This window comes from Streptomyces sp. NPDC051173 (assembly GCF_040689515.1).
Lineage (GTDB): Bacteria > Actinomycetota > Actinomycetes > Streptomycetales > Streptomycetaceae > Streptomyces.
Genome location: NZ_JBFBBD010000058.1, coordinates 1 through 44,653, shown reverse-complemented (window position 1 = coordinate 44,653; position 44,653 = coordinate 1). Strand labels below are relative to the sequence as shown.

General features: G+C 71.6%; 40 protein-coding genes and 1 pseudogene. 15 read left to right on the top strand and 26 right to left on the bottom strand.

Features of this window, described 5'->3' with window-relative positions:
- Positions 1-103: 103 nt before the first annotated feature.
- Positions 104-1,621, bottom strand: a complete 1,518-nt coding sequence (locus AB0435_RS25505) for a ricin-type beta-trefoil lectin domain protein (protein WP_366004881.1) — start codon at positions 1,619-1,621, stop codon at positions 104-106.
- A 108-nt stretch (positions 1,622-1,729) separates the two neighbouring features.
- Between AB0435_RS25505 and AB0435_RS25500 the strand changes: the two genes are divergently transcribed.
- The 5 genes from AB0435_RS25500 to AB0435_RS25480 all read left to right on the top strand — a co-directional run bounded on the left by AB0435_RS25500 (position 1,730) and on the right by AB0435_RS25480 (position 8,674).
- Entirely contained in the window at positions 1,730-3,124 is a 1,395-nt protein-coding gene (locus AB0435_RS25500; protein ID WP_366428042.1) for a class II fumarate hydratase, read from the top strand.
- An 89-nt stretch (positions 3,125-3,213) separates the two neighbouring features.
- Positions 3,214-3,894: a DUF402 domain-containing protein gene (locus tag AB0435_RS25495; RefSeq protein WP_366004883.1), complete on the top strand. Its 681-nt coding sequence runs from the start codon at positions 3,214-3,216 to the stop codon at positions 3,892-3,894.
- Positions 3,895-3,994: 100 nt separating this feature from the next.
- Entirely contained in the window at positions 3,995-4,705 is a 711-nt protein-coding gene (locus AB0435_RS25490; RefSeq protein WP_366428041.1) for a methyltransferase domain-containing protein, read from the top strand.
- Positions 4,706-4,764: 59 nt separating this feature from the next.
- Positions 4,765-7,026 (top strand): SpoIIE family protein phosphatase, encoded by a 2,262-nt coding sequence (locus AB0435_RS25485; protein WP_366428040.1) that lies wholly within the window; start codon positions 4,765-4,767, stop codon positions 7,024-7,026.
- Positions 7,027-7,210: 184 nt separating this feature from the next.
- Complete coding sequence (locus AB0435_RS25480; protein WP_366428039.1) at positions 7,211-8,674, top strand: catalase; 1,464 nt, start codon at positions 7,211-7,213, stop codon at positions 8,672-8,674.
- A 69-nt stretch (positions 8,675-8,743) separates the two neighbouring features.
- On the opposite strand, the gene AB0435_RS25475 is transcribed toward AB0435_RS25480, so the two are convergent.
- A complete protein-coding gene (locus tag AB0435_RS25475; protein ID WP_366428038.1) occupies positions 8,744-10,996 on the bottom strand; it encodes a transglycosylase domain-containing protein in 2,253 nt (750 codons plus the stop codon).
- Between the two features lie 241 nt (positions 10,997-11,237).
- Here AB0435_RS25475 and AB0435_RS25470 point away from each other — a divergent pair, with 241 nt between their 5' ends.
- The 5 genes from AB0435_RS25470 (at position 11,238) to AB0435_RS25450 (ending at position 16,151) form a co-directional block, all read left to right on the top strand.
- Positions 11,238-12,185: an SPFH domain-containing protein gene (locus AB0435_RS25470; protein ID WP_366004888.1), complete on the top strand. Its 948-nt coding sequence runs from the start codon at positions 11,238-11,240 to the stop codon at positions 12,183-12,185.
- Positions 12,182-12,421: a hypothetical protein gene (locus tag AB0435_RS25465; RefSeq protein WP_366004889.1), complete on the top strand. Its 240-nt coding sequence runs from the start codon at positions 12,182-12,184 to the stop codon at positions 12,419-12,421. Before AB0435_RS25470 ends, AB0435_RS25465 begins: the two co-directional genes overlap by 4 nt.
- A gap of 138 nt (positions 12,422-12,559) precedes the next feature.
- Complete coding sequence (locus AB0435_RS25460) at positions 12,560-13,084, top strand: PadR family transcriptional regulator (RefSeq protein ID WP_366428037.1); 525 nt, start codon at positions 12,560-12,562, stop codon at positions 13,082-13,084.
- Positions 13,081-13,767, top strand: coding sequence for an ABC transporter ATP-binding protein (locus AB0435_RS25455; protein WP_366004891.1), 687 nt, complete (start codon positions 13,081-13,083; stop codon positions 13,765-13,767). The genes AB0435_RS25460 and AB0435_RS25455 overlap by 4 nt, the downstream gene beginning before the upstream one ends.
- The gene (locus tag AB0435_RS25450) at positions 13,764-16,151 is read left to right on the top strand and encodes an FtsX-like permease family protein (protein WP_366004892.1); all 2,388 of its coding nucleotides are present in this window, start codon (positions 13,764-13,766) and stop codon (positions 16,149-16,151) included. Before AB0435_RS25455 ends, AB0435_RS25450 begins: the two co-directional genes overlap by 4 nt.
- A gap of 117 nt (positions 16,152-16,268) precedes the next feature.
- On the opposite strand, the gene AB0435_RS25445 is transcribed toward AB0435_RS25450, so the two are convergent.
- Positions 16,269-17,285, bottom strand: a complete 1,017-nt coding sequence (locus tag AB0435_RS25445) for a LysR substrate-binding domain-containing protein (protein ID WP_366004893.1) — start codon at positions 17,283-17,285, stop codon at positions 16,269-16,271.
- A gap of 132 nt (positions 17,286-17,417) precedes the next feature.
- Between AB0435_RS25445 and AB0435_RS25440 the strand changes: the two genes are divergently transcribed.
- Both AB0435_RS25440 and AB0435_RS25435 read left to right on the top strand, forming a co-directional pair.
- The gene (locus AB0435_RS25440) at positions 17,418-17,972 is read left to right on the top strand and encodes a peroxiredoxin (RefSeq protein ID WP_366004894.1); all 555 of its coding nucleotides are present in this window, start codon (positions 17,418-17,420) and stop codon (positions 17,970-17,972) included.
- A gap of 6 nt (positions 17,973-17,978) precedes the next feature.
- Positions 17,979-18,512 carry an alkyl hydroperoxide reductase gene (locus AB0435_RS25435; RefSeq protein ID WP_366428036.1) on the top strand — a complete coding sequence of 178 codons (534 nt, stop codon included), beginning with the start codon at positions 17,979-17,981 and terminating at the stop codon, positions 18,510-18,512.
- A gap of 73 nt (positions 18,513-18,585) precedes the next feature.
- Here the strand turns inward: AB0435_RS25435 and AB0435_RS25430 are convergent, their stop codons facing one another.
- From AB0435_RS25430 to AB0435_RS25415, 4 genes are all read right to left on the bottom strand, one after another.
- Positions 18,586-20,040 carry an AI-2E family transporter gene (locus AB0435_RS25430; protein WP_366004896.1) on the bottom strand — a complete coding sequence of 485 codons (1,455 nt, stop codon included), beginning with the start codon at positions 20,038-20,040 and terminating at the stop codon, positions 18,586-18,588.
- Positions 20,041-20,208: 168 nt separating this feature from the next.
- Positions 20,209-20,934: a transglycosylase SLT domain-containing protein gene (locus AB0435_RS25425; protein WP_366004897.1), complete on the bottom strand. Its 726-nt coding sequence runs from the start codon at positions 20,932-20,934 to the stop codon at positions 20,209-20,211.
- 430 nt (positions 20,935-21,364) lie between these two features.
- Positions 21,365-22,687 (bottom strand): PhoH family protein, encoded by a 1,323-nt coding sequence (locus AB0435_RS25420; protein WP_366004898.1) that lies wholly within the window; start codon positions 22,685-22,687, stop codon positions 21,365-21,367.
- A gap of 357 nt (positions 22,688-23,044) precedes the next feature.
- The gene (locus AB0435_RS25415; RefSeq protein ID WP_366004919.1) at positions 23,045-23,806 is read right to left on the bottom strand and encodes an isoprenyl transferase; all 762 of its coding nucleotides are present in this window, start codon (positions 23,804-23,806) and stop codon (positions 23,045-23,047) included.
- 111 nt (positions 23,807-23,917) lie between these two features.
- On the opposite strand from AB0435_RS25415, the gene mgrA reads away from it, so the two are divergent.
- Positions 23,918-24,970, top strand: a complete 1,053-nt coding sequence (gene mgrA, locus AB0435_RS25410; RefSeq protein WP_366004899.1) for an L-glyceraldehyde 3-phosphate reductase — start codon at positions 23,918-23,920, stop codon at positions 24,968-24,970.
- A gap of 368 nt (positions 24,971-25,338) precedes the next feature.
- On the opposite strand, the gene AB0435_RS25405 is transcribed toward mgrA, so the two are convergent.
- From AB0435_RS25405 to AB0435_RS25395, 3 genes are all read right to left on the bottom strand, one after another.
- On the bottom strand, positions 25,339-26,568 hold the full coding sequence (locus AB0435_RS25405) for an MFS transporter (protein ID WP_366428035.1): 1,230 nt from the start codon (positions 26,566-26,568) through the stop codon (positions 25,339-25,341).
- A gap of 107 nt (positions 26,569-26,675) precedes the next feature.
- Positions 26,676-27,257, bottom strand: coding sequence for a TetR/AcrR family transcriptional regulator (locus AB0435_RS25400; RefSeq protein WP_366004901.1), 582 nt, complete (start codon positions 27,255-27,257; stop codon positions 26,676-26,678).
- A gap of 78 nt (positions 27,258-27,335) precedes the next feature.
- Positions 27,336-28,061, bottom strand: coding sequence for an A24 family peptidase (locus AB0435_RS25395; protein ID WP_366428034.1), 726 nt, complete (start codon positions 28,059-28,061; stop codon positions 27,336-27,338).
- 101 nt (positions 28,062-28,162) lie between these two features.
- Between AB0435_RS25395 and AB0435_RS25390 the strand changes: the two genes are divergently transcribed.
- Positions 28,163-28,546, top strand: a complete 384-nt coding sequence (locus tag AB0435_RS25390) for a DUF192 domain-containing protein (RefSeq protein ID WP_366004903.1) — start codon at positions 28,163-28,165, stop codon at positions 28,544-28,546.
- A gap of 11 nt (positions 28,547-28,557) precedes the next feature.
- Here the strand turns inward: AB0435_RS25390 and AB0435_RS25385 are convergent, their stop codons facing one another.
- The 14 genes and pseudogenes from AB0435_RS25385 to AB0435_RS25320 form a co-directional block, all read right to left on the bottom strand.
- The gene (locus tag AB0435_RS25385) at positions 28,558-29,811 is read right to left on the bottom strand and encodes a hypothetical protein (protein WP_366428033.1); all 1,254 of its coding nucleotides are present in this window, start codon (positions 29,809-29,811) and stop codon (positions 28,558-28,560) included.
- An 82-nt stretch (positions 29,812-29,893) separates the two neighbouring features.
- Positions 29,894-30,526, bottom strand: a complete 633-nt coding sequence (locus AB0435_RS25380) for an OmpA family protein (RefSeq protein WP_366428032.1) — start codon at positions 30,524-30,526, stop codon at positions 29,894-29,896.
- Between the two features lie 5 nt (positions 30,527-30,531).
- On the bottom strand, positions 30,532-31,110 hold the full coding sequence (locus tag AB0435_RS25375) for a hypothetical protein (protein ID WP_366004906.1): 579 nt from the start codon (positions 31,108-31,110) through the stop codon (positions 30,532-30,534).
- A gap of 57 nt (positions 31,111-31,167) precedes the next feature.
- On the bottom strand, positions 31,168-31,458 hold the full coding sequence (locus tag AB0435_RS25370) for a hypothetical protein (RefSeq protein ID WP_366004922.1): 291 nt from the start codon (positions 31,456-31,458) through the stop codon (positions 31,168-31,170).
- A gap of 159 nt (positions 31,459-31,617) precedes the next feature.
- Positions 31,618-31,785, bottom strand: a pseudogene (locus AB0435_RS25365) (pilus assembly protein TadG-related protein); the annotation flags it as partial.
- Positions 31,782-32,006 (bottom strand): hypothetical protein, encoded by a 225-nt coding sequence (locus AB0435_RS25360; RefSeq protein ID WP_366428043.1) that lies wholly within the window; start codon positions 32,004-32,006, stop codon positions 31,782-31,784. The pseudogene AB0435_RS25365 and the gene AB0435_RS25360, both read right to left, overlap by 4 nt.
- Before the next feature lie 213 nt (positions 32,007-32,219).
- Positions 32,220-33,107, bottom strand: coding sequence for a DUF5936 domain-containing protein (locus AB0435_RS25355; protein ID WP_366004907.1), 888 nt, complete (start codon positions 33,105-33,107; stop codon positions 32,220-32,222).
- A 9-nt stretch (positions 33,108-33,116) separates the two neighbouring features.
- Entirely contained in the window at positions 33,117-34,055 is a 939-nt protein-coding gene (locus AB0435_RS25350; protein WP_366428031.1) for a type II secretion system F family protein, read from the bottom strand.
- A gap of 6 nt (positions 34,056-34,061) precedes the next feature.
- Positions 34,062-35,405, bottom strand: coding sequence for a CpaF family protein (locus AB0435_RS25345; RefSeq protein WP_366004909.1), 1,344 nt, complete (start codon positions 35,403-35,405; stop codon positions 34,062-34,064).
- Positions 35,402-35,740 (bottom strand): TadE/TadG family type IV pilus assembly protein, encoded by a 339-nt coding sequence (locus tag AB0435_RS25340; protein ID WP_366004920.1) that lies wholly within the window; start codon positions 35,738-35,740, stop codon positions 35,402-35,404. The genes AB0435_RS25345 and AB0435_RS25340 overlap by 4 nt, the downstream gene beginning before the upstream one ends.
- A gap of 638 nt (positions 35,741-36,378) precedes the next feature.
- Entirely contained in the window at positions 36,379-36,696 is a 318-nt protein-coding gene (locus AB0435_RS25335; protein WP_366428030.1) for a TadE/TadG family type IV pilus assembly protein, read from the bottom strand.
- Between the two features lie 88 nt (positions 36,697-36,784).
- Positions 36,785-38,068 carry an AAA family ATPase gene (locus AB0435_RS25330; RefSeq protein WP_366428029.1) on the bottom strand — a complete coding sequence of 428 codons (1,284 nt, stop codon included), beginning with the start codon at positions 38,066-38,068 and terminating at the stop codon, positions 36,785-36,787.
- Positions 38,069-38,105: 37 nt separating this feature from the next.
- Positions 38,106-38,828 carry a Flp pilus assembly protein CpaB gene (cpaB, locus tag AB0435_RS25325; RefSeq protein ID WP_366004911.1) on the bottom strand — a complete coding sequence of 241 codons (723 nt, stop codon included), beginning with the start codon at positions 38,826-38,828 and terminating at the stop codon, positions 38,106-38,108.
- Between the two features lie 74 nt (positions 38,829-38,902).
- The gene (locus tag AB0435_RS25320; RefSeq protein ID WP_366004912.1) at positions 38,903-39,787 is read right to left on the bottom strand and encodes a hypothetical protein; all 885 of its coding nucleotides are present in this window, start codon (positions 39,785-39,787) and stop codon (positions 38,903-38,905) included.
- Positions 39,788-40,072: 285 nt separating this feature from the next.
- Here AB0435_RS25320 and AB0435_RS25315 point away from each other — a divergent pair, with 285 nt between their 5' ends.
- On the top strand, positions 40,073-41,773 hold the full coding sequence (locus AB0435_RS25315; protein WP_366004913.1) for a glycoside hydrolase family 18 protein: 1,701 nt from the start codon (positions 40,073-40,075) through the stop codon (positions 41,771-41,773).
- 90 nt (positions 41,774-41,863) lie between these two features.
- Here AB0435_RS25315 and AB0435_RS25310 read toward each other — a convergent pair whose 3' ends face one another.
- Together AB0435_RS25310 and AB0435_RS25305 are read right to left on the bottom strand one after the other, a co-directional pair.
- Complete coding sequence (locus tag AB0435_RS25310; RefSeq protein ID WP_366004921.1) at positions 41,864-42,733, bottom strand: serine protease; 870 nt, start codon at positions 42,731-42,733, stop codon at positions 41,864-41,866.
- Positions 42,734-42,889: 156 nt separating this feature from the next.
- Complete coding sequence (locus AB0435_RS25305; protein WP_366428028.1) at positions 42,890-44,284, bottom strand: gluconate:H+ symporter; 1,395 nt, start codon at positions 44,282-44,284, stop codon at positions 42,890-42,892.
- Positions 44,285-44,653: the final 369 nt, after the last annotated feature.

Sequence of the window (44,653 nt, the reverse complement as noted above, 5' to 3'; positions counted from 1 at the left end):
GCCGCGTCCTCAACCGCCGGACGGGCTGAAATCAGCCCGTCCGGCGTTTGAGGACAACGCGCGAAGCGTGTTGCAGGGGTCTGGGGCGCAGCCCCAGTTTCGGCTACGCGAAGCGCTGGGACGGCGAGCCGTCGCACCCCGCCAACCGCACCGGCTCCTTCGCCGCCGCCAGCGTCAAGCACAGATCAGGCGCGGCCGCAGGCCGATACGTCGAGCCGGTGCGCACGAAGCGCTGATTCGTCCCACCGTGGCAGTCCCACAGCGAGACCGCCGTCCCGGCGGCATACGCACCGGACGGCACGTCCACACACCGGTCCTGCGAGAGCTCCGTGTGCAGGGACTGCCGCTGCGCGTCGTACCACCAGCCCTGGTTGCGGGCGCCGGAGCAGTCCCAGCCGCCGACCTCCGTGCCGTTGCGGCTGCTCGCCCCGTACGCGTCCACGCAGGAGCCCGTCGCCTCGTTCCTCAGCGGCCGGTACGCGTCGTCCCACGCGCCCTTGTACAGCACGGGCGACCCCGTGCTCGCCGGGTCCGCGCAGCCCGCCTCGCGGTAGCCGGAGGCGTAGAGCTGGCCGAGGCAGGACGCGAAGGCGCCGTGGCCGCGGTAGTTGGGGTGGAAGGACTGGCGCACCGAATTGGCGTCCGGCGGGAAGGGGTTGGCCACGTCGATGTAGAGACCGCGCGCCCAGGTGTTGTCCGAGCACACCTCGTGGCCGTGGAAGAGGCGCGAGTTGTCGAGGAAGAGCGCGCCGGTGTCCTGGGCCACCCGCCGCATGCCGCGCTCGAAGGCGGGCACGGCGGTGTCGCGGCCCCACGCCGCGTCGGAGGTGTAACCGACGCAGCCGCCCGGGATCTTGCCGGGGAAGTCCGGGTTGTCCTCGAAGTCGGGGCCGATGGGGCTGGGGTAGCCCATGACGACGAGCTTGTAGTCGCCGGCGGCGTAGCCCGCGCCCGTCATCACGGTGCGCAGGTCCCGTACGGTCTGCTCGACCTTGGGCACGAGGCCGTCGACGCGGGCCTGCCAGCCGGGCGCGTACTTCGGCTCGCAGGTGCCCTGGAGCAGCAGATAGCGCTCGACGCAGTCGGTCATCACGGGGCCGAACTGGAGGTCGTCGTTGGCGCCGGCGCCCAGCAGGATCAGCTTGACGCGGGTGTTGCGCGCCTTGATGGCGAGGGCGTCGCTCTGCACCGGTTCGTCCGCGTACTGCTTGCTGCCGCCGATGCGGATGTTGACGGTGGAGGCGCCGGAGCAGGCGACGTTGTAGGTCACGTCGGCGGGGATCGTGGTGCGGTGGATGGCGGAGTCGGGCGAGCGGTGGCACCAGTTGGCGGGTCCGTCGGTGCCCGGTTCGTAGTTCCCCACGCCCTCGCCGGATATCTCGCTGTCGCCGAGCGAGATCAGCGAGGTCTTGCGGTCGGCGAGCGGGCGCTCGGCGGCGTCGCCGTAGAGCTTCGTCGCCTCGGCGGCGCGGATCTTCTCCAGTTCCGGTGTCAGGGGGGTGGAGGCGGCCGTGCGGGTGGCGGCCTGGGCGCCGGGTCCGGTGGCGGCCATGCCGCCGATCGCCGCGGCGAACGCGGCGACGGCGGCGAGGGCACAGCGCAGGGTGGGTCTGCGGGTCATGGAGCCTCCCCGATTTCAGTTGTTACCCGCGGTATTTACTAGCTGGGAGTGCCTCTTGGGAACAGGTCGGACCGGACAAACGCTGTGCTGTACAGGAGGTAAGTGACGATGACCGACAGTGAGCAGTACCGGACCGAGCACGACTCCATGGGGGAGGTACGGGTCCCGGCCCACGCGAAGTGGCGTGCGCAGACCCAGCGGGCGGTGGAGAACTTCCCCGTCAGCGGGCAGCGCCTGGAGCGGGCGCACATCGAGGCGCTGGGACGGATCAAGGCCGCCGCGGCCAGGGTCAACGCCGAGCTGGGCGTGATCGACAAGGACGTCGCGGAGGCCGTCGCCGAGGCCGCGGAGGAGGTGGCGCGCGGGCGCTGGGACGACCACTTCCCGATCGACGTCTTCCAGACCGGCTCGGGCACGTCGTCCAACATGAACGCCAACGAGGTCATCGCCACCCTGGCCACCGAGCGCCTCGGCCGGGACGTGCACCCCAACGACCACGTGAACGCCTCGCAGAGCTCCAACGACGTCTTCCCGTCGAGCATCCACATCGCGGCCACCGCGGCCGTCACGGGTGACCTGATCCCGGCGCTGGAGCACCTCGCGGCGGCGCTGGAGGACAAGGCCGCCGAGTTCGCGGACGTCGTCAAGTCGGGGCGCACGCACCTGATGGACGCCACACCCGTCACCCTCGGCCAGGAGTTCGGCGGCTACGCGGCGCAGGTGCGCTACGGCGTCGAGCGGCTGCGCGCCTCGCTGCCGCGGCTGGCCGAACTCCCCCTCGGCGGCACGGCCGTGGGCACCGGCATCAACACCCCGGCGGGCTTCTCCGGCGCCGTCATCGCCGAGGTCGCCCGCACGACCGGGCTGCCGCTGACCGAGGCCCGCGACCACTTCGAGGCGCAGGGCGCGCGGGACGGCCTGGTGGAGACCAGCGGCCAGCTGCGCACGATCGCGGTCGGCCTCACCAAGATCTGCAACGACCTGCGCTGGATGGCCTCCGGCCCGCGCACCGGCCTCTCCGAGATCAACGTCCCCGACCTCCAGCCGGGCTCGTCGATCATGCCGGGGAAGGTCAACCCGGTGATCCCCGAGGCGGTCCTGATGGTGGCCGCGCAGGTCACCGGCAACGACGCGACCGTGGCCACGGCGGGCGCGGCCGGGAACTTCGAGCTCAACGTGATGCTCCCGGTCATGGCGAAGAACCTGCTGGAGTCCGTCCGCCTGCTGGCGAACGCGTCCCGGCTGCTGGCGGACCGCACGGTGCGCGGCATCACCGCGAACGCGGAACGGGCCCGGGAGTACGCGGAGTCCTCGCCGTCCGTCGTCACCCCGCTGAACCGCTACATCGGCTACGAGGAGGCGGCGAAGGTCGCGAAGAAGTCCCTCGCCGAACGGAAGACGATCCGGGACGTGGTCCTCGAATCGGGCTATGTCGAGCGGGGGTTGCTGACGCGCGAGCAGCTGGACGAGGCGCTGGACGTCCTCCGCATGACGCGGCCGTAGTTCCGCCCGCGTCAACCCCCGCCCCTGGACCATACCTATTGCGGCGCACATCACGGCGCACCCGCGGCCACCCCGCCTAGGATCTGCGCATGACAGCGGACACCGTGGACACGACAGCAGGCAGCGCCCCCTGGGCGCCGGGGGACCACATCCTCTGGCGCTATCGGGGCAACGGCACCGACCGTGTCCACATCTGCCGTCCCGTCACCGTCGTGCAGGACACCGACGAGCTCCTCGCGGTGTGGATGGCACCCGGCACCGACTGCGTCAAACCGCGGCTCGTGGACGGCACGTCCATCCACGAGGAGCCGCTGGCCACCCGCTACACCAAGCCGCGCACCACCGTCGTGTCCCGCTGGTTCGGCACCGGGGTGCTCAAGCTGGCGCGGCCCGGCGAGCCCTGGTCGGTCTGGCTGTTCTGGGACCGCGACTGGGGCTTCAAGAACTGGTACGTGAACCTCGAGGAGCCGCTCGCGCGCTGGGCGGGCGGCGTCGACTCCGAGGACCATTTCCTGGACATCGCCGTCTACCCGGACCGCAGTTGGGAGTGGAAGGACGAGGACGAGTTCGGCCAGGCGCAGCGCGCGGGCCTGATGTCCGCCGGGCAGGCGGCGCGGGTGCGGGAGGCCGGGCGGTCCGCGGTCGCGCTCATCGAGTCCTGGGGGGCGCCGTTCGCCGGGGGGTGGGAGAACTGGCGGCCCGACCCCGCCTGGACCGTACCGGCGCTGCCCGCCGACTGGGACCACTCCCCGGCCGGGATCCGGGCGTAACCTCGGGAAGCGCTTGGCGGGCCCCCGACGGACAACCGTAGGATCGGCCTCCGCGATACTGCACAGCAGCACGGCACGAACAGAGCACGGCATGTGACGCATGTTCACAACAAGACGGTCACAGGAGGGCGGAGCCGTGAGCGGTGACGAGGGGCGGGACTACGACGGCTACGCCCGCTTAGGGCTGGACCGCAGTGGCCAGGCCGAGGCGTTCGACGCGATAGGCGACCGCTACGACGACGCCTTCCCGCACAAGGAGGGCCAGCTCGCCGCCGGTGCCTGGCTGGCGGAGACGCTGCCGCCCGGCTCCCGGATCCTGGACCTGGGCTGCGGTACGGGCCTGCCGACGGCCCGGCAGCTCACGGAGGCCGGCCACCGGGTGGTGGGCGTCGACCTCTCCCCCGGCATGCTGGACCTGGCCCGCGCCAACGTCCCCGGGGCCGAGTTCCTCCGGGCGGACCTCGCCGGGCTGCGGGACGGGCGGCTGGGGCCGTTCGACGGGGCCGCCGCCTTCTTCTCGTTGCTGATGCTGCCGCGCACGGAGATCCCGCACGCCCTGCGGATGGTGCGCGGACTGCTGAGACCCGGGGGGCTGCTGGCCCTGTCGATGGTCGAGGCCGACGTGGACGACTTCGCGATTCCGTTCCTGGGGAACACGATCCGGGTATCCGGATACCTGCGGGACGAATTGCGCCAGGTCGTGTGCGAGGCGGGCTTCGACGTCGCCGGGGAGAGCACGCTGGCGTACGCCCCGGCGAGTACGGACGTGCCACCCGAGATCCAGCTCTTCTTCAATCTGCGACGCGCCTGACCCACGGTGCGCCCCCTGAACGACCCGGGCGTACGGCCCCGACGGATGGAACCCCACGCGTGACGGAGCATCCCAACTCCCACGGAAGACAGCGGACCGCGCCGACGCGGCAGGCCGCCGTCCAGCAGACCGCCGCCCCCGCGCCGGGCACGGCCGCGCTGGGCCCAGAGACCACCGCGGCCACTGCGGCCGCCGCCCGCCTGCCGCGCCAGCCGGACGGCCGCGAGGGTGGTCCGCGCGGCCTCGGCCGTCCGGAATCCGACGATCCGGCCACCGGCAGGGCCCACGCCTCCGCCGAGGCCGGCGACCCGGGCCACGAGGCCACCGGCCGCGCCGACGAGCACGGCGGCCCCACCGGCCGCGCCGCGGACAGGCCGGGCCGACAGGACCCGGGGTCCGGCGCGGACCCGGCGGCGAGCGGGAGCCCCGACGCGGATTCCCGTACCCACCCGGGGCGGACCCCCGACGGCGGGGACGACGCCGCCGTCGCCCGGACGCGCCCCGAACCGGGCCCGGACGCCCAGGAGACGACCGGGGCGCCCAGCACCGGGCGGCGCGCACCGGAGGTGCCCGGCGGGGCCGGCATGCCCTCCGCCGGGACCACCGGCGGGGAGCGGCTGCGGTTCGTGGGCGCCGCGACGCGGCGGATCGCGCGCGGCATCGACCTGGACGAGATCGTGCTGGGCCTGTGCCGGGCCACCGTGCCGACCTTCGCCGACGCGATCCTCGTCTATCTGCGCGACCCGCTGCCCGTGGGCGACGAGCGGCCCGTGGGCCCCGTCGTCCTGCGGCTGCGCCGCACCGACCAGCTGCCGGAGCACGTACGCGGCCTGGGCGAGGCGGGCGGGGCCGACGCCCCGGTGGACCGCGCCGACCCCGCGACCGATCTCGCGGCGATCGCGGCGGAGCGCTGCGAGGTGCGCATAGGAGGGCCGCTCGCGGAGGTGCTGCGAGGGGTCCGGCCCGTCTACGGCGACTCCTCCGCCGCGCGGGCGGCGCTCCCGGAGCTGCTGGGCGAGGACCGCGCCGTGCCGGACCGGCAGCGCACGATCCTCGCGCCGCTGCGGGGCCGGCGGCGGGTGATCGGCGCGGCGGTGTTCATCCGCCGCGCGGACCGGCCCGCGTTCGAGGGCGACGACCTGCTGGTGGCGGCGCAGCTCGCCACCCACACCGCCCTGGGCGTGGACAAGGCCGTGCTCTACGGCCGCGAGGTGTACATCGCGGACGAGCTCCAGCGCACGATGCTCCCGGACTCGCTGCCGCAGCCGACGGGCGTGCGGCTCGCCAGCCGCTACCTCCCGGCGGCCGAGACGGCCCGGGTGGGCGGTGACTGGTACGACGCGATCCCGCTGCCGGGCAACCGGGTCGCGCTGGTCGTCGGTGACGTCATGGGCCACTCGATGACCTCCGCCGCGATCATGGGCCAGCTGCGGACCACCGCGCAGACCCTGGCGGGCCTGGACCTGCCCCCGGCCGAGGTGCTGCACCATCTGGACGAGCAGGCGCAGCGGCTCGGTTCGGACCGCATGGCGACCTGCCTGTACGCGGTCTACGACCCGGTCGCGCACCGCATCGTCATCGCCAACGCCGGGCACCCGCCGCCGATCATGCTGCACCGCGGCGGGCGCGCTGAGGTGCTGCGGGTGCCGCCGGGCGCGCCGATCGGCGTGGGCGGGGTCGACTTCGAGGCGGTGGAGCTGGACGCGCCGGCCGGGGCGACGCTGCTGCTGTACACCGACGGGCTGGTGGAGTCCCGGATAAGGGACGTGTGGACCGGCATAGAGCAGCTGCGGGAGCGGCTGATCGAGACGGCCCGGCTGACGGGCCCGAACCCGCCCCCGCTGGAGCCCCTGTGCGACGAGGTGCTGGGCATGCTGGGCCCCGGCGACCGGGACGACGACATCGCCCTGCTCGCCGCCCGCTTCGAGGGGATCGCGCCGAGCGACGTGGCGTACTGGTTCCTCGACCCGCGCCCGCAGACGGCCCGCCAGGCCCGCAGGCTGGCCAGGCGCGCGCTGGCCCGGTGGGGCCTGGACGAGCTCAGCGACGCGGTGGAGCTGCTGGTCAGCGAGGTGATCACCAATGCCGTGCGGTACGCCGAACGGCCCATATCGCTGCGGTTGCTCCGGACGGACGTCCTGCGCTGCGAGGTCGGCGACGATGTGCCGCAGCTGCCGCGGCTGCGGCAGGCACGGCCGTCGGACGAGGGCGGCCGGGGTCTGTATCTGGTGAACAGGCTGGCCAGGCGGTGGGGCGCGACCCGGCTCAGTACGGGGAAGGTGGTGTGGTTCGAGATGGCGCTGCCGACGCACACCCGCTGAGGCCGCCGCGTACGCGCCGGGATTCCCGGGCCTCCGTACGGCAGTTTCCTCCACCCGGGCGACGTGAAAATCTGGACAGTGTCCAGGCTCCTGTTGCCGACGCGCTGTCGGCGGAGTTCACTGGCTCGGGTGGAGGGCGGCACGGACGCGCCCTCTCCCAATCCCCGTTCCGGGAGGCGTCCCCATGACCGACTCGGCGCAACAGGTTCCGTACACCACGAACAACGCCGGCATTCCCGTGGAGAGCGACGAGCATTCGCTCACCATCGGCGATACCGGCCCCATCCTGCTCCAGGACCACTATCTGATCGAGAAGATGGCCCAGTTCAACCGGGAGCGGGTCCCGGAGCGGGTGGTGCACGCCAAGGGCAGTGGTGCCTACGGCGTCTTCGAAGTCACCAATGACGTCAGCCAGTTCACCAAGGCCGATCTGTTCCAGCCCGGCAAGCGGTGCGAGATGCTGGCCCGTTTCTCGACCGTCGCGGGCGAGCAGGGCAGCCCGGACACCTGGCGCGACCCGCGCGGTTTCGCCCTGAAGTTCTACACGGAGCACGGCAATTACGACCTGGTCGGCAACAACACCCCGGTGTTCTTCGTGCGCGACCCGCAGAAGTTCCAGGACTTCATCCGCTCGCAGAAGCGCCGCCCCGACAACGGGCTGCGCGACAACGACATGCAGTGGGACTTCTGGACGCTGTCCCCGGAGTCCGCGCACATGGTCACCTGGCTGATGGGCGACCGCGGCATCCCGAAGACCTGGCGCCATATGAACGGCTACAGCTCGCACACCTATATGTGGGTGAACGCGGGCGGCGAGAAGTTCTGGGTGAAGTACCACATCAAGACGGACCAGGGCATCGAGTTCCTCACCCAGGCCGAGGCGGACGGACTCGCGGGCTCCGACGGGGACTTCCACCGCCGGGACCTGTACCAGGCGATCGCCGGCGGCAATGCCCCTTCGTGGACCGTGAACGTCCAGGTGATGCCCTTCGCCGACGCGGCGGACTACCGCTTCAACCCCTTCGACCTCACCAAGGTGTGGCCGCACGGCGATTACCCGCTGATCGAGGTCGGCCGGATGACGCTCGACAGGAATCCGGAAGACTTCTTCGTCCACATCGAGCAGGCGGCGTTCGAGCCGTCCAACCTGGTGCCGGGCATCGGCCCGTCGCCGGACAAGATGCTGCTGGGCCGGCTGTTCTCCTACCCGGACACCCACCGCTACCGGATCGGCCCGAACTACCTGCAACTGCCGCCCAACCGCCCGCACTCGGCCGTGAACTCCTACGCGAAGGACGGGCCGATGCGTTACGAGCCGGCGAACGTGGCCCGGCCGTACGCGCCGAACTCCTACGGCGGCCCGGCCGCCGACACCGGCCGCTTCGGTGAGATCGCCGGCTGGTCCGCGGCGGGCGAGATGGTGCGCGAGGCGTACAAGCCGCACCGTGAGGACGACGACTGGGGCCAGCCGGGGACGATGGTCCGCCAGGTCCTCGACGACGCCGCACGCGACCGGCTGGTCTCCAACGTCTCCGGTCACCTCAAGCAGGGCGTGAGCAGGCCCGTGCTGGACCGCGCCTTCCAGTACTGGCGCAACATCGACAAGAAGATCGGCGACCGGATCGCCACGGCGGTCAACGGCGGCTGACGCGCCCCGTACGACGACGCCGGCCGCCGTCCCGCGGAAGCGGGGCGGCGGCCGGCGGGCGTCACCGGGTCAGTTGTTGAGCGGCGGTTCGCCGCCGTCACCGCCCGTGGGCGGCGTCGGGGGCGTGGGCGGTGTCGGCTTGGTCGTCGGCGGCGTGGGCGGCGTCGGCTTGGTCGTCGGCGGCGTCGGGTCGTGCGACGGCACGTTCCTGGAGTTGCTCGGCGACGGCGGCGTCGACGGGCCGGTGGACGGCGTCGAGGACGGCTTGCCGGACGGTGCCGTGGAGGGCCTGGTGGAGGCCGTCGGGGCCGGCGGCGGGGGCACCGCGCCCGCGTCGTCGGTCTTCAGGTCGAACTCGGTGTCGCCGTCGGCGACCTGCCCGGTGTACGCGGCCCAGATCTCGGCCGGGTAGCCACCGCCGTTGACGCGGCCGCCGTCGACACCGCCGGTGCCCGTCAGCGGGACCTGCTTGCCTCCGGGGCCCTCGCCGAACATGCCGACCGAGGTGACGAGGTCCGGGGTGTAGCCGGAGAACCAGGCCGACTTGTTGTCGTCGGAGGTGCCGGTCTTGCCCGCCACCGCGTACTGCGAGCTCTGCACGACGCTGGCCGTACCGTCGTTGACCACGCCCTTGAGCACCTGGGTGACGTCGTCGGCGGTGCTGCGGTCGAGGATCTGCGGGCCGACCGCGTCCGGCATGGCGACCTTCTCGCCGCCGCGGCTCAGGGAGGCGACGATGCTCGGGCTGGTCTGCTTGCCGTGGTTGGCGAGCGTGGCGTAGACCCCGGCCATGTGCAGCGGGCTCGCGCTCATGGAGCCGAGCGACATCGCGGGCCGCTCGACGAAGCCGCCGGCCTCGCCGTTCATGCCCATGGCGACCGCGGTCTTCTTGACCTTGTCGAGGCCGACGTCGACGGCCATCTGCGCGAACGCGGAGTTGATCGACTTGTTCATCGACTCCTGGACCGTCACCGACCCGTAGCTCGCGTGGTCCTCGTTCTGCGGCGCGAACGGGGTGTCACTGCCCTTGACGGGCCGCTCGTTGGTGCCGTCGTAGATCGAACCCGCCGTGATCGGCTGGCCGTCCTGCGTCTTGGACTTGTTCTCCAGCGCCGAGGCGAAGATCACCGGCTTGAAGGTGGAGGCCGGCTGGTAGTCCTCGCGGGTGGCGTTGCTGATCTGGTGCTTGGCGAAGTCCTGGCCGCCGTACATGGCCACGACCTTGCCGGTCTTGCGGTCCACCGACACGGCGCCGACCTGGGCGTACGCGTCGACCTTGCGGGCCTCGGGGTCGAGCTTGGAGGTGACCTTGTCCTTGACCGCCTGCTCAAGGGCCTTCTGGCGCGTGGGGTCGATGCTGAGGGTGATCGTCCAGCCGCCGGCCGCGAACGCGCTCTCGCCGCGCCCGTTCTTGCGGAAGGCCTGCTCGACCTCCTTCTTCGCCGCCTCGACCAGATAGCCGTTCTGCCCGTTCAGGCCCTTGGGGGGCGTGGGCTGCCTCGGCTCCTCGAACTTCATGTCCTTGCGCTTCGCGGGGTCGAGCCACTTCTGCTCGACCTCCTTGTCGAGGACGTAGTTCCAGCGCGCCATGGCGTTGCGCTTGCCCGCGTCGGAGGCCGACGTCCAGTCGTACTGACTCGGCGCCTGGAGCAGGGCGGCGAGGTAGGCGCCCTCCTCGGTGGTGATGTCCTTGACGTCCTTGTCGAAGTACGCGCGGGACGCGGCCTGGATGCCGTACGCGTTGCGGCCGAAGTAGCTGGTGTTCAGGTACCCGGCGAGGATTTCCTTCTTGTCGACCTTCTGGTCCACCTTGAGCGTGATGATGAGCTCCTTCACCTTGCGGGTGATGGTCTGCTCCTGGCTCAGGTAGGAGTTCTTCACGTACTGCTGGGTGATGGTCGAACCACCCTGCTTGCCACGGCCCATGACGGTGTTGAAGATGCCGCGCGCGGTGCCCCTGATGTCGACGCCGGAGTCGTTCCAGAAGTTCTTGTTCTCGGCGGCGACGACGGCGTTCTTGACGCTGTCGGGGACCTTGTCCAGCGTCACTTCCTCACGGTTGACCTGTCCCGTACGGGCCAGCACCGTGCCGTTCTCGAGCTTGTAGACGTTGCTCTGCAGCCGCATCTCCAACTTGCCGTCGGGCACATCGACGTACATGTAGAGCGCCACGAAGGCGCCGGCGCCGAGGGCTATGAGCCCCACGAAGTAGGCAAGCAGCTTCTTCCATGTGAAGAACCGGCGTATGCCGGACCTCTTCGGCTTCTTGCCCTTTGCTGTGCGGGTGCTCTTCTGCGCCCGTCGCGCTTCCGCTCGGCCCATCTCTCCCGTAGCTCCACTCTGTCCGCCCCCAACCCAGCTCATGAAGCTAACACCGCAACTGTCACCAAACGCCCATCGATCAAGGCTTCGCGGCACGTGACATACAGCACCCCGGGTGGCGGGAACCGGGATACGGCGCAGCGCGGGAAACCGTACAGGGCGATAATGTGCTATCACTTTGCTAGACAGCCAACGACGCGCGGCGGACCACCGCGCGCCGCCGAGGGAACGGGGAACCTCCATGCAGGACACCGCCATCACCACCACGGAGACCGAGCCGCCGGTCATGCCCGCAGCGCGGGTGCGGGAGTTCCCGGCCCGCGACATCGGCGGCGGGACGGCCCTGCTGCTGGGGCTCGTCGGCCTGCTCATAGCCGCCGGACTCATCGCCCTGGCGGTGTTCTTCGGCCACGACGGCAAGGGCGCGCTGTGCGCCGCGCTCGTCGTCCTGGGCATCCTCGTCGGCATCGCCTCGCTCACGGCCATGAGCGGGCTCAACACCGTGGCCCCGGGCCAGACGCGCGTCGTCCAGCTCTTCGGCCGCTACCGCGGCACGATCCGCACCGAGGGCCTGCGCTGGGTCAACCCCTTCACCAGCCGTGACGTGGTCTCCACCCGGGTGCGCAACCACGAGACCGCCGTCATGAAGGTCAACGACGCCTACGGCAACCCCATCGAGCTGGCCGCGGTCGTGGTGTGGCGGGTCGAGGACACCGCCCAGGCGATGTTCGAGGTGGAGGACTTCCAGGAGTTCGTCGCCACGCAGACCGAGGCGGCCGTCCGGCACATCGCCATCGAGTACCCCTATGACGCGCACGACGACGACGCGCTGTCGCTGCGCGGCAACGCCGAGGAGATCACCGAGAAGCTCGCCGTCGAACTGCACGCGCGCGTCGAGGCGGCCGGCGTGCAGATCATCGAGTCGCGCTTCACCCACCTCGCGTACGCGCCGGAGATCGCCTCTGCCATGCTCCAGCGACAGCAGGCGGGGGCGGTCGTGGCCGCCCGGAAGCTGATCGTGGAAGGCGCGGTCGGCATGGTCGAGGAGGCGCTGTCGCGGATCAGCGAACAGGGCTTCGTGGAGCTGGACGAGGAGCGGAAAGCGGCCATGGTGAGCAATCTGATGGTGGTGCTGTGCGGTGACCGCGCAGCGCAGCCGGTTCTGAACACGGGCACCCTCTACCAGTGACGGAGGAGCACCCGCCGCAGCAGCGGGGGCCGCGGCAGCGCAAGCAGGTGCTGCTGCGGCTCGACCCGCTCGTGCACGACGCCCTGACGCGCTGGGCGGGCGACGAACTCCGCAGCGCCAACGCGCAGATCGAGTTCCTGCTGCGCAAGGCACTGGCCGACGCGGGCCGGCTCCCGCAGGGCACGGGGTCGATCCCGCGCCGCGGCCGTCCGCGCAAGGACGAGGAGACGGATTAAAAGGGGCCCCAGGCGGGCCGGTCCATGCCCATGTCATGGACCGGCCCGCTTCGGCGTATGTGGACCACCGAATAAATCAGGCCACCTGTCCACCCCACGTATACATCAAGCGTATACACCCGGTGTACAGTCACCCGCATGTCAATCGGACACACCCTGCTCGCCCTCCTGGAAGCCGGCCCGAGCCACGGCTACGACCTCAAGCGCGCCTTCGACGAGCGCTTCGGCCACGACCGCCCGCTCCACTACGGGCAGGTCTACTCGACGATGTCGCGGCTGCTGAAGAACGGCCTCGTCGAGGTGGACGGCATCGAGCACGGCGGTGGCCCGGACCGCAAGCGCTATGCCATCACCGACGCCGGGGTCACGGACGTCGAGCAGTGGCTCGTCCAGCCCGAGAAGCCCGAGCCGTATCTCCAGTCGACCCTCTACACCAAGGTGGTCGTCGCCCTGCTGACCGGACGCGACGCGGACGGCCTGCTGGACGCCCAGCGCGCGGAGCACCTGCGGCTGATGCGCGAGCTCACCCGGCGCAAGAGCTCGGGCGATCTCGCCGACCAGCTCATCTGCGACCACGCGCTCTTCCACCTGGAGGCCGATCTGCGCTGGCTGGAACTCACCGCCGCCCGGCTCGACCAGCTCGCCAAGGCGGTGGGCGCGTGACCCCGTCGGGCTCCCTGCTCGCCGCCACCGGACTGCACAAGGCGTACGGGCCGACGCCCGCGCTCGCCGGGGCCGACTTCTCCGTCCACCCCGGCGAGGTCGTCGCCGTGATGGGCCCCTCGGGCTCGGGCAAGTCGACACTGCTGCACTGCCTCGCGGGCATCCTCCGGCCCGACTCCGGCACCGTCCGCTACGGCGCGCGCGAGCTGTCGGAGCTGTCGGACAGCGAGCGCAGCGCGCTGCGCCGCGGCGAGTTCGGCTTCGTCTTCCAGTTCGGCCGGCTGGTGCCGGAGCTGACCTGCGCCGAGAACGTCGCCCTGCCGCTCCGGCTCAACGGCATGAAGCGCAAGAAGGCCGAGGCCGCCGCACTGGAGTGGCTGGAGCGGCTGGAGGTCACCGAGGTGCGCGGCAAGCGGCCCGGCGAGGTCTCCGGCGGTCAGGGGCAGCGCGTCGCTGTCGCCCGCGCGCTGGTCACCAGGCCGCGCGTGATCTTCGCCGACGAGCCGACCGGCGCGCTCGACTCCCTCAACGGCGAGCGCGTGATGCAGCTGCTGACCCAGGCCGCCCGGGAGACCCGGGCCGCGGTCGTCCTGGTCACGCACGAGGCGCGGGTCGCCGCGTACTCCGACCGCGAGGTCGTCGTGCGGGACGGCGTCGCGCGGGACATGGCGGGTGTCTCATGACCCCCGCCGGCGACCAGCGCCCCGGCCACGGGCCCGCCGACATGCCGACCGGCCCCACCGGACTCACCGCCTGGGCCCGCGACCTGGCCACCGGCGCCCGCTTCGCGCTGACCGGCGGCCGTGAGGGCCTGCTGCGCACCGGGCTCACGGCGGTGGGCGTCGGCATCGGCGTGGTCCTGCTGCTGATCGCGGCTTCCGTGCCGGAGATGCTGTCCCGGCGCACCGGGCGTGAGGCCGCACGCGAGGTCACCTCCTCGGCGGCCGACGGGCCGCGGCCCGACACCCTCCTCTACCGGTCGGTCGACACCGACTACCGCGACAAGCCCGTCAACGGCGCGCTGTTGCGGGCCGAGGGCCCCAAGGCGCCCGCCCCGCCCGGCGTGGACCGGATACCCGGCGCGGGCGAGATGGTGATCTCCCCCGCGCTCGACAAGCTGCTGAAGTCCGACGAGGGAAAGCTGCTGCGCGGGCGGTTCGACCACCGCGTCGTCGGCACGATCGGCGACTCGGGCCTCATCGGTCCCGACGAGCTCTTCTATTACCTGGGCAGCGACCGGATCACCGAGGGCCTCGGTACCCTGCGCATCGACCACTACGGCTCCGGCGGCTCGGACACCCCGCAGATCCCGGCGCTGCTGGTGCTGGTCACCATGGTGTGCGTCGTCCTGCTCATGCCGGTGGCGGTCTTCATCGCGACCGCCGTGCGCTTCGGCAGCGAGCAGCGCGACCGGCGGCTCGCAGCGCTGCGGCTCGTGGGCGCGGACATCAAGTCCGTACGGCGGATCGCGTCCGGTGAGACGCTGTGTGCCGCGCTGATCGGGCTGGCCGTCGGTACGGCCGCCTTCTTCTCCGTACGGCGGTTCTCCGCAGGGGTCACGGTGCGGGACACCACGGTCCTCCCGTCCGACCTGGCCCCGACGCCCGCCCTGGCGGCGCTCGTCGCCGTCGCCGTGCCCGCCTCGGCGGTCGTGGTCACCCTGTTCGCCCTGCGCGGCGTCGCGATCGAGCCGCTGGGCATCGTGCGCGACGCGGTCGCGCGGCGCCGTCGGCTGTGGTGGCGGCTGCTGATACCCGTCGCGGGTCTGGCCCTGCTGTTCCCGCTCGACGGCCGCGCGTCCCCGTACAGCTACAGCGAAACGGTCCCGACGGCGCAGGTCGCCCTGGGCGCGGTCCTGGTTCTGGTCGGTGTGACCGCCCTGCTGCCCTGGCTGGTCGAGGCGTGCGTGGCGCGGCTGCGCGGCGGATCGCTGTCCTGGCAACTGGCCATCCGGAGGCTCCAGTTGAGCAGCGGCCCCGCGGCCCGCGCGGTCAGCGGCATCACCGTCGCCGTGGCGGGGGCGATCGCCGTGCAGATGCTCTTCGCCGGGACGCAGGGCTCCTTCGAGGAGAAGCCCGCGAACGTCCCGGCGACACACTCGCAGATGTCGGGCATGTACCGCGCGGGTTCGGCCGCGGAGGTGCGCAGCTGGACGAACCGGTTCCGGGCGACCGAGGGCGTCGAGGGCGCGGTCGCCACCGTGCAGAGCTACGCCGATGCGGTGAGCAAGGGCCGTGGCGTCACCAGCGTCATGGTCGCCGACTGCGCCACCCTGCGCGAGCTTGCCAGGCTGGACTCCTGCGCGGACGGGGACGTGTTCGTCGCCCAGGAGCCGGACGGCGACGTCCCGACGGCGAAGAACTTCCCGCCCGGCGCCGAGCTGTCACTGGTGGGGTACGGGCCCTCGACCGGCTCGGGGCGCCCGTACCGGTGGACCGTGCCCGCCTCCGCGAAGGTGGTGTCCACCCGGCCCGACCCGACCGGCGAGCACCAGTACGGCGTGCTGGCCACGCCGTCGGCGATCGACATCGGAGCCGTATCGGCGGCGCGGACGACGGTGGCGGTGAAGTTCCGTCAGGGCGACCTGGACGCCATCGAGCGGGTGCGCAACACCGCCGCCGGCATCGATCCGGCCATGCGCATGTGGCGGATGGGCGGGGTGGTGAAGGACGACCACTACGCCGCGATCCAGCGGGGGCTGCTGGTCGGCGGCACCCTCACACTGTTCCTCATCGGCGGCAGCATGCTCGTCACCACTCTGGAGCAACTCCGCGAGCGCAGCCGCCTGTTGTCCGCGCTGGTGGCGCTGGGCACCCGGCGCTCCACGATCGGCTGGTCGGTGCTCTGGCAGACCGCCGTCCCGGTCGTGCTCGGCATGGCCCTCGCGGTCGTGGGCGGCCTCGGACTCGGCTGGACGATGCTCAGGCTGATCGACCGCCAGGTGAAGGACTGGCTGTCCTTCCTCCCACTGGTGGGCGCGGGCACGGCGGTCATCCTCCTGGTGACCCTCGTGAGCCTGCCACCCCTGTGGCGCATGATGCGCCCGGACGGTCTGCGTACGGAATAACGGCCTGCGTATGGAATAAATGCGGACCGGGCTGGAGACCGACAGCAGTCCTCCAGCCCGGTCGGCTTTCGTTCAGCTCCGTTTCGCTCAGCCCTGTTTCACTCAGTCCCGTTTCGCTCAGTCCCGGGCGATCCGGACGGGCAGGCCGGCCAGCGCGTCCCGCAGCGCCTCGGCGAACTGCTCGAACTCGTCCTGACGCGCCGCCCCCGCCCGCATCGCGAGCGCCACCTTGCGCGAAGGCGCCGGCTCCGCGAAGTGGCCCGTGGCGAGCTGGTCGTTGCGGCCGGTCTCCACGCGCAGCGCCGTACGCGGCAGCAGCGTGACGCCCAGGCCGCCACCGACGAGCTGGACCAGCGTGGACAGCCCGGCGGCGCTGGTGGTGACGGGCATCCCCACCGTGCGCCCCGCCTCGCGGCAGATGTCGAGGGCCTGGTCGCGCAGGCAGTGGCCCTCGTCGAGCAGCAGGAGATCGAGTTCGCGCAGCGCGGCCCGCGGGATGTCCCCCCGCCCGGCCAGCCAGTGGTCACTCGGAGTGACCAGGACGAAGTCCTCGTCGAAGAGCGGCAGCTCGACGACCCCGGGCACGCCGAGCGGGACGGCGAGCAGCAGCAGGTCCAGCCGCCCCTGGGACAGCCCGTCCAGCAGCGAGGAGGTCTGCTCCTCGTGCACCTGGAGATCGAGGTCCGGATAGCGGTCGTGGACCAGCCTGAGCACCGCGGGCAGCAGATACGGCGCCACCGTGGGGATCACCCCGAGGCGGAGCACTCCGGTGAAGGGCGCGCGGGCGGCGTCGGCCTCCTCCAGGAGCGCGCCGACGGCGTCGAGGACGACGCGGGCACGCGCGGCCAGCCGCTCCCCCGCGGGACTGAGCAGCACCTTCCTCGTCGTACGCTCGAGAAGCTGCACGTCGAGGACCTCCTCCAGGGCCGAGACGGCACCGGAGAGCGCGGGCTGGCTCATACCGATGGCGGTCGCCGCGTCACGGAAGTGCAGGTGCTCGGCGACCGCGGCGAAGGCGCGGAGCTGGGCGAGGCTGAGCTGGCGGGGCCGGGTCGGTGCGACCTTGCCGACACCGGCCCGCGGGGGCTCCGCGGGGGTACCGGCCGGTTCCGCTTCCGGGCTTATGGACGACATGACTGATAACCACCTCCGATCAACTCCACTCAGTCTAGCTATTTCCGTTATCAATGCCTCCTGTGGCAGGCTGGCCCGAGTCCAACCCCGCAGGAAGCGCCGCCATGGTCTTCCTCGATGCAAGGAGAGCGCGTGCTCACTGTCGGTGACCAGTTCCCCCAGTACGACCTGACCGCCTGTGTGGACCTCGACGCGGACAAGGCCTTCGCGCAGATCGACAACAAGTCCTACGAGGGCAAGTGGCGCGTCGTCTTCTTCTGGCCGAAGGACTTCACCTTCGTCTGCCCGACCGAGATCGCCGCGTTCGGCAAGCTGAACGGCGAGTTCGCCGACCGTGACGCCCAGATCCTCGGCGTCTCCGGCGACTCCGAGTTCGTCCACCACGCCTGGCGCAAGGACCACGCCGACCTGCGTGACCTGCCCTTCCCGATGCTGGCCGACGCCAAGCACGAGCTCATGCAGGCCTGTGGCGTCGAGGGCGAGGACGGCTACGCCCAGCGCGCCGTCTTCATCGTGGACCCGAACAACGAGATCCAGTTCACCATGGTGACCGCCGGTTCCGTCGGCCGTAACCCCAAGGAGGTCCTGCGGGTCCTCGACGCGCTGCAGACCGACGAGCTCTGCCCGTGCAACTGGAACAAGGGCGAGACGACCCTCGACCCGGTCGCGCTGCTCGCGGGCGAGTGACCTGACATGGCCCTCGACGAGCTGAAGTCCCGGATACCGGACTTCGCCAAGGACCTGAAGCTGAACCTCGGCTCGGTCATCGGCAACTCCCCGCTCCCGCAGCAGCAGCTGTGGGGCACCGTCCTCGCCTGCGCGATCGCGAGCCGCTCGCCGATCGTGCTGCGGGAACTGGAGCCGGAGGCCAAGGCCAACCTCTCCGCCGAGGCGTACGGCGCGGCCAAGTCCGCTGCCGCCGTCATGGCGATGAACAACGTCTACTACCGCACCCGGCACCTGCTGTCGGACCCGGAGTACGGCAACCTGCGCGCGGGCCTGCGGATGAACGTCATCGGCAACCCGGGCGTGGAGAAGGTCGACTTCGAGCTGTGGTCGCTGGCCGTCTCCGCGATCAACGGCTGCGGCATGTGCCTCGACTCGCACGAGCAGGTGCTCCGCAAGGCCGGCGTGGACCGCGAGACGATCCAGGAGGCGTTCAAGATCGCCTCCGTTCTCCAGGCGGTCGGCGCGACGCTCGACTCCGAGGCGGTGCTGGCCGAGTAATCGGTCCGCCGCACGGCATCACGAAGAGGGGCCCCACCAGGCATTCACCTGGTGGGGCCCCTCTTCGTCGTCCTCAGCTGCGGCTGACCGGATCCGGTGCGGGTGCGCCCTCCGGGGCGGTGGACGCCACCGCCGAGCGGACGGCGTTCTCCCTGGCGTGTGCCCGTAGGTATCCCACCACCGTGTTGGTGACGGCGGCCAGCGGCACCGCGACCACCGCGCCGCCGATGCCGGCTATCAGCGAGCCCGCGGCCACCGAGAGGACGACCGCCAGCGGGTGGACCCGTACGGCGCGGCCGAGGATGAACGGCTGGAGGACGTGGCCCTCGATCTGCTGCACCGAGAGCACCACCACCAGCACCATCGTCGCCGTGAAGACGTCCCGCGTCACCAGCGCCACGATCACCGCGAGCGCCCCGGAGACCACGGCGCCGACGAGCGGGATGAAGGCGAAGAGGAAGATGAAGACGGCCAGCGGGACCGCCAGCGGGACGTCGAGGAAGAACAGCCCCACGCCGATGAAGATCGCGTCGATCAGGGCCACTATCACCGTGCCGCGCACATAGGCGGTCAGCGTCGCCCACGCGCGCGGACCGGCGCCCGCCACCCCCTCGCGCGCCGCCGCCGGGAACAGCTTGAGCAGCCACTGCCAGATCTTGGGGCCGTCGTAGAGCAGGAAGAGCGTGCTGAACATCGCCAGCAGGATGCCGGTCAGCACCTCGATGATGACCTGCACGCCCTCTATGCCGGCCGTGGTGATGTCCTTGGTGTTGCTGCCGATCGCCTGACTGAGGTTGTCGGCGATGCTGTTGATCTGGTCCTCGGTGACGTGGAACGGACTGTTGAGCAGCCAGTGCTTGAAGTCCTTGATGCCCTGCTGCACCTGCTTGGACAGGTCGTCGATGTTCTCGGTGACCTGCCAGACCACGAACCAGCCGACCAGGCCCATGATGACGAAGCCGGCGATGAAGGTCATGGCGGTGGCCAGGCCCCGGGGCACGCCGTGCCGCTTGAGCCAGGCGACCGTGGGCTGGAGCAGCGCCGTGATCAACAGGGCGGCGGTGAAGGCGAGGACCACCAGCTGCACGGAGCTGATCACCCGCATCAGCACCCACAGCGTCCCCGCGAGGATGAGCAGCCGCCAGGCCACCTCGGCGGCGACCCGCACACCCCAGGGCACGGCGGCCACGGGGTCGGGGCGCGCCGCGACGGCCGGGGCGTAGCCGGGCGGTGCCGGGACGTGCTCCGACGTGGGCTCGGCCCCGCCCGTCCCCGCGTCCGCGGACTCGGGGGCCCCGGCTCGGACGGACGCGGTGGCCCGTGCCGACTCGGGGACCCCGGTCCGTACGGACTCCGGAGCCGGTTCGGGCGCGGCGGCGGGCACGGGGGCCGGCGAGGGCCCGGGGGCGGAGGACACGGCGTCCGGCGTGTCCGCCGGCTGCGCCTGGGCCCTCCGGCGTTCGAGCAGCTCGGCGAGCCGGGTCAGGCCCGTCCCCACGCCGCCGATCATTTTCGGCAATCTCGACATTTCTCTTCCTCTACCCCACTACCCCGCGGCCATCATGACGACGTTACCCGTGCCCGCTGTCAGTACGTCCGCCAGTCGTCGTCGGGGAAGACACACAAAGCCCCCGACCGGTTGAGGTCGGGGGCTGAGTGAGACGTGGAAGTCACCGGCGGACCGGCGGGCCGGAGCCTAGTACCACTGGTTGGCCTGCCAGAACGACCAGGCGCCGCAGGGGCTGCCGTAGCGCTCGTTCATGTAGCCGAGGCCCCACTTGATCTGGGTGGCCGGGTTGGTCTGCCAGTCGGCGCCGGCGGAGGCCATCTTGGAGCCGGGGAGCGACTGCACCAGGCCGTAGGCGCCGGAGGAGGCGTTGGTGGCGGTGTAGTCCCAGCCGCTCTCGTTGTTCACGATGTTGCTGAAGCACTGGAACTGGTCACCGGGGATCATCTGCCGGGCCATCGCCTGCACGTCGGCGGTGGAGTAGGACCCCTTGACCGCGAAGGACGAGGCGTCGCGGGAGGCGGACCGGCTGCTGACCGCGTCCTTGTCCTCGCGCTCCTTGGCGTCCTTGGCCGCCTTCTCTTCCGCTTCCTTCTTCGCCGCGGCGTCCGCGGCGTCCTTCTTGGCGGTGGCGTCGTCGGCGGCCTGCTTGCGCGCGGTCTCCTCGGCGTCCTTCTTCGCGACCGTGTCGGCGGCGTCGGACTGGGTGTCCGCCTGCTGCGTCAGGAAGGACGCCTGCTCCTGGACGTTCTGTCCGGTGGGGATGTCCGCGAGGAGGGTCGTGTCTGCTGCGGTGGCCTCGACCTGACCGGTCGTGCCATGGTCGCTGCCCGACGCGACACCTACGACGGCGCCAACGGTGGTGACCGCGGTGGCGGATGCCACGGCGAACCCCCGGACCGAAATCCGGCTCACACGGTTTCCTTCCAGCATCGCCCGCTTAGGTGACCTCGCGGGCGCAATCGTGCCCCTGGCGCTGGCCTCCGTTTTGCGCGGAACCACCAGGGGCGGGACCGGCCGGTCACAGGAGGCGCTGACCCGGTGGGCCCTCCGCAGGGAGGTCCGCGTGATGCTCGGGCGGCATACGGCGACGCTGTTCAGTTCTTGTGGTGCGGCACCCGGAGGGTGCCGAAGTGCCGTATGCGGGGCCTGACAGGACCCAGACTCTGCCCGACGGGGACGCCCCGAGGCAATTCCACGTTGCGTGGGAAAGCTCACATGCCGTTTACTCCAGCCGTTTTGCGGAAAGTGCGGCGCGGCACGACAACGCGCGGCTAAGCTCCTTCGCTTCGCCGCGCGCTGCCCCTCGGCTCACCCTCGGTGGGGCAATTCCCTGCCCACTCCCTCAGATCCGGCCGTCCTCCAGCATTTCGGTCACCAGTGCCGCGATGGGCGAACGCTCCGAACGCGTCAGCGTGACATGGGAGAAGAGCGGATGCCCCTTCAGCTTTTCCACGACGGCGACCACGCCGTCGTAGCGTCCGACGCGGAGGTTGTCGCGCTGCGCCACGTCATGGGTGAGGACCACCCGCGAATTGGCCCCGATGCGCGACAGAACGGTCAGCAGGACATTCCTTTCGAGCGATTGCGCCTCGTCCACGATCACAAAGGCGTCGTGCAGCGACCGGCCGCGGATGTGCGTCAGCGGCAGCACCTCCAGCATGCCGCGCCCGACGACCTCCTCGATCACCTCGGCGCTCGTCACCGCGGAGAGGGTGTCGAAGACGGCCTGCGCCCAGGGGCTCATCTTCTCCGCCTCGCTGCCCGGCAGATACCCCAACTCCTGCCCGCCGACGGCGTACAGGGGGCGGAAGACCATCACCTTCCGGTGCTGCCGGCGCTCCAGGACGGCCTCCAGACCGGCGCACAGCGCCAGCGCCGACTTGCCCGTGCCCGCCCGGCCGCCCATCGACACGATGCCGATGTCCGGGTCGAGGAGCATGTCGAGCGCCACCCGCTGCTCGGCGCTGCGCCCGTGGATCCCGAACGCCTCGCGGTCGCCCCGCACCAGCCGCACCGAACCGTCGGCCGTGACCCGGCCCAGCGCCTTGCCGCGCTCGGACTGGAGCACCAGGCCGGTGTGCACGGGCAGTTCGGCGGCTTCCGGCACATATGTCACCTCGGCGGCGTAGAGCTCGTCCACTTGCTCGGCGGTGACGGCGAGTTCGGCCATCCCCGTCCAGCCCGAGTCGGTGATGGCGAGCTCGGCGCGGTACTCCTCCGCGAGCAGCCCGACCGCGGACGCCTTGATCCGCAGCGGCAGGTCCTTGGAGACGACGGTGACGTCGTACCCCTCGGCCTGGAGGTTGCGGGCCACGGCGAGGATGCGCGAGTCGTTGTCACCGAGGCGGAAACCGGCGGGCAGTATGCCGGGATCCGAGTGATTGAGCTCGACCCTGAGCGTCCCGCCCAGCTCGCCGATCGGGATCGGTGAGTCGAGGCGGCCGAATTGCACCCGGTACCCGTCCAGCAGCCGGAGTGCCTGCCGTGCGAAGTAACCGAGCTCGGGGTGCTGCCTCTTGGCCTCCAGCTCCGTGACCACCACCACGGGCAGCACGACCTCGTGCTCCTCGAAGCGGGCCATGGCGCCTGGATCGGCCAGCAGGACGCTGGTGTCGAGGACATAGGTGCGCCGGTCGTTCTCACGGCGCTTCTTGCTGGTCACCACGGGTGGACGAACCCCCTCGGGGAGAGGTCGGGGCGCGACGACGTCGCCGGGGAACTTGGGCCGGGTCCGTGCCCTTCGAGGGCCGGACGCCGGCCCTCCGCGTCGTCCGAGCGGGCCCGCGGGTCCGCTCGGTCCGCACGGTCGTCGTCCGTGTGCAAAGGGCCTCCCGGGCGGGCGGCCCCATGCCACCCGCTGGCAGAGCGACGGTCTTTGGACAGACCGTCGGCCTGGAGGGGATATTCCCGCTGGACCGCTTGACCATGCAACGGCATATGCGACGGCGAGGTGAACGCCCGATCTGTCAGCGGCCGTAGCCGTGCCCGAACTCCGTCTCCGCGAGCCGCTCCCGCGCCGCGATCAGTAGCCGTAGCGGCGGTGGCGCGCGGCGTAATCCCGCAGCGCGCGCAGGAAATCGACCTTTCGGAAGGCCGGCCAGAAGACCTCGCAGAAGTAGTACTCCGAGTGCGCGCTCTGCCAGAGCATGAAGCCGGACAACCGCTGTTCGCCGCTGGTGCGGATCACCAGATCCGGGTCGGGCTGGCCGCGCGTATAGAGGTGCTTGGAAATGTGCTCCACATCGACCATCTCGGCGAGTTCCTCGAAAGAGGTGCCGTTGTCGGCCGCTTCGAGCACCAGCGAACGCACCGCGTCCGCGATCTCCTGCCGACCGCCGTAGCCGACCGCGACATTGACCAGTATTCCGTCGATGCCGTCGGTGCCCTGCTCGGCCTCCTTGAGCACGGACTGCGTACGGGCGGGGAGCAGGTCGAGGGTGCCGACGTGGTGGACGCGCCAGCGGCCGTCCGCGGCGAGGCCGCGCACCGTGTTCTCGATGATGCCGAGCAGGGGGTTGAGCTGGTCGGCGGGGCGGTCGAGGTTGTCGGTGGAGAGCATCCAGAGGGTGACGACCTCGACGTCGGTCTCGGCGCACCAGCCGAGCAGCTCATGGATCTTGTCGGCGCCGGCCTGGTGGCCCTGCTCCAGCGTGCGGCCGTCGGCGCGGGCCCAGCGGCGGTTGCCGTCGAGGATGACGCCGATGTGCTTGGGCACCTGCGCGTGGTCGAGGCGGCCTTCCACCCGGCGTGCGTAGAGCCTGTACACCAGGTCGCGCAACTTCACGTCTTCCAGCCCCTCCATGCCACGGCGGTCGCCCCGAGGGCGCCACACTACTGCCCGCGTGTCACGAGGACCCAACTCGGTCTGTCACAAGACCGTGATAGTCAGATACACATGACCGATTCCGCTCATTCCACTCACTATCGTGCAGCCGAAAATCGCTATGACGCGATGGAGTACCGCCGCACGGGGCACAGTGGCCTCAAGCTGCCCGCCATCTCGCTGGGCCTGTGGCACAACTTCGGCGACGACCGGGCGCTGGAGTCGCAGCGCGCCATTCTCCGCCGGGCCTTCGACCTGGGTGTCACCCACTTCGACCTGGCCAACAACTACGGCCCGCCGCCCGGCTCCGCGGAGCTGAACTTCGGCAAGATCTTCGCCCAGGACCTCCGTCCGTACCGCGACGAGATCGTGCTCTCCACCAAGGCCGGCTATCTCATGCACCCCGGCCCGTACGGCGAGTGGGGCTCCCGGAAATACCTGCTCTCGTCCCTCGACGCGTCGTTGCGCCGGATGGGTGTCGACCACGTCGACATCTTCTACTCGCACCGCTTCGACCCGGAGACCCCGCTGGAGGAGACGATGGGCGCCCTCGCGTCCGCCGTCCAGCAGGGCAAGGCGCTCTACGCGGGCGTGTCCTCGTACAGCGCGGAGAACACCCGTGAGGCGGCGCGCATCCTGCGCGGGATGGGCGTGCCCGCGCTGATCCACCAGCCGTCCTACTCGATGATCAACCGCTGGACGGAGGACGACGGGCTGCTCGACGCCCTGGAGACGGAGGGCATGGGCTGCATCTCCTTCGCGCCGCTGGCGCAGGGGCTGCTGACCGACAAGTACCTGGACGGCATCCCGGAGGGCTCGCGGGCGTCGCAGGGCAAGTCGCTGGACCCGGGGCTGCTGACGGAGGACGTCGTACGGCGGCTGCGCGGGCTCGACGGGATCGCCCGGCGGCGCGGCCAGTCGCTGGCCCAGCTGGCCCTGACGTGGGTGCTGCGCGACCCGCGGATGACGTCGGCGCTGATCGGCGCCTCCAGCGTGCGCCAGCTGGAGGCGAACGTCGCCGCGCTCGGAGCTCCGAAGCTGACCGAGGAGGAGCTGTCGGAGATCGATTCCTTCGCGGTAAGCACCGAGGGTGTCAATATCTGGGCGAGCCGCAACGGGTCCTAGCCGAGTCCTAGGCCATCTCTCAAACCTCATACGAATCATCACGCACCGTGATGTGAGGGAAAGAAAACGGGCCGGTCCGTGGGGGGGATACGGACCGGCCCGAGGGGGGGTTTCCACCTTAACCGCTCTGAGGCCGTGCTCCGCGCACCGACGAGGGTGACGGCCCGCGCGATGCTGACGCTCGGTGACCTTATTGATCTTGAACTCGGCGGCGGACGGGCATCGCCCGGAGCCGCACAGGCCCTGCGAGCGCTGGGCCTACGGCGTAGAACAAGCCATTCGAGGCTCGGCCGGATGTCTGCCCCGACGACTTCCGAAAACTTCCTGAAAATTCATCGGCAGGTTGATGCGTTTGACGCCTTTTGACGTCAGACGGTCCGAGTCTGCCGCGTGGCGTTTTCTTGGCAGATCATGATTTCTGCGGTGCTTTGTCCGTCCACTGGGCCGACCGGGCGACGCACGAGGGCGGGGACGAGGGTGAGGAGGCCGAGGACGGCCATGCCCGCCCCGATCCACAGCGGCGCCCGCAGCCCGAAGGCGTCGATGGCCGGCCCGCCGGCCGAGGTCCCGATGATGATGCCGAGAGTGATGAACGAGGAGTGGATCGTGTTGACCAGCGGCCCGGCGTTGCCCGCGCGCTGGACGCGGGTGGCCATCGCGGGGTTCATCGTGACGCCGACGAGGCCGATCCCCAGCATGAACACGACCGCCGGTACGGGCAGGTGGGCGAACAGCGCGAAGCCGACGAGGAACGCCAGGTTCAGCGCGAGGCCGCAGAGCAGGACGCCGAGGGTGTGACGGTCGGCGAGGCGCCCGACGACGGTGTTGCCCACCACGGTGGCCGCGCCGTACGCGATGAGGAGCAGCGGCACGGTGCCGGCGGCGAAGCCCGTGACCTCCGTGAGGATCGGGTTGAGGTAGCTGAACGCGGAGAACGTCGCGCCGATGATGAATGTGCTGGTGGAGAGCGCGAGCCACAGCCGGGGGCGGCGGAAGACGCCCAGTTCGCCCCGTATGCCCCCACCGCCCTCGACACCTTCGGAGGGGGCCCGGTCCAGACGGGGGACGCTGGCGAGGGTGCAGAGCGCGGCGACGACCGTGAGCACGGTGATGCCCCAAAAGGCCGCGCGCCAGCCGAGGTGTTCGCCGGTCACGGTGGCCAGCGGCAGGCCGAGCAGGGTGCCCAGCATCAGGCCGTTCATGACCACCGCGATGGCGCGTCCGCGCACCTCCGGGCGGACGAGGCGGGCGCACAGCGAGAGGGAGACGCCGAAGAACGCCTGTGACGCGGTGCCGGTGACGACGCGGGCCACGACCATGGCCGTGTACGTGGACGCGATGGCGGCCAGGACGTTGCCGGCCAGGAAGACGGCGAACAGCACCATCAGCGCCTGCTTCTGCCGCAGCCTCAGCACGGCCACGGTGAGGACCGGGCCCCCGACGGCCATGGCCACCGCGAACGCGGTGATGAGATAGCCGATTTCGGGGATGGTCGCGTCCAGCCCCTCGGCCATCTGCGGCATCAGTCCTGCGACGACGAACTCGCTGGTCACCATGGCGAAGATGCCTAGGGCGAGGACGTATATGGCTCGTGGCACAGCGGGTCACCTTGTCTTTTTTGTAACGTGCAGTTCAAAACTTGGGCGCGAAAAGGGCAGGGATGTCGGCAATGGTCAGCAATAGGTGGGCAGGGGCGTGAAGGGCGTCAGATCGCGTCGAGCGTGGCGCGGGCGATGTCCTCCAGCGCCGTGCGGCCGACCCCCGCGCGGGCGGAGACACGCATGCCGCCGATGGCGGCGATCACGAAGTGCGCGAGGGCGCGGGCGTCCTTGGCCGCGTCGATCTCACCGGCGCGCTGCCCCTCGGCAATGACGGCGGCCAGGATCTCCAGCCGCTTGCGGTAGTCGCGCTCCAGCTCACGCGCCACATCGGCGTCGCGGCCGGCGAGTTCGACGGCGGTGTTGACGACGAGGCAGCCACGGTGACCGCCGGCCGATCCGCACTCCTCCTCGACGACGCTCTCCAGCATCGTGCGGAGCTTCTCCCGCACCGGCGGATCGCCGTCGAACAGGGCCCGTTGATACTCCGCCCTGACGTCCATGTAGCGCCGCAGGGCCCGGCAGAAGAGGTCGTGCTTGCTCTTGAAGGTGTTGTAGATGCTGCTCCTGCCCAGCCCCGTGGCATCGCACAGGTCCTGGGTGGAGGTCGCTTCGTATCCGGCGGTCCAGAACGCCTGCAACGCGGCGTCGACCGCCCGCTCCTCGTCGAACATCCTCGGCCGGGCCATGCGTCGAACCGTACCCGTTTTGGATCACGCGGTCCAATAGTTCGGTCCGCGGTGCCCGCGGGCGCCTCCGCCCTCCGTTCACGTCCCCGTGGCGCCTCCCAGCAGAAGGCCGAGCCACGCGCCCGCGAGCATGAAGGGGCCGAGCGCCAGGGCCGTGCCGCGGGCGGCCCGGCGGGTCAGGAGCAGCGCCGTCCCGTGGAGCGAGCCCAGCAGGAGGCCCGCGAAGGCGCCCAGGAAGAGGACCTGCCAGCCGTACCACCCCAGGGCGCACCCCAGGCCGAGAGCCAGCTTCACGTCACCGAACCCCATGCCGCTCGGGTGGATCAGGAAGAGCACGAGATAGCAGCCGCCCAGCGCCGCTCCGCCCAGCAGCGCCCCCGGCCAGGACCCCGCCGACCCGGGTATCAGGGCCGCGAGGCCCAGCAGCAGCGCCACGCCCGCCGCCAGGGGCAGCGTCAGCACGTCCGGCAGCCGTCGCACCGACCGGTCGACCCCTGCCAGCAGCACCGCCACCGGCGCAGCCAGCAGCCACACCGCGAGCTCGGGCCGCGCCCCCGCCACGGCGGCGAACCCCGCGCACACCGCACCGGTCACCCCGGCCCACCACAGCGCGCCCGGTGCGTACCGCTCGCCGCACTCCCCGCAGCGGCCCCGCCCCAGCCAGCCCACGAGCGCGTGCCCGCACGGGCCCGCCGACCGCCACGGCTCCCACGGCTCCACACTCAGGCGGTAGTGCGCCCGGGGCAGCGACACCCCGGCCACGGCCCCGTACAGGGCGGCGAGGACGATCAACAGCGCGGCCATGGACCGAGGTTACGCAGAAGCGGCGATGCCCGTCGGGGCCTGTGGATAAAGTGCCTCCAGGGCACCACACACCCCACGGGTCACGGCCGAAGGGACCTCTCATGCCTCGTCGGCACGACGGCACCGCGAGCCTGTACGTCCCGCCCGGGAGCGCCGGGCCCGACGCGGAGCACGGCAGCGGGCTCGTGGTCCCGCTGGAGGTGGCCGCCTCCTACCGCGCCCGCACCCGCGGCCTCCTCGGCCGCGACCACGTCGAGGGCGCGCTGCTCCTCACCCCGGCCTCGTCGGTGCACACCTTCCGGATGCGCTTCCCCATCGACGTGGCCTATCTGGACCGGCACTTGACCGTCCTGGCCGTACGCACCATGCGCCCCTGGCGCCTCGGGGCGCCGCGCGTCCGCTCGCGCCATGTGCTGGAGGCGGCGGCGGGGTCCATGCGGCTGTGGGGCCTGCGGCCCGGCGTACGGGTCGAGATCCGCCCCTGACGCCCCTGGCCTCACTCCTCGCCGCGCCGGGCCGCCAGCGTCCATCCGCCGAGCCCGAGCAGCAGCAGCGACCCGGTGGTGACGCCCGCGTACCCGACGGCGCGCAGCCGCCGGTCGCGGTGCCGCCCGGCGACCGCGCTCGTCGGGCGCATGCTCCCCGCGGGCGCCCGCGTCTCCTCGCGCGCCTTGCCGACGTCCACCGTGAGCGTGACGGGCACCCGGCTCGGCTTCCCCTGGCCCACCTTGGGGTTGAGGCTCACCTGGAGGTAGTACCAGCCCGCGAGGCGCATGCCCCGGGCGGCGTCCCCGCCCACGCCGCCGCCGGCCGCGGCGGCGGGCGTGGTCAGCGAGAGGTCCGCGGGCTTGCCCTGATAGCCGCCGGTCCTGTTCATGACGTAGCCGCGGGCCGCGTTGCTCAGTCCCATCCGCACCCCGGCGATCACATACGGCGTGCTCCCGGCGTCCTGGTCGGTCCCGAACCGCGCGTCCGCCGCGAGCTGCTGACCCGCTCCGACCGGGACGCGGTAGAAGTGGGTCTCGCCGGGCCGGAGTTCGTCCGTCCAGACTCCGGGGCGGATCTCCGCGGCGTCGTTGAAGCCCGACCCGCCGCGGACGCCGCCGCCCTGGACGCCCACTCCCCCGCCGCCCGGCGCGGGCGCGGTGCGCGCCGTCCGGTCGCCGCCGGGGTCGCCCGCGGACACCGGATCCGCGGGTGTGCTCACGTACTTCAGCTCGACCGGCACGGCGGCGGTGTCGCCGCCCGCCGCGTCGCCGCGCTCCACGACGAAACGGTAGGTCCCCGCGGCCTTGCAGGCCCCGCCCGTGGCGGTCACCCGCTCCGCGTAGTCGGCGACCGGATAGGCGCCACCGGCCGAGAGGAACGTGCGGTGGTGGCCCACGCCGCACTGTGTGCCGTCCTGCGCCTCCAGGGACACCGAGATCCCGTCCCGGGCCCCCATGGAGCTGCCGGGGGCGGGCGCGGCCACGGCCGAGACGTACGCGCTGGACCGCGCGTCCAGCCGCACGGCGTAGTACTTCCGCTGCCCGGGGGTGACGCTGTCCTTGTAGGTGTGCGCGCCGGGTTTCAACAGGGGGGCGTCGGCGGTGTTCTCGGAGCCGTTCAGCTCCTGTGCGTCCGGGGCCATCCTGTACGAGGCGGCGGGCGGGGCCTCCTCCACTGCGGCGTCCGCCTGCGCGGCTGCCGCGATCAGCACGCACAGGGCCGCCGCCCCGACGAGTCCGCCTCTCGCTCTCCCCCGGCGCATCTTCCGCCTCCCTGGCGCGTCCCGGCTTCCAGGGCCTCATCCTGCCGCCTGGTGGACGGGGGCGCGAGGCTCCGTCGGGCCCTCAGCCCCGCGTGGGGAAGCTGACCTCCACCCGGCGGTTGCGGCGGCGGCCGTCCTCCGAGGAGTTGTCCGCGATGGGGTAGTCCTCGCCGTACCCGCGTATCTGGTACGAGACGGCCGACGATCCGATGTCCAGGGCGAGTTGGCGCTGCACCGCGTCGGCCCGCTGCTTCGACAGCTCCACGCCGTGCTCCGCGGAACCGAGGTTGTCCGTGAAGCCGAAGACGCGGAGCGTGGTCGCGTGCCGCTTCTTCGCCTCGTCCGCGATCGCCCGGATCCGCTTGCCGGCCTCCGCGCCGAGCGTCGCGCTGTCCTTGTCGAAGAGCACCTCCGCCTGGAGGGCGAAGGTGACGTCGACGTTGGTGTCCTCGCGGCGCTCTCCCCCGTCGCCCGTCTCGACGACGGACTTGATGTCGAGGACCCGGCCGGGTGCGAGTTTCGCGCCCGGCCGCATCCGCAGGCCGTGGGCGGAACCGTCGGTCTTCACCGGCGGTGTGGCGTCGGCCTTGCCGCCGGGTCCGCTCTGCGCGCGGGCGGGCGCGGCGGCCGGGGTGGTGACCAGCAGAGCGGTGGACAGGGCCACGGCGACGACCGCCCCGCGGCCGATCCGGGGAACGTACGCGGTCCGGGTCATCCGGCTCACTCCGAGATCCGCAGGCGGACGGACGGCATGGTCGGCACCTGGAAGTCGACGTCCGTGACGTTCTCCGGCGGCGCGGGGAACTGCGCGAAGACGGGCCGGCTCTCCTGGGGCTTGATGTTGGTCAGGCCCGTGCTGCACAGGCACTCGCCGTCCGTGTCCCGCAGCACCAGATAGCGCTTCTTGCTCGCCCCGTCGACCAGCGAGGCGCCGGAGATGGAGGAGCGGGACTTCATGTCCGTCTCCTGGGAGAGCCAGTGGATGGCGTTGAACGGTTTGCCGCCCCCGTTCGTCAGCGTGCCGCTCACCGTGACGAAGCCACCGCTGTCCCGTACCGCGGAATTGACGGCGATGACGACACCGTCAGGGCCCTTCATCTCGCCTATGACCTCGCCCGGCCGGCCGGAGGGAGCGTTCTTCGCGCTGCCCGGAGGGCCGGCCGACTTCTTGGCCGAGGCGGCGTCCGCGTCCTTCCCGCCGCTGTCCCCGCCGCAGCCGGACACGGCGAGGGCCAGGAGGGCCACGACCGCCGCCGCTGCCGCGCGTCTGCGGGACTTCGTGATGTGCCGCGTGCTCATGAGGGCGCGTCCTTTCGAGGAGTCACCGGCGGGAGGGCGACCGCGCTGCGGGCCGCTTCAGTCGGCGAGGCGTACGGCGAACAGCGCTCCGACCGCTCTCGCGAGCTCGTCGGGGCGCTTCGGATCGATCGACACCACCCGCCCGTCGCACACGATGTCGACGGGTGGCTTCTGCGCCTCGGGGGACACCCCCGCGCAGCGGGGTTCCACCACGGCGCGGGCCGTGGCCGTCGCGTGGACGTCCTCGGTACCGGGGACGACCGAGCGGCCGACGGCCGCCGAGGAGCGGACGGTGACGGTGAAGGCTGCGGGGAGCGTCCCCGGGGCGGACGTGCCGCACCCGCCCACGACCTCGGCGCCGTTGCTCCGGGCGTACGCGTCGGCCTCGCCGCAGGCGGCGTCCGCGTCGCCCGTGCGGCCGTCCAGCCAGTCCGCCCAGCCACCACCGGCCCCCAGGGCCGCCAGCAGTCCCGTACGCAGCTGATCGCGGTAGCTCTGGGCCGCCGCCAGGGCGGCGGCGTCCGCGGCCGTCTGCGCGCCGTTCTTGTTCGCTCCCGCCTGGCCTACGGCGAAGAACGCCAGGGCGAGGAAGAGCAGTGCGGCGACCGCCGTGACGTAGATCGGGAACGCCTGTCCGGCGTCGCCGTGCGCGCGGCGGGCGGCGGCGCGCGTCAGCCGCCCGTGACCTGGGAGATCTTGTCGGAGATGGCGCTGGCGATCGCGCTGCCGAAGTCCGTGCGGGTCAGCACCAGGGCGATCGCCACGACCACGGCGATGATGCCCAGGTACTCGATCGCGGTCTGTCCGCGGTCGCCCCGCGGGGAGCGGCGGCGCTCCTCCGGGTCTCTCCCCGGGCCCCGGCCGTTTCCCGGGATGTGCTCGCGCGACGTCTCCATGCTGTTCCCCTCCATCGACGGCAACCCCCGTGCGGTACGGAATCCGGGTGTGGTGCGTGGTGTCGCTCACGCCCCATGAAAAGTACGCCGGAACGGCGCTCGCGGAACAGTGCGTCCGGCACCATTCCCGTCCCCTGAGGGGGAGTTGGGACACCACCGAACAGACGCGCCTCACAGAACCCACGCGGCCCACGCATCCCACCTCCACCCGGGTCAACGCCCCATGATCGAACCGAAGTTCGTACCCGACCCGAGGAAGAATCCCGCCACCATCAGGATCATCGTGCCCGGCACCATGCAGGTGGTGATCACGACCGTGGCCTTCGGCACCGCGCGGGCCGCGCGGCGGCGGGCCCGCTGGGCGTCCGTGCGGCGCATGTCGTCGGCGATGGAGATCAGCGTGTCGACGATCGGCGCGCCGAGTTCCTCGCCCTGCTGCAACGCCGTGACGAACCGCGCGACCTGTTCCGAGTCGTTGCGGACGCGCAGTTCCTCGAACGCCTGCCGCCTGCCGACGCCCATGTCCAGCTGGCGCAGGGTGATGCGGAGTTCGTCCGCCCACGGGCCCTCGTACTTCTCCGCCACCCGGTCGAGGGCCTGCCGGAAGCTCAGTCCGGCGCTCACAACCACCGCGAGGACGTCCAGGAAGTCCGGCAGCGTGCGGTCGATCGCGTCCTTGCGTTCGCGCACGGCGGCCCAGATGCCGACCTCGATCCAGAAGAGCCCGAAGGCGACCATCAGCAGGGCGACGACCAGCCGTCCGGCGAGGAGCATGACGAGGGCACCACCGAAGCCAAGAAAGCCGTAGACGGCACGGCGCGCGGCATAGCGGTCGACGGTCAGGCCGCCGGGGTTCCCCGCGCGGTCGATCCGGGTGCGCACCTTCGCGACCCGCCTCTCGCCCATCATCCGCAGCACGAGCGGCGCGTACCGCATGCCGAGCCGGTCCAGCGCCGAGCCCACGGCCGTGGTCCGGGTGGAACCGACCTCCAGGGCCAGGGTGAGGTCCGTCGGCAGCTTGACCTCGCTGCGGTAGAGCGCGACGCCCGCGCAGGCGCCCGCGACGGACAGCGCGGCCAGCAGCCCCAGCAGAAGACCCATGCCCGCCCCTCAGACGTCGATCCTGGCCAGGCGGCGGATCGCCAGGAAGCCCAGCGCGTACAGGCAGAACGCGGCGACGACGGCTGCCTGGCCGAGGAAGGTGGAGGTCATGCGGTCGATCGACCCGGGTGCGATGCGGTCCATCAGCAGCAGCGTCCCGACGCCCATCAGGGGGACGACATAAGCCGTGACGGTCACCTGCGACAGCTGGGTGCGCACCTCCCGGCGGGTCTCCTTCCGCTCCTCCAGCGTCCTGGTGAGATTGCGCAGCGAACTGACGACCGCGCCGCCCGCTCTGTTCGAGAGCACCAAGGTCGTCACCAGGACGCCGAGTTCACGCGAGGGAAGCCGTTCGGCGAGCTCGCCGAGGGCGTCGTCGACCGAGTGCCCGACCGCGAGCTTGTCGGCCACCTTGGCGAGCTCCTCGCCCGCCGGTGCCTCCATCTCGTCGGCGGCCATGGCGAGTGCCGTACGGAGGGCCAGTCCGGCCTGGGTGGCGTTGGCGAGGATGCGGGACAGCTCGGGCAGCTGGTTGATGAACCGCTCGATGCGCTTGCGGCGTTGCAGGCCGAGGAAGGCGGACGCGGACCACAGGGCGGCCAGCGCGGCCGGCGGGCCGAAGAAGGGCGCCAGGGCGGCGGCCGCGACGAGCCACAGCCCGGCCGCCGCGGCGAGCGCGCAGACGGTGAACTCGCCCGGTGTGACGTCCAGTCCCGTCGACGCGAGCCGCCGCTCCAGCCGGCGCCCCGCCCGCGTGGCGCGCAGCCGCCGGTCCAGCCCCCGGAAGTGCCGCACGCGCCCGGCGGGCGGCAGGGCCGGGGCGTCGGAGAGCCGCGCCACCAGCGACTGCCGCTGCGCCTTCCCGGCCGCGTACACCAGCGCGCCCGCCGTGCCCAGCGCGCAGCACAGCAGGGTGGCACCGGCGGTCAGCAGTACAAGTGCGTTCATGTGCGGCTACCTCTGCCTCGCTTCTCGGACGGTGAGCTCGGTGGGGAACGCGGCGACGCCGAACGCCGCCGGTACGGCCTCGTCGGCCATCCGCAGCCGCTCGGCGACGCGCTCGGGGACAGGGAAGCACGAGAACCGCCCGCGCACGATGCGGTCCGAGTCCATCGGCCGGGCGTCGAAGCGGCAGACGGTGGCCAGGCGGTAGTCCTCCCGGCCGTGCGAGTCGAGCAGCGCGATCTCGACGACCCGCCGTGAGCCGTCCGCGTGCCGGGTCAGCTGGACGACGCAGTCGACGGCACTGTTGATCTGATCGCGCAGCGCCTCGTACGGGATCTTCACCTCGGACATCGACGCCAGCGTCTGCAGGCGCATCAGGGCGTCCTCCGCGCTGTTGGCGTGCACGGTGGCGAGCGAGCCGTCGTGGCCGGTGGACATCGCCTGGAGCATGTCGAGCGTCTCGCCGCCGCGGACCTCGCCGACGATGATCCGGTCCGGGCGCATCCGCAGGGAGTTGCGGACGAGGTCCCGGATGGTGATCCGGCCGTTGCCCTCGACGTTGGGGGGACGCGACTCCAGCCGGATGACATGGGCCTGCTGGAGCTGGAGCTCGGCGGCGTCCTCGACGGTGATGATCCGCTCGCCCTCCGGGATGAGCCCGGAGAGGGCGTTCAGCAGGGTGGTCTTGCCGGAGCCGGTCGGGCCGGAGACGACGACGTTGAACTTCGCCCGGACGAGCGCGGAGAGCAGCACCAGCATCCGCTCGTCGAGCGTCCCCATGCCGATCAGCTCCGGCAGGGTGTACGCGCGGGGGAAGCGGCGGATGGTCAGCGTCGCGCCGTTCAGCGCGAGCGGCGGGATGATGACGTTGACGCGCTCGCCGCTGGGCAGCCGCGCGTCGACCATCGGATTCGACTCGTCCACCCGCCGGTTGACCGTGGAGACGATGCGTTCGATGGTCTGCATCAGCTGTTCGTTGGACGCGAACCGCACGGGTACGAGCTCCACGCGCCCGGCGCGTTCCACGAAGATCTGGTCGGGGCCGTTGACCATGATCTCGGTGATCGAGGGGTCCTCCAGGAGGGGTTCGAGGACGCCCAGCCCCAGTGCCTCGTCGACGACGCGGCGGATGAGCCGGTCGCGCTCGGAGGTGGAGAGGACCGGGCCCTCCCGGCTGAGGATGTGCCCGAGGACCCGCTCCAGCCGGGTGCGGCGCTCGGCGGCGGCGAGCGCGGACATCTCGGCGAGGTCGATCTCCTCCAGCAGCTTCGCGCGGTAGACGGGGACGAGATGGCTCGACTCCCGCCCGTCCGTGGGCACTTCCGGTGCGACGATCCGCGCCCGCAGGCTCATGGCACACTCCTCGGGCAGCGCATGGTGGCCCGCCGGGTGACGGACCGGTCGCCCAGCAGCGGCAGGACGGCCGGGATCCTCACGGTGACGGTGGCAGTGGTCTCCCCTGCGCCCTCACAGGGTGCCGCGTCGGGCGCGCCGTCGGTCTGCAACCAACTGCTCAGCGCGGCCCGTCCGGCGTCCGCCGGCGTCGTCCTCGGGTCGTCCTGAGTGGCGGTACGGGCCGCGGCTCTCGCTGCGCTCCCGGCTTGCTGGGTGGCGAAGGCGGCGAGCCCCAGTTGCAGGGCGGCGAGCCCGATCAGGAGCAGCACGGGAAGGAACCCGAGCAACTCGATGGAGGCGGACCCTTGGTCACGGCGCGCGCGTGGACGCCTGCGGCGGGCTTTCGCCTTTGGGTGCGGGTCCGTTGTGCCTGCGGCACGTGGGGGCTCCGCCCGGGGCCCCTTATTTGCGGGTCGGTTGGCGCCTGCGGCGGGCTTGTTCCCCAGCCCCGCCCCTTCCCGAAACTGGGGCTCCGCCCCAGACCCCGAGCTGCGGATCCGTTGCCGCCTGCGGCGGGAGCGGCCTGCGGCCGCGTCCTCAAACGCCGGACGGGCTGGATTTCGCGCACCCGGCGGAAAAGAAAAGAACGGCGCACCCGGCTGAAAGAACGGCGCCCGGCTGGAATGAAGCCGGGCGCGGCGGAAAAGGAAGGCACACCCGGCTGACGAGAAAAGCGTGCCCCGAAAGCCTACGGGCCCCCCGACCCCGATGTCGCCCACCGGCGGAGGGGGTGGGGCTGGAGGGTGGGGTTCTGGAACGCGGTGCGATGTCACGGCACTCAATACGCGTGACAGCGCCACGCACCGCGTTCGAGGTTCCCAGCCCGGAGGCCACACCCCCGGTCCAGCCACCAACCCAGCCCGGCCGGCGATTGAGGCCGCCCGCCGCAGGCGCAACGCCCCCGCAGACAAAAACACACCCGACAACACCCTCACCCCTCAGCCGCCGCCCCCGCCGACCCGGACACCCGCCAAGGCCAACTCACCGCCCCAGGAAAAAGCACCGGCACAGACAACGACACCCTCGCCCGGTACACACCGCCCTCCACCCCGCACCCAATGCCGTCCGCGCCCCACGCGCCCGGTACGTCCGCGGACGCCGCCGCCACGCAGTCACCCCCGGCCGCACCCGCGCGAGCGCCCTTGTCGGCGGCGTCCCCGGCAAGGGAGTACGTGTAGCCGATCAGTACGCACTGCCAGACCACGGCGAGCACCACCAGGATCAGCGGCAGAATGCCGAGGAACTCCACAGCGACCTGCCCCCGGTCCCCACCGCCGCGCCGCCGGAAGCGGCTGGTCGGGACAGGCGCGAGCTGATCAGCGCCCGTACCGCCCGTACTAACCCCCCCCGCCCGGCCCAATCGCCGCCCGCCGCCTCCGCAGCCCCCCGGTGAGCGAGCGGTCCGCGTGCGCGGCGGTGCGCGGCCCGCCGGTCCGGGCGGCCGGCCCGGAGGCGAGGCCGAGTTCGGCGGCGAGGGTCCACAGGGCCTGCCGGACGGCGGACCGGGCGTCGAGGTCCTGCATGCGGCCGGAGTCGACGGCGGCCTGAAGTTCCTTGTAGCCCGCCGGGACGGTCGTGCGGGCCGCCCGGGTGCCGGTGGCGCGCTCGACCAGGGAGGGCTGGATCTCGGCACTGCGGGTGTGCCGGTTGACGACGGTGACCGTCTCGGACGCCTTGCGGATCTGGAGCCGCTCCCAGAGCCGCACCATGCGCTTGGCGGCCCGTACGGACACCACGTCCGGTGTGGTGACGAGCAGGGCCACGTCGGCGGTCTCGACAACTGCCGCGCAGGCGGCGGTGATCTGCGTGCCGCAGTCCACGACGACGAGTTCGTAGCGGCCGCGCAGGGCGCCCACGATCTGCCGGGAGGCGAGGTCGCCGACCTCCTCGCCGCGCTCGCCCTCCGCCGGTGCGAGCAGCAGGCCGGGCCCGGCCGGGTGCGGGAAGACGGCGTCCTGGAGGACGCGCGGGGAGATGTCGCTGATGCCGGCCAGATCCGCGATGGACCGCCGGAACTGCACGTCCAGATAGGAGGCGATGTCGCCGGACTGGAGGTCCATGTCGACCAGGACGACGCTGCGCCCGGCGGCACAGGCGGCGAGGGCGAGCTGGACTGCCGTGACCGTCGTACCGACGCCGCCCTTGGCGCCGGTGACCGCGACGAGCGTGCCGCCGGGCCCCGTACCGGCCGCCGCCTCGCCACCGCCGCCGAGGTGGCGGCGGACGCCAGCGGCCCACTGGGCGGCGGCCTGCACCCGGGTGCCCAGTTCGTCGTACGAGAGCGGCAGCCCGGCGAGGCCGCGGGCGCCGGAGTCCATGGCCGCGGCGTAGAGCGCGGGGCCGGGGGACGCGGTGACCAGGACGACGCCGGTGGCGGGGAAGCGGAGGGCCACTTCACGGATGAGTTCGAGCGCGGGTAACGGCCCGAGGCGCTCGTGGACGAGGACGACCTCGGGGAGTTCCTCGACCGAGGCGGCGCCCATGACGGCGAGCGTGTCGAGGAGCCGGGTGGAGTCACCGGCGGTCGGCAGGGGTTCGACGCCGGGGAGCTGGCCGAGGAGTCCGCCGACGGCGCGGGCGGCGTCCGGGTCGCCGATGGCCGGGAGAATTCTGATCGTCACCGTGTCCCTTGCCTCTCCTGACCGCTGTCCGTCGCCGTCACTTGTCGTTGTCGAGCGTGTAGGTGCGGTCCGCGCCGCTGACCCCGGAGTCGTCGCCGGGGGCGACCAGGGCGAGCCGCACATGGGAGGCGAACGACTCCGCGTACGCGACGCGCTGGGCGTCCTTGGTGTCGAGGGCGAAGGTGATCGGCACGGCCTCGCCCGCGCGCCGGGTGGTGGCCCCGGTGGAGCCGCTGTCGCGGTCGAGGGCCTTCAGCTTGCCGACGGCGATGACCTGCGCGTCGCTCACGATGACCTTGGAGACGGGCTTGGTCCCCTGGTCCTTGCCGTCGAAGGTGGCGAAGATGTTCACCTTCGAACCGGCGTTGATCTTCCCCGCGACGCCCGTCGCCGCGTCGATCATGATGGCGATCTCCTGCTGGCCCGGCTTGAGTTCGGGGCGGGCGGCCATCATGTCCTCCTGGAGGAGCGAGCCCTTGCGCAGGGGCGTGACAGCGATCTTGCCGGTGAGCTGTCCGAGGTCGGTGACGGCGGTCGAGGGCAGCCAGCGCTTGGGCATCGAGATCCTCTCGAAGCGGTCCCGGGCCTCTTCGAGGGGCTGGTAGGCGGGGATGTCGGCGCGCAGCCGGTAGGCGGTGGCCCCGGGGCCGACCTTCGACTCCGCGTCGTGGATGACCGCGAAGACCCCGGCGAACGCGCCGAGGGCGCAGAGGACCGACAGGAGCAGGAGGATGATCCCGCGGCGCTGGCGTGAGTTCATGGGGCGGCGGACCTCGTTCGGGGATGGGGCCGGCAGTGGCGCGAGGGGGCGGGCGGGTGCGGCGGCATGCCGGCTCAGCCTCCGGCCGGCGCGAGGCGCTGCCGGGAGGGCGGGTCGAGCGCGTGCCCGCCGGCGGCGCGCGGCAGCGGTCCGGCGCAGAACGTGCAGCGGTCCCCGATGAGTTCGAGTCCGCACCAGTGGCACTCCTCGCGCCGGACGGACGACACGAGTTGGTAGAGCACCGAGGGGTCGGGGATGGCGGCGGCGAACTCGACGGCTCGGTGGGTGCCCCACCAGCGGGCCGATTCGGCGGGCAGGGCGGTCTCCTGGACGCCCTGGACGTGCCAGTGGGGGGCGAGGGTGTCCACGACCCAGTCGGCTCCCTTGAAGGCCCTGCCGCGGGCCACGGTGAGCCGGGTGCCGAAGCCGGGGCCGGCGGGTGCCTCGTCACCGGCGGTTCTCATCAGGCGGGGCACCGGGTTGACGAGGGCCACGAACCGGGCGCCCGGGAGTAACGACTCCAGGTGGGCGCCGAGCCCGACCTCCACTCGGTCGAGCCGGGCGACGCCTGCCAGTTGGGCGCCCGCGTAGACGTAGTGCGCGAGCAGCCGGGCCGCGGAGGCGAGCACGCCGGGGCTGAGGTCGGAGACGGACAGCTGACGGAGCTGGCGGGCCAGCACGGCGACGGCCAGGGGCGGCAGGGCGACGGGCAGCAGGGCGATCCTGTCGCTCTCCAGGACGGACCGGACGGTGCGCAGGCGCCGGACGTACGGGGCGGGCAGCGAGTCCGGGTAGAGGGTGACCACATAGCCGCACTGGTCGAGCAGGATCGCGGTCTGGGTGACCGCGGTGTCGAGCGGCTGCGCCTCGGGCGGCTGGAACACGGCGGCGTCGGGGGTCTGCCCATCGGCGGGCGGCAGCACCAGATCGGGGCTGGTGACTGCTATCGCAATGGGCACGTCGGCTTCCCCGTTCACTCCGGCCGCGGGGGGCCGCGGCGGACGCAGTTCGATACCGCCCTGTGCTGGCGCCTCCGCACTTTATCCACGAATGGAGCGGCTGAGAACCGCCCTTCGGGGTTTGGCCGGGGTGCCCCCGCGGTGGCCTGGGGGTCTGTGCGGAAAGCCGTGACGGATGTATTGACGGACGCATTGGACTAGACCATCTTTACGCCAGACGGCGGTGACCCCCCGAGCACAATCCCCGACGTCACACCCTCAACTCCCTTCCCACCGGAGGACGCAGTGGACCACGCGATACGCAGCACCCGCACCGGATCGAGACGCCGCCTGGGCGCACTGCTGGCGACCGCCCTCGCGGCCGCCGGCCTGACGGCGCTCGGCGGCTCGCCCGCGCATGCCGCGGACGTGAACCTCGTCAAGAACCCGGGATTCGAGTCCGGTCTCTCCAACTGGACCTGTTCGAGCGACAGCGGCACCACCGTCACCGCACCCGTGCACAGCGGAACCAGCGCCCTGAAGGCCACTCCGGCCGGCTCCGACGACGCCCAGTGCGCGCAGACCGTCGGCGTGCGGCCCAACTCCTCGTACACGCTGAGCGCGTGGGTGCAGGGGGCGTACGTCTACCTCGGGGCGAGCGGCACCGGCACCACGGACGTCTCCACGTGGACACCGTCCGCGAGCGGCTGGCAGCAGCTGAGCACGACGTTCAGCACCGGTGCGAACACCACGTCCGTCACTGTCTACACGCACGGCTGGTACGGGCAGCCCGCGTACCTCGCGGACGACGTCACCCTGACCGGCCCCGGCGACCCGGGCGACCCCGGTGACCCCGTGCCCGCCGCGCCCGGCGGGCTCACGGCCAAGGCGGTGACCCCCTCATCGGTGGCGCTCGCCTGGAACCCCGTCTCCGGCGCCACCGGTTACAACGTCTACCAGGACGGCACCAAGGTGCAGTCCGTCAGCGGCGCCTCCGCCACCGCCACCGGGCTCGCACCGTCGACCTCGTACCGCTTCGAGGTGACCGCCACGAACGCCGCCGGTGAGTCCGCGAGATCGACGGCCGTCACCGCCACGACAGGCGCGGGCAGCGGTGACGGGCCAACCGTGCCGAAGCACGCGGTGACGGGCTACTGGCAGAACTTCGACAACGGCGCCACGGTCCAGAAGATCGGCGACGTCCAGAGCCAGTACGACATCATCGCCGTCGCCTTCGCCGACGCGACGGCCACGCCCGGAGCGGTGAGCTTCACCCTCGACCCGGCCCTGAACTACTCCGAGGCCGCCTTCAAGGCCGACATCGCCGCCAAGCAGGCAGCGGGCAAGAGCGTCGTCATCTCCATCGGCGGCGAGAAGGGCAGCGTCTCCGTCAACGACGCGGCCTCCGCGGCGAACTTCGCCGACAGCGTCTACGCCCTGATGCAGAAGTACGGCTTCAACGGCGTCGACATCGACCTGGAGAACGGGCTGAACCCGACGTACATGACGCAGGCGCTGCGCGCCCTGTCGGCGAAGGCGGGCAGCAAGCTCGTCATCACGATGGCCCCGCAGACCATCGACATGCAGTCGCCGTCCGCGGGCTACTTCAAGACCGCGCTGAACATCAAGGACATCCTGACGGTCGTCAACACGCAGTTCTACAACAGCGGTTCCATGAACGGCTGTGACGGCAAGGTCTACTCCCAGGGCACGGTGGACTTCCTCACCGCCCTCGCCTGCATCCAGTTGGAGGGCGGTCTCGACCCCGCCCAGGTGGGACTCGGCCTGCCCGCCTCCACGCGCGCGGCGGGCAGCGGCTACGTGGCGCCGTCCGTCGTCGACGACGCCCTCGACTGCCTGGCGAAGGGCACGAGCTGCGGCTCCTTCAAGCCGTCCAGGACGTACCCGGGGATCCGGGGAGCGATGACGTGGTCGACGAACTGGGACGCCGCAGCGGGCAACGCCTGGTCGAACGGTGTGGGCCCGCGCGTGCACGCGCTGCCGTAGCGGACCGGGGCGTCCGGAACGGCAATTCCTGACGCTGGACGGGCGGCCCTCCGCCCGTCCAGCGTTCGCGCGTCCGGGGCCCGCTCCCGGCTACCGCCGGTGCGCCGCCAGTCCCTCGTCCGTCCGGGGGAGGTCACAGCCCGGCAGGGACAGGTCCAGCTTGTTGCCCGGGGCGAAGCACTTGCCTATGCCGTAGGTCTCCTCGGCGTAGTTGGTGCCCTGGTGGACGGTCACCTGGCCGTTCTCGTCGACCTCACAGGGGTTGTTCTCGGTGCACTGCTCGCCGTTCTCGTTGCCCGTGTTGTTGATGGCGATGACCTGGCCCGAGTTGGCGTCGATGACGGGCGAACCGGACGTCCCGCCTATCACGTCGCACGTCGACGTGTAGCGGAGCGAGTCCTTCCAGGTCCAGTCGGCCTCGCGCAGGCGGTAGACGAAGCCGTCGACATTGCAGGAGTAGATCTTCTTCCAGTAACCCGAGACCACCTTGATCGGCGTACCCGCGGTGGGGTGGTCGCCGGAGAGCTTCAGGGCGTCGATCTTGTAGCGCTGCTTGATCTGCGCGTACGTCGAGTCGAGTTCGTACAGCGTGACGTCCGTGTCGGTCATCGTGGAGTACGAGACCTTGGTGGCGCGCAGCGTGCCGGCCTTGCCCGCCGAGGAGTTGAGCAGCGTGAACGTACGGGACGAGGGCTGGTCGGTGATGACCTCGCCGGGGCCCGGCATGCCCGTCTCCAGACAGTGGCCGTTGGTCATGACGAGACCGGGGTCGTCGTCACCCGAGTTGGGCAGCCGGATCAGCGACCCGGAGCAGTTGCTGAGGGCGACCGTGCCGGCGAAGTCGACGACCTTGGCCTTGCCCGCGGGCGCCTGCGGGGCCGCGGACGCCGTACCGGCGCCGACGGCGGTGGCCCCGGTGAGCAGGAGAGTGGCGAGGGCGCCGACGAGTGGTCTGCTGATGCGCGTCATGGGGGGGGTGGGTCCTCTCTGGAGGCATCCGGGACGACGTGCTTGGTTTTGACGTGTGCATTGTTGGGGGTGGTGGGGTCCGGCGCAATCAATCAGCCACAAGTGAAAGGGAAGTTGTCCGGAACCCGGCACGTACGACAGCGGCGGTCAGACGACGGCGCTCAGCGCGCAGGCCACCCCGAACCCGGCCACCGACAGCACCGATTCGAGCACCGTCCAGGACGCGAGCGTGTCCCGCTCGGAGATGCCGAAGTACGTCGCGACCATCCAGAAGCCGCCGTCGTTGACGTGCGAGGCGAAGATCGAGCCCGCCGAGATCGCGACGATCACCAGCGCGAGCTGCGGCTGCGCGTAGTGGCCCTCTTGCAGCAGCGGCGCGACGATGCCCGCCGTGGTGACGATCGCGACCGTCGCCGACCCCTGCGCGACCCGCAGGACGACGGCGATCAGCCAGGCGAGCACGATGATGGGCAGGCCCGCGCTGTCGAAGGTGTCCGCCAGCGCCTTGGCCACCCCGCCCGCCTTGAGCACGGCGCCGAACACCCCGCCCGCGCCGACGACGAGCAGGATGTTGCCCACCGGCTTGAGCGACGCCGTCGACACCTTCTCCAGCGACCGGCGCGACCAGCCGCGCCGGATGCCCAGCAGGTAGTACGCCAGCAAGAGGGCGATCGTCAGGGCGACGAAGGGGTGCCCGAAGAACTCCACGACCGAGCGGCCGGTGCTCGGGTCGAACGCCACGGAGGAGAACGTGGCGAGGAGGATCAGCACCAGCGGCGTCCCGATGATCGCCAGCAGCGTGCCCAGCGGTACGGGCTCTGCGGCCGGTGCGCCGTCCCCGGCGGCCGCGGACCTCGCCTCCCGGGCCGCCTCCACCATGTCCTCGGGCACGGGCACGAAGAGGCGCTCGCCGATCCACGCCGCGTACGCCCACGCCGCCAGCACCGCCGGGAGGCCCGCCGCGGCGCCCATCAGGATCACCCACCCGAGGTCCGCCCGCAGCAGCCCGGCCGCGGCCACGGGGCCCGGGTGCGGCGGCAGGAACGCGTGCGTCATCGACAGCCCGGCCAGCAGCGGCAGCGCGTACAGCAGGATCGACCGGCCACTGCGTCCGGCCGCCGCGTACACGATCGGCGCGAGCACGAAGATGCCGACGTCGAAGAAGACCGGAATGCCGAAGACGAGCCCGGTGAGCCCCATGGCGAGCGGCGCCCGCCGCTCGCCGAACAACTCCAGCAGCCGCGAACTCAGCGCCTCCGCACCGCCGGAGACCTCCAGGATCGACCCCAGCATCGTGCCCAGGCCGATGATGATGGCGATGTGCCCGAGCGTGCCGCCCATGCCGGATTCGACGACGGAGACCGCGTCCGACTTCTGCACTGTGCCGAGGAGTTGGGTGACGGAGAGGCCTGAGGCGAGGCCGACGGCCAGGGAGACGGTGAGCAGGGCGACGAAGGGCTGGAGCCGGATCTTGATGATCAGCAGGAGGAGCAGGGCGATGCCGAGGGCGGCTACGGTGAGTTGGGCGGGGGTGCTGTGCATTTTGGGCTCCCTGGGTGCGGCTTCGCTGCCGCCTGCGGGGCGCCCTGCGGGCGCGGCCTCAGCTGGGGTGGTGGGTGCCGGGGGTGTGGCCTCCGGGCTGAGGACCTGGAACGCGGTGCGTGGCACCGTCAGGCGCATTGGGTGCCGTGACAACGCACCGCGTTCCAGAACCCCACCCTCCGGCCCCACCCCCTCCCGCCGGCGAGCAAGTTGAAGGCCGGTGGCGACTTTCTGCCCCGCCGGGCACGCCATTCTCTTCAGCCGGGCGCGCCGGTTCTTTCCGCTGGGCGCGCCGTCTTTTCTTTTCAGCCCGTTGGGGGCACCTCCCAGCGGTAGCTGGGGGAGTTTGAGGACAACGCGCGAAGCGTG

Coding starts and splice junctions, on each gene's coding strand:
- AB0435_RS25305 (WP_366428028.1), bottom strand. CDS start 44,284: ATGCACAGCACCCCCGCCCAACTCACCGTAGCCGCCCTCGGCATCGCC.
- AB0435_RS25495 (WP_366004883.1), top strand. CDS start 3,214: ATGACAGCGGACACCGTGGACACGACAGCAGGCAGCGCCCCCTGGGCG.
- AB0435_RS25490 (WP_366428041.1), top strand. CDS start 3,995: ATGTTCACAACAAGACGGTCACAGGAGGGCGGAGCCGTGAGCGGTGAC.
- AB0435_RS25445 (WP_366004893.1), bottom strand. CDS start 17,285: ATGTCGTCCATAAGCCCGGAAGCGGAACCGGCCGGTACCCCCGCGGAG.
- AB0435_RS25360 (WP_366428043.1), bottom strand. CDS start 32,006: ATGGAGACGTCGCGCGAGCACATCCCGGGAAACGGCCGGGGCCCGGGG.
- cpaB (WP_366004911.1), bottom strand. CDS start 38,828: ATGAACTCACGCCAGCGCCGCGGGATCATCCTCCTGCTCCTGTCGGTC.
- AB0435_RS25375 (WP_366004906.1), bottom strand. CDS start 31,110: ATGAGCACGCGGCACATCACGAAGTCCCGCAGACGCGCGGCAGCGGCG.
- AB0435_RS25435 (WP_366428036.1), top strand. CDS start 17,979: ATGGCCCTCGACGAGCTGAAGTCCCGGATACCGGACTTCGCCAAGGAC.
- AB0435_RS25475 (WP_366428038.1), bottom strand. CDS start 10,996: ATGGGCCGAGCGGAAGCGCGACGGGCGCAGAAGAGCACCCGCACAGCA.
- AB0435_RS25355 (WP_366004907.1), bottom strand. CDS start 33,107: ATGGGTCTTCTGCTGGGGCTGCTGGCCGCGCTGTCCGTCGCGGGCGCC.
- AB0435_RS25390 (WP_366004903.1), top strand. CDS start 28,163: ATGCCTCGTCGGCACGACGGCACCGCGAGCCTGTACGTCCCGCCCGGG.
- AB0435_RS25385 (WP_366428033.1), bottom strand. CDS start 29,811: ATGCGCCGGGGGAGAGCGAGAGGCGGACTCGTCGGGGCGGCGGCCCTG.
- AB0435_RS25345 (WP_366004909.1), bottom strand. CDS start 35,405: ATGAGCCTGCGGGCGCGGATCGTCGCACCGGAAGTGCCCACGGACGGG.
- AB0435_RS25380 (WP_366428032.1), bottom strand. CDS start 30,526: ATGACCCGGACCGCGTACGTTCCCCGGATCGGCCGCGGGGCGGTCGTC.
- mgrA (WP_366004899.1), top strand. CDS start 23,918: ATGACCGATTCCGCTCATTCCACTCACTATCGTGCAGCCGAAAATCGC.
- AB0435_RS25395 (WP_366428034.1), bottom strand. CDS start 28,061: ATGGCCGCGCTGTTGATCGTCCTCGCCGCCCTGTACGGGGCCGTGGCC.
- AB0435_RS25480 (WP_366428039.1), top strand. CDS start 7,211: ATGACCGACTCGGCGCAACAGGTTCCGTACACCACGAACAACGCCGGC.
- AB0435_RS25470 (WP_366004888.1), top strand. CDS start 11,238: ATGCAGGACACCGCCATCACCACCACGGAGACCGAGCCGCCGGTCATG.
- AB0435_RS25350 (WP_366428031.1), bottom strand. CDS start 34,055: ATGAACGCACTTGTACTGCTGACCGCCGGTGCCACCCTGCTGTGCTGC.
- AB0435_RS25500 (WP_366428042.1), top strand. CDS start 1,730: ATGACCGACAGTGAGCAGTACCGGACCGAGCACGACTCCATGGGGGAG.
- AB0435_RS25460 (WP_366428037.1), top strand. CDS start 12,560: ATGTCAATCGGACACACCCTGCTCGCCCTCCTGGAAGCCGGCCCGAGC.
- AB0435_RS25430 (WP_366004896.1), bottom strand. CDS start 20,040: ATGTCGAGATTGCCGAAAATGATCGGCGGCGTGGGGACGGGCCTGACC.
- AB0435_RS25400 (WP_366004901.1), bottom strand. CDS start 27,257: ATGGCCCGGCCGAGGATGTTCGACGAGGAGCGGGCGGTCGACGCCGCG.
- AB0435_RS25450 (WP_366004892.1), top strand. CDS start 13,764: ATGACCCCCGCCGGCGACCAGCGCCCCGGCCACGGGCCCGCCGACATG.
- AB0435_RS25505 (WP_366004881.1), bottom strand. CDS start 1,621: ATGACCCGCAGACCCACCCTGCGCTGTGCCCTCGCCGCCGTCGCCGCG.